50 protein-coding genes and 1 pseudogene (2 of these 51 only partly in view) are annotated in these 56221 nt (G+C 62.8%); 22 read left to right on the forward strand and 29 right to left on the reverse strand.

What is annotated here, in order from left to right; genetic code table 11:
* From atzF to IOD17_RS02885, 15 genes and pseudogenes are all read right to left on the reverse strand, one after another.
* Positions 1-451 carry the 5' portion of an allophanate hydrolase gene (gene atzF / locus IOD17_RS02815; protein ID WP_233683586.1) on the reverse strand. The gene continues 1352 nt to the left of window position 1, outside the view, so only the first 451 of its 1803 coding nucleotides appear in the window; the start codon lies at positions 449-451; its stop codon lies beyond the left edge, outside the window.
* A gap of 189 nt (positions 452-640) precedes the next feature.
* A complete protein-coding gene (locus IOD17_RS02820; protein WP_233683587.1) occupies positions 641-1237 on the reverse strand; it encodes a MarC family protein in 597 nt (198 codons plus the stop codon).
* Between the two features lie 70 nt (positions 1238-1307).
* A complete protein-coding gene (locus IOD17_RS02825; protein ID WP_233683588.1) occupies positions 1308-4088 on the reverse strand; it encodes a hybrid sensor histidine kinase/response regulator in 2781 nt (926 codons plus the stop codon).
* Between the two features lie 102 nt (positions 4089-4190).
* Complete coding sequence (purD, locus tag IOD17_RS02830) at positions 4191-5480, reverse strand: phosphoribosylamine--glycine ligase (protein WP_233683589.1); 1290 nt, start codon at positions 5478-5480, stop codon at positions 4191-4193.
* Positions 5481-5697: 217 nt separating this feature from the next.
* Positions 5698-7305 (reverse strand): bifunctional phosphoribosylaminoimidazolecarboxamide formyltransferase/IMP cyclohydrolase, encoded by a 1608-nt coding sequence (purH, locus tag IOD17_RS02835; protein ID WP_233683590.1) that lies wholly within the window; start codon positions 7303-7305, stop codon positions 5698-5700.
* Between the two features lie 91 nt (positions 7306-7396).
* Entirely contained in the window at positions 7397-7717 is a 321-nt protein-coding gene (gene fis, locus IOD17_RS02840) for a DNA-binding transcriptional regulator Fis (RefSeq protein ID WP_108486851.1), read from the reverse strand.
* Complete coding sequence (gene dusB, locus IOD17_RS02845) at positions 7714-8712, reverse strand: tRNA dihydrouridine synthase DusB (RefSeq protein WP_233683591.1); 999 nt, start codon at positions 8710-8712, stop codon at positions 7714-7716. The genes fis and dusB overlap by 4 nt, the downstream gene beginning before the upstream one ends.
* A gap of 179 nt (positions 8713-8891) precedes the next feature.
* Positions 8892-10247, reverse strand: coding sequence for a DUF3426 domain-containing protein (locus IOD17_RS02850; protein WP_233683592.1), 1356 nt, complete (start codon positions 10245-10247; stop codon positions 8892-8894).
* A 75-nt stretch (positions 10248-10322) separates the two neighbouring features.
* Positions 10323-11201: a 50S ribosomal protein L11 methyltransferase gene (gene prmA, locus IOD17_RS02855; protein WP_233683593.1), complete on the reverse strand. Its 879-nt coding sequence runs from the start codon at positions 11199-11201 to the stop codon at positions 10323-10325.
* A 280-nt stretch (positions 11202-11481) separates the two neighbouring features.
* Positions 11482-12831, reverse strand: a complete 1350-nt coding sequence (gene accC / locus IOD17_RS02860; protein ID WP_233683594.1) for an acetyl-CoA carboxylase biotin carboxylase subunit — start codon at positions 12829-12831, stop codon at positions 11482-11484.
* Positions 12832-12848: 17 nt separating this feature from the next.
* Positions 12849-13310 carry an acetyl-CoA carboxylase biotin carboxyl carrier protein gene (gene accB / locus IOD17_RS02865; RefSeq protein ID WP_233683595.1) on the reverse strand — a complete coding sequence of 154 codons (462 nt, stop codon included), beginning with the start codon at positions 13308-13310 and terminating at the stop codon, positions 12849-12851.
* Between the two features lie 22 nt (positions 13311-13332).
* Complete coding sequence (gene aroQ, locus IOD17_RS02870) at positions 13333-13782, reverse strand: type II 3-dehydroquinate dehydratase (RefSeq protein ID WP_160013077.1); 450 nt, start codon at positions 13780-13782, stop codon at positions 13333-13335.
* A gap of 120 nt (positions 13783-13902) precedes the next feature.
* Positions 13903-15669 (reverse strand): protein-disulfide reductase DsbD, encoded by a 1767-nt coding sequence (locus IOD17_RS02875; protein ID WP_233683596.1) that lies wholly within the window; start codon positions 15667-15669, stop codon positions 13903-13905.
* Between the two features lie 127 nt (positions 15670-15796).
* A pseudogene (locus tag IOD17_RS19440) lies at positions 15797-16312 on the reverse strand (methyl-accepting chemotaxis protein); the annotation flags it as partial.
* 1616 nt (positions 16313-17928) lie between these two features.
* Positions 17929-19548 (reverse strand): diguanylate cyclase, encoded by a 1620-nt coding sequence (locus IOD17_RS02885; protein ID WP_233683598.1) that lies wholly within the window; start codon positions 19546-19548, stop codon positions 17929-17931.
* Positions 19549-19855: 307 nt separating this feature from the next.
* Here IOD17_RS02885 and IOD17_RS02890 point away from each other — a divergent pair, with 307 nt between their 5' ends.
* From IOD17_RS02890 to speA, 5 genes are all read left to right on the forward strand, one after another.
* Positions 19856-20929 (forward strand): DUF2333 family protein, encoded by a 1074-nt coding sequence (locus IOD17_RS02890; RefSeq protein WP_233683599.1) that lies wholly within the window; start codon positions 19856-19858, stop codon positions 20927-20929.
* Positions 20930-20932: 3 nt separating this feature from the next.
* On the forward strand, positions 20933-21469 hold the full coding sequence (locus tag IOD17_RS02895; RefSeq protein ID WP_233683600.1) for an NUDIX hydrolase: 537 nt from the start codon (positions 20933-20935) through the stop codon (positions 21467-21469).
* A gap of 50 nt (positions 21470-21519) precedes the next feature.
* The gene (locus IOD17_RS02900; RefSeq protein ID WP_233683601.1) at positions 21520-21720 is read left to right on the forward strand and encodes a hypothetical protein; all 201 of its coding nucleotides are present in this window, start codon (positions 21520-21522) and stop codon (positions 21718-21720) included.
* 19 nt (positions 21721-21739) lie between these two features.
* On the forward strand, positions 21740-22111 hold the full coding sequence (locus tag IOD17_RS02905; protein ID WP_233683602.1) for a translation initiation factor Sui1: 372 nt from the start codon (positions 21740-21742) through the stop codon (positions 22109-22111).
* A 123-nt stretch (positions 22112-22234) separates the two neighbouring features.
* Positions 22235-24148, forward strand: coding sequence for an arginine decarboxylase (speA, locus tag IOD17_RS02910; protein WP_233683603.1), 1914 nt, complete (start codon positions 22235-22237; stop codon positions 24146-24148).
* A 60-nt stretch (positions 24149-24208) separates the two neighbouring features.
* On the opposite strand, the gene IOD17_RS02915 is transcribed toward speA, so the two are convergent.
* Complete coding sequence (locus IOD17_RS02915; protein WP_233683604.1) at positions 24209-25564, reverse strand: 3-oxoacyl-ACP reductase; 1356 nt, start codon at positions 25562-25564, stop codon at positions 24209-24211.
* Positions 25565-25724: 160 nt separating this feature from the next.
* On the opposite strand from IOD17_RS02915, the gene IOD17_RS02920 reads away from it, so the two are divergent.
* The gene (locus IOD17_RS02920) at positions 25725-27005 is read left to right on the forward strand and encodes an acetyl-CoA C-acetyltransferase (RefSeq protein ID WP_233683605.1); all 1281 of its coding nucleotides are present in this window, start codon (positions 25725-25727) and stop codon (positions 27003-27005) included.
* A gap of 199 nt (positions 27006-27204) precedes the next feature.
* Here the strand turns inward: IOD17_RS02920 and ada are convergent, their stop codons facing one another.
* Entirely contained in the window at positions 27205-28242 is a 1038-nt protein-coding gene (ada, locus tag IOD17_RS02925) for a bifunctional DNA-binding transcriptional regulator/O6-methylguanine-DNA methyltransferase Ada (RefSeq protein WP_233683606.1), read from the reverse strand.
* A gap of 278 nt (positions 28243-28520) precedes the next feature.
* Between ada and IOD17_RS02930 the strand changes: the two genes are divergently transcribed.
* Positions 28521-29408, forward strand: coding sequence for a PA4780 family RIO1-like protein kinase (locus IOD17_RS02930; protein WP_233683607.1), 888 nt, complete (start codon positions 28521-28523; stop codon positions 29406-29408).
* 86 nt (positions 29409-29494) lie between these two features.
* Here IOD17_RS02930 and IOD17_RS02935 read toward each other — a convergent pair whose 3' ends face one another.
* Positions 29495-30361, reverse strand: a complete 867-nt coding sequence (locus IOD17_RS02935; RefSeq protein ID WP_233683608.1) for a neutral zinc metallopeptidase — start codon at positions 30359-30361, stop codon at positions 29495-29497.
* A gap of 74 nt (positions 30362-30435) precedes the next feature.
* Positions 30436-30873, reverse strand: coding sequence for a DUF411 domain-containing protein (locus IOD17_RS02940; RefSeq protein WP_233683609.1), 438 nt, complete (start codon positions 30871-30873; stop codon positions 30436-30438).
* Between the two features lie 139 nt (positions 30874-31012).
* Between IOD17_RS02940 and IOD17_RS02945 the strand changes: the two genes are divergently transcribed.
* Entirely contained in the window at positions 31013-31408 is a 396-nt protein-coding gene (locus IOD17_RS02945; protein WP_233683610.1) for a DUF4345 domain-containing protein, read from the forward strand.
* 136 nt (positions 31409-31544) lie between these two features.
* Here the strand turns inward: IOD17_RS02945 and trmA are convergent, their stop codons facing one another.
* The gene (trmA, locus tag IOD17_RS02950; protein ID WP_233683611.1) at positions 31545-32633 is read right to left on the reverse strand and encodes a tRNA (uridine(54)-C5)-methyltransferase TrmA; all 1089 of its coding nucleotides are present in this window, start codon (positions 32631-32633) and stop codon (positions 31545-31547) included.
* 67 nt (positions 32634-32700) lie between these two features.
* Positions 32701-33993, reverse strand: a complete 1293-nt coding sequence (locus IOD17_RS02955) for an NCS2 family permease (RefSeq protein WP_233683612.1) — start codon at positions 33991-33993, stop codon at positions 32701-32703.
* A 185-nt stretch (positions 33994-34178) separates the two neighbouring features.
* Here IOD17_RS02955 and IOD17_RS02960 point away from each other — a divergent pair, with 185 nt between their 5' ends.
* Positions 34179-34733 carry a DJ-1 family glyoxalase III gene (locus IOD17_RS02960; protein ID WP_233683613.1) on the forward strand — a complete coding sequence of 185 codons (555 nt, stop codon included), beginning with the start codon at positions 34179-34181 and terminating at the stop codon, positions 34731-34733.
* Here the strand turns inward: IOD17_RS02960 and IOD17_RS02965 are convergent.
* Entirely contained in the window at positions 34730-35956 is a 1227-nt protein-coding gene (locus tag IOD17_RS02965) for an MFS transporter (RefSeq protein WP_233683614.1), read from the reverse strand. The two genes, IOD17_RS02960 and IOD17_RS02965, sit on opposite strands and share 4 nt — an antisense overlap.
* Positions 35957-36229: 273 nt before the next feature.
* Here IOD17_RS02965 and IOD17_RS02970 point away from each other — a divergent pair, with 273 nt between their 5' ends.
* From IOD17_RS02970 to IOD17_RS03005, 8 genes are all read left to right on the forward strand, one after another.
* Complete coding sequence (locus IOD17_RS02970; protein ID WP_233683615.1) at positions 36230-39058, forward strand: xanthine dehydrogenase family protein molybdopterin-binding subunit; 2829 nt, start codon at positions 36230-36232, stop codon at positions 39056-39058.
* Positions 39051-39590: a (2Fe-2S)-binding protein gene (locus tag IOD17_RS02975; protein WP_233683616.1), complete on the forward strand. Its 540-nt coding sequence runs from the start codon at positions 39051-39053 to the stop codon at positions 39588-39590. Before IOD17_RS02970 ends, IOD17_RS02975 begins: the two co-directional genes overlap by 8 nt.
* Before the next feature lie 2 nt (positions 39591-39592).
* Positions 39593-40801 (forward strand): cytochrome c, encoded by a 1209-nt coding sequence (locus IOD17_RS02980; protein ID WP_233683617.1) that lies wholly within the window; start codon positions 39593-39595, stop codon positions 40799-40801.
* 16 nt (positions 40802-40817) lie between these two features.
* A complete protein-coding gene (locus tag IOD17_RS02985; RefSeq protein ID WP_233683618.1) occupies positions 40818-41789 on the forward strand; it encodes an XdhC family protein in 972 nt (323 codons plus the stop codon).
* Position 41790: 1 nt separating this feature from the next.
* Positions 41791-42363: a nucleotidyltransferase family protein gene (locus IOD17_RS02990; protein WP_233683619.1), complete on the forward strand. Its 573-nt coding sequence runs from the start codon at positions 41791-41793 to the stop codon at positions 42361-42363.
* Positions 42364-42607: 244 nt separating this feature from the next.
* Positions 42608-44047 carry a cytochrome ubiquinol oxidase subunit I gene (locus IOD17_RS02995; RefSeq protein ID WP_233683620.1) on the forward strand — a complete coding sequence of 480 codons (1440 nt, stop codon included), beginning with the start codon at positions 42608-42610 and terminating at the stop codon, positions 44045-44047.
* A gap of 2 nt (positions 44048-44049) precedes the next feature.
* Positions 44050-45057, forward strand: coding sequence for a cytochrome d ubiquinol oxidase subunit II (gene cydB / locus IOD17_RS03000; RefSeq protein WP_233683621.1), 1008 nt, complete (start codon positions 44050-44052; stop codon positions 45055-45057).
* Positions 45058-45067: 10 nt separating this feature from the next.
* The gene (locus IOD17_RS03005) at positions 45068-45211 is read left to right on the forward strand and encodes a DUF2474 domain-containing protein (RefSeq protein ID WP_160085596.1); all 144 of its coding nucleotides are present in this window, start codon (positions 45068-45070) and stop codon (positions 45209-45211) included.
* A gap of 98 nt (positions 45212-45309) precedes the next feature.
* Here IOD17_RS03005 and IOD17_RS03010 read toward each other — a convergent pair whose 3' ends face one another.
* Positions 45310-46434 (reverse strand): methyltransferase, encoded by a 1125-nt coding sequence (locus tag IOD17_RS03010; RefSeq protein ID WP_233683622.1) that lies wholly within the window; start codon positions 46432-46434, stop codon positions 45310-45312.
* A gap of 378 nt (positions 46435-46812) precedes the next feature.
* Between IOD17_RS03010 and IOD17_RS03015 the strand changes: the two genes are divergently transcribed.
* Together IOD17_RS03015 and IOD17_RS03020 are read left to right on the forward strand one after the other, a co-directional pair.
* Entirely contained in the window at positions 46813-47808 is a 996-nt protein-coding gene (locus IOD17_RS03015; protein ID WP_233683623.1) for a DctP family TRAP transporter solute-binding subunit, read from the forward strand.
* Between the two features lie 109 nt (positions 47809-47917).
* Entirely contained in the window at positions 47918-48691 is a 774-nt protein-coding gene (locus tag IOD17_RS03020; RefSeq protein WP_233683624.1) for a ferredoxin--NADP reductase, read from the forward strand.
* Between the two features lie 3 nt (positions 48692-48694).
* Here IOD17_RS03020 and IOD17_RS03025 read toward each other — a convergent pair whose 3' ends face one another.
* From IOD17_RS03025 to IOD17_RS03035, 3 genes are all read right to left on the reverse strand, one after another.
* A complete protein-coding gene (locus IOD17_RS03025) occupies positions 48695-49720 on the reverse strand; it encodes a CNNM domain-containing protein (RefSeq protein ID WP_233683625.1) in 1026 nt (341 codons plus the stop codon).
* Positions 49721-49836: 116 nt separating this feature from the next.
* Positions 49837-50250 (reverse strand): large-conductance mechanosensitive channel protein MscL, encoded by a 414-nt coding sequence (gene mscL, locus IOD17_RS03030; RefSeq protein ID WP_233683626.1) that lies wholly within the window; start codon positions 50248-50250, stop codon positions 49837-49839.
* A gap of 67 nt (positions 50251-50317) precedes the next feature.
* On the reverse strand, positions 50318-51064 hold the full coding sequence (locus IOD17_RS03035; RefSeq protein WP_233683627.1) for an EAL domain-containing protein: 747 nt from the start codon (positions 51062-51064) through the stop codon (positions 50318-50320).
* A 133-nt stretch (positions 51065-51197) separates the two neighbouring features.
* Here IOD17_RS03035 and IOD17_RS03040 point away from each other — a divergent pair, with 133 nt between their 5' ends.
* The 3 genes from IOD17_RS03040 to radA all read left to right on the forward strand — a co-directional run bounded on the left by IOD17_RS03040 (position 51198) and on the right by radA (position 53236).
* Complete coding sequence (locus tag IOD17_RS03040) at positions 51198-51440, forward strand: YdcH family protein (RefSeq protein ID WP_233683628.1); 243 nt, start codon at positions 51198-51200, stop codon at positions 51438-51440.
* A gap of 84 nt (positions 51441-51524) precedes the next feature.
* Positions 51525-51809 (forward strand): YdcH family protein, encoded by a 285-nt coding sequence (locus IOD17_RS03045; RefSeq protein ID WP_233683629.1) that lies wholly within the window; start codon positions 51525-51527, stop codon positions 51807-51809.
* Between the two features lie 62 nt (positions 51810-51871).
* Positions 51872-53236, forward strand: a complete 1365-nt coding sequence (gene radA, locus IOD17_RS03050; protein WP_233683630.1) for a DNA repair protein RadA — start codon at positions 51872-51874, stop codon at positions 53234-53236.
* A gap of 42 nt (positions 53237-53278) precedes the next feature.
* Here radA and IOD17_RS03055 read toward each other — a convergent pair whose 3' ends face one another.
* The 3 genes from IOD17_RS03055 to IOD17_RS03065 all read right to left on the reverse strand — a co-directional run.
* Positions 53279-53650: a PilZ domain-containing protein gene (locus IOD17_RS03055; protein WP_233683631.1), complete on the reverse strand. Its 372-nt coding sequence runs from the start codon at positions 53648-53650 to the stop codon at positions 53279-53281.
* A 135-nt stretch (positions 53651-53785) separates the two neighbouring features.
* Complete coding sequence (gene glyA, locus IOD17_RS03060; RefSeq protein ID WP_233683632.1) at positions 53786-55039, reverse strand: serine hydroxymethyltransferase; 1254 nt, start codon at positions 55037-55039, stop codon at positions 53786-53788.
* A 125-nt stretch (positions 55040-55164) separates the two neighbouring features.
* A protein-coding gene (locus IOD17_RS03065; protein WP_233683633.1) for an EAL domain-containing protein crosses the window boundary here: on the reverse strand, positions 55165-56221 show its 3' portion. Its footprint extends 3131 nt past the window's final position; 1057 of the gene's 4188 nt are visible here — the last part of the coding sequence; its start codon lies beyond the right edge, outside the window; its stop codon occupies positions 55165-55167.

A 56221-nucleotide genomic window follows, 5' to 3' on the forward strand; every position in this document is an offset into this window, starting at 1 on the left:
CGTAAGCAGGGTTGAAACTATTGGGCACCGCGCCATAGGGCGAGCGGGTGCCGACCAGGCCGGTGGCGAACTGGTCGAGATTGGTCTTGCCGATCAGGATGGCACCCGCAGCGCGCAGCTTCGCCACCACTGTGGCGTCGGCTTTGGCTGTGTAGGCGAATTCAGGGCAGGCCGCTGTAGTGGGCCAGCCGGCGGCGTCGATATTGTCCTTGATGGCAAAGGGCACGCCGTACAGCGGCAGCTTGCTCAGATCGCCGGCTGCACTTTCCAGCGCGCTGGCCAGGGCATCCAGTTGAGCATCGAGCTGGGTTTCGCTGGCCCGGGTGATCCAGGCGTTATCGTCGGTGTTTAGTTCCAGGCGCAGGGCGTGCAGCAGTTCGGCAGGGGATTGGCCGTCGCGGTAGGCCTGTTGCCATTGCGCGAGGGTGAAAGCGTTAGGTGCGTTGGACATGCTTCGAGATTCCATCTTGTATCCAAGTTGGAATCACTAGAGCAATGAGGGTGCCAGTTTTTATAAATGCTTTTATTTCAAATGCTTAGTTTAATTTTTTGGCTGCGGAAGGCGGGGTGGGAGAGGTGTGCTGCACCGTGCTGGGGCCGCGCTGCAAGCGGATGGTGCAGCGGCGTAGCCCGGATGAAATTACGGCACTAGGTAGTTCTTTACCCCGGTAAAGATGATCTGCGCGGCTAGCGCGCAAACGAACAGGCCCATCAGGCGGCTGACGATCTGCAGCCCTTGATCGCCGAGCAGGCGTTCGAACTGGTTGGACAGGTACAGCACTACGCCTACCGTCAGGCTGGCCAGGGCGATGGCGAATACCGCAATCGCCTTGTCACTCCACTCCGGTTGGCTGGCGCCCATCAGCAGCAGCGCACCGATGGTGCCGGGGCCGACGGTGAGCGGGATGGTCAACGGCACGATGGTCACGTCCTGCTGCACGTTATCGCTCTGCACCGCCGATTTGCCCTGGGCCATGCCGAGAGCCGAGATAAACAGCACGCTACCGGCACCGATGCGGAAGGCGTCGATGGTGATACCGAACAGGGTGAAGATGTGTTTGCCAAACAGGTACAGCAGCACGCTGGCAATCAGCACGCCTAGGGCGACTTTCCAGGCCAGGCGCTTGCGTTCCTTGACGGTGTAGCCACGGCTCAGGCCGATAAAGCACGACAGCACGAAGAACGGGCTATAGAGCACCAGCAGTTTCAGATATAGGCTGAACAGCGCGGACGCCATGGAAAGGACTCGTCTCGATAAAGAAGGGTGGCAGGGTAAGCGTGTAGCGGTTGCCGGGCAATCACCCTGCTCAGGACGGCAGGGCGTCGCGTTGGCGGCGAATTTCCCGTTCGGCAACCCAGTGTTCGATCAGTTCGCGCAGTTGCGACATTTCCACCGGCTTGGACATGTGTCCGTCCATACCGACCTGACGCGCGCGCTCTTTGTGCTCATTGAGGATATGCGCGGTAAGCGCCACCACTGGGGTGCGTGAGCGCTGTTCGGCGGCTTCCCAGGCGCGCAGCTGCTCGGTAGCGGAGAACCCGTCGAGCACAGGCATTTCGCAGTCCATCAGCACCAGATCGTACTGATGGGCTTTCATCGCGCTGAGGGCTTCCTCGCCATTGCTGGCGGTATCGGGCTGCAGGTTAAGCTTGCCGAGCATGCCGCGGATCACCTTGGTGGAGATGGTGTTGTCCTCGGCCACCAGAATGCGGAAATCGCCGGGCAGGTTCAGCGGTGTGCTGACCGGCGTCGGGCTGAACATCGGCGAATCGCCCTTGCCGCGCTGCGCCAGTTCATCGGCCAGGGTGGTCTTCAGGGTGTAGCCGGCCACCGGCTTGGCTAGGATGCGTTTGATCCCGGCGTTGCGCGCGATGATCTTGCTCGGCGCATTGCTGATGCCGGTGAGCATGATCACCAGAATATCGTGATTGAGGTTGGCGTCTTCCTTGATCCGTGCGGCCAGCTGCATGCCGGTCATGCCGGGCATGTCCTGGTCGAGCAACACGGCATCGAAGTACTCACGCAGATGCGCCTTGGTGCGCAGCAGGGCCATGGCCTCTTTGCCCGACGGCACGGCGCTGACCTGCATGCCCCAGGCGCTGCATTGCTGTATCAGCACCTTGCGGCAGGTGTCGTTGTCGTCCACTACCAGCAGGCGTGCGCCCTGCAGCGAGGCGTCGAGGTCGGCGGTGGGCTGCTCCAGGCGTGTGGTATCCAGCGGCAGGGTCAGCCACAGGGTCGAACCCTGACTGCCACCGCTCTGGATACCAAACTCGCCTTCCATCAGGCGCACCAACTGGCGGGCGATGATCAGACCAAGGCGACCGCCGAGTTTGGTGGCGGCAAGGAAATCCTTGCTGTGCAGTTCGGCATTCAGCAGTGCATCGCGCTCGCTGGCGTCCAGTGGCTTGCCGCTGTCCTGCACGGCAATGCGCAGGCGCGGTTGCTCGGTGTTGGTGTCGAGGGCCACCACTAGAAGAATTTCGCCTTCGTCGGTCTGCTTGAAGGCATTGTCCAGCAGGCTCAGCAGGGTCTGGCGCAGGCGCGTGGGGTCGCCGCTGATCACCCGTGGCACTTGTGGCTGCATAAAACTGATCAGCTCGACTTTCTGCTGCTCGGCCTTGGCGCGGAAGATATCCAGGCAGTCTTCGATCAGCGCGTTGAGGTCAAACTGCACGTCATCCAGCTCGATCTGCCCGGATTCGAGCTTGGAGATATCGAGGATTTCGTTGATCAGGGTGAGTAACTCGTTGCCCGAGCTGTGGATGGTCTGCACGTAGTCGCGCTGTTTGGCCGACAGCGGCGTGCCGAGCAGCAACTCGGTCATGCCCAGCACGCCATTCATTGGCGTGCGGATTTCGTGGCTGATCTTGGCGAGAAATTCCGCCTTGGCCTTCAGTTCGGCGGAGCTGGCCGCCAAGGCGCGGCTGGTGCTGAACTGGTCTTGCACGATGCGCCGTTGCCGCTCGCTCAGCGCCATGCTGAGGGTAAAGCCGCTGACAACGGTGATGGCGAGCAGGCCGTAGGCCATCCATTCGCTCTGCACTGCCCAGTAGCCGAACAGGATCGGCAGGGCACAGACAAAGGCCGCGCAGAACAGCAGGACGGCCAGAGTGAACAGTCGTGCCGGTTGGTAGCCATGCCGCCAGTGCGTCAGCGATACCAGCAGGATGCTAAGACCGGCGACGGCGTTGAGCAGGTAGACCAACTGGTTGAATTGCAGGTTGGTGGCCACCAGCAGAACCACACAGACCAGGCTGATGACCACGACTTCGCCAGTCAGCAGGTGGTTCAGTGGCGTGCTAGGGCAGACCTTGCGAAAGAAGCTGGCGGTAAAGCACAGGGCGCAGAGCGCAGCCAGCAGCATCGACAGGTTGGCGATCTGCGGTTGCAGGCTTTGCCATTCGTCCAGCCAGGGCGTGCTGATACCGAGCAGGCTGATGACTGCGGCCAACTGGCAGAGCTGTGTGGCTGCCAGCCACAGGCCGCTGGCTGCACGGGTGTAGGCAAAACGCACCAGGTTGTAGGCCACCAGCATGCCGAGGCAGCCGAGCAGCAGGCCGAACAGCAGCGGGCGGTTGTCATCGGCGACCATCTGCTGTGCGCTTTGCAGGGTGATGCTGGGGCGCAGTGCGTGTTCGGAGGCCAGGCGCAGGTAGATATCCAGCGGTTGTTCGGCTTTGGGCAGCGGCAGGAGGAAATCACGGCTGGCCAGCGGGCGGCTGGAGAACGGCAGGTTGCTGCCGGTATGCGCCTGTTCGATCAGTTCATCGCCTTGCAGCACGTAGAGATCGAGGTAGGCCAGGTAGGGCGCGAACACCCGCAGCATCTGTGCGTCGGTGTTGCCCGGTAGACGGTGATGCAGCCACAGGGCGCTGGAGCCGCCAGGGGTGTAGAGCTGGGTCAGGTCGGTGGTGCGGAACTGCGCCTGTTGGGCGGGGCTGCGGATGTCATTGAATTGCAGTGCAGCGCTGGGGTCGATGAGGCGCGACCAGGAAGCCTGCGGCTCTGCCTGAGCTGACGCCAGGGTAAGCGTCATCAGCAGTGTGCTGAACAGCAGGTAGGTGGCAATCCTCAGCCGGCGCACAGTGAAGTCCCTTCAAGAATAAGTGGTCGGATTATAGCCAAGCTGTTCGTGAGGGAAATATGACAAAGGTGGCCAATTGGCCACCTTTCTCGTTAATTACCTTCACTTATCCCCGCGTTCGCGGGCAATAGCGCGGTAGCCGATATCGTTGCGGTAGAAACTGCCGTTCCAGCGGATCTTCTCGGCCAGGCGGTAGGCCTGTTGCTGGGCTTCCTCAACTGTACGACCGATGGCCGTCGCGCAAAGTACGCGGCCGCCGGCGGTGACGATCTGGCCGTTTTTCAGTGCGGTACCGGCATGGAACACTTTGCCGTCCAGTTGTGCGGCGTCATCCAGACCTTCGATTACGTCACCCTTGGCGTAGTCGGCGGGGTAACCGCCCGCCGCGATCACCACACCGACGGTCGGGCGCGGGTCCCAGGTGGCTTCGACCTTGTCCAGCGCCTTGGCTAGGGCAGCTTCGACCAGCAGCACTAGGGAGCTTTCCAGGCGGCACATGATCGGCTGGGTTTCCGGGTCGCCGAAGCGGCAGTTGAACTCGATGACTTTCGGCTTGCCGGCCTTGTCGATCATCAGGCCTGCATAGAGGAAGCCGGTGTAGACGTTGCCCTCGGCGGCCATGCCGCGCACGGTCGGATAGATCACCTCGTCCATTACACGCTTGTGCACCTCGGCGGTGACCACCGGCGCAGGCGAGTAGGCGCCCATGCCGCCGGTGTTCGGGCCGGTGTCGCCGTCGCCAACGCGCTTGTGGTCCTGGCTGGTGGCCATCGGCAGCACGTTCTCGCCGTCGACCATGACGATAAAGCTGGCTTCTTCGCCATCGAGGAACTCTTCGATTACTACACGCGAACCAGCGTCGCCGAAGGAATTGCCGGCGAGCATGTCGCGCACGGCGTCTTCGGCTTCCTGCAGGGTCATGGCGACGATCACGCCCTTGCCTGCGGCCAGGCCGTCGGCCTTGATCACGATCGGTGCGCCTTTCTCACGCAGGTAGGCCAGAGCCGGCTCGACTTCGGTGAAGTTCTGGTAGTCGGCGGTTGGGATGTTCTGGCGCGCGAGGAAGTCCTTGGTAAAGGCTTTGGAGCCTTCCAACTGGGCCGCTGCTGCTGTCGGGCCGAAAATATCCAGCTTGCGGGCGCGGAACAGGTCGACCACGCCTTTAACCAGCGGCGCTTCCGGGCCGACGATGGTCAGTTGCACATTCTTTTCGGCGAAGTCGGCCAGCTGCTCGATGGCCAGCACGTCGATGGCGACGTTTTCGCACTTGGGCTCAACGGCGGTGCCGGCGTTGCCTGGGGCGACGAAAACTTTCTCGACGCGCTTGTCCTGCGCCACTTTCCAGGCCAGGGCGTGTTCACGACCGCCGCTGCCGATGATCAATACGTTCATGTTTCTCTCCCAGTGGAGGCGGGCCGGAGGCCCGTTCGGTGGACGGCGTGGCCGACCACCCTACGAAAATCTTGCTTCTAGCGTTCTATCGGGGCGCGATGGAGCTGGTGGATGCTAGGCGCGGAGGGCTTCGATAAGCGCAGTTGCCGACTGGCAATGAGCATTAGCGAAGTCGTCCGCAACAACGCAGACGCCTGCTTCAGTGCGGCCGCGCCACTTAGTGACGGAAGTGGCGCATGCCGGTGAACACCATGGCAATCCCGGCTTCGTCGGCGGCGGCAATCACTTCAGCATCGCGCATCGAACCACCCGGCTGAATCACGGCGGTAATGCCGTTGGCGGCTGCATTGTCCAGACCGTCGCGGAACGGGAAGAAGGCGTCGGACGCCATCACCGAGCCGGCGACCTGCAGGCCAGCGTGCTCGGCCTTGATCGCGGCGATACGCGCGGAGTTGACGCGCGACATCTGGCCGGCGCCGACGCCGATGGTCTGGCGGCCTTTGGCATAGACGATGGCGTTGGATTTAACGAACTTGGCCACTTTCCAGGCGAAGATCAGGTCATGGATTTCCTGCTCGCTCGGCGCACGCTTGGTGACGATCTTCAGGTCTTCTGCCTTGATCATGCCGATATCGCGGCTCTGCACCAGCAGGCCACCGTTAACCCGCTTGAAGTCCCAACCCGAGCTGCGCTCGGCTGGCCATTCGCCGCATTCGAGCAGGCGCACATTGGCCTTGGCGGCGACCACTTCACGGGCGGCAGCGCTGATTTTTGGCGCGATGATCACTTCGACAAACTGACGATCAACGATGGCCTTGGCGGTTTCGCCGTCCAGCTCACGGTTGAAGGCGATAATGCCGCCGAAGGCCGACTCGGTGTCGGTGGCGTAAGCCAGTTCGTAGGCCTGGCGGATGCCACCTTCGCTGTCCAGGGCCACGGCAACGCCGCACGGGTTGGCGTGCTTGACGATCACGCAGGCCGGCTTGACGAAGCTCTTTACGCACTCCAGCGCGGCGTCGGTGTCGGCGACGTTGTTGAACGACAGTTCCTTGCCCTGCAGCTGGATGGCGGTGGCGACGCTGGCCTCACCCTTCTGCGCTTCCACGTAGAACGCCGCGCTTTGGTGCGGGTTTTCGCCGTAGCGCATTTCCTGGGCCTTGATGAACTGGCTGTTGAAGGTGCGCGGGAAGGCGCCGCGTTCTTCGGTGGAGAGGGTGTCGCGGCTCTGGTCGATGGTGCCCAGGTAGTTGGCGATCATGCCGTCGTAGGCAGCGGTGTGCTCGAAGGCCTTCAGCGCCAGGTCGAAGCGCTGGGCGTAGCTCAGACCGCCGGCTTTCAGGCTCTCGACGATGTCGGCGTAGTCGCTGGCGTTGACCACGATGGCCACGTCTTTGTGGTTCTTCGCGGCAGAGCGGACCATGGTCGGGCCGCCGATGTCGATGTTCTCGATGGCGTCGGCCAGGTCACAGCCGGGCTTGGCCACGGTGGCGGCGAAGGGGTAGAGGTTGACTGCCACCAGGTCGATTGGCTTGATTCCGTGCTCGTCCATCACTGCGCCGTCGAGGGCGCGACGGCCGAGGATGCCGCCATGGATTTTCGGGTGCAGGGTCTTGACGCGACCGTCCATCATTTCCGGGAAGCCGGTGTAATCGGCCACTTCCACGGCGGCGATGTCGTTGTCCTTGAGCAGCTTGTAAGTGCCGCCGGTGGAGAGGATTTCCACATTCAGGGCGACGAGCTCGCGGGCAAACTCGAGGATGCCGGTCTTGTCAGAAACGCTGATCAAGGCGCGGCGAACGGGGAGGCGGGTGGTCTGGTCGGTCATTTCAGAGTCCATCAGGCGGAAGTTTTGGCAATCAAAGAGCTATCAGCAAAAAAGGCGGCTCATGTGGGCCGCCCTTTTCGGGAGTTCAGGGTTACAGCAGGTCGTACTGCTTGAGCTTCTTGCGCAGGGTGCCGCGATTCAGGCCGAGCAGTTCGGAGGCCTTGGTCTGGTTGCCCTTGACGTAATTCATCACGGTTTCCAGCAGCGGCGCTTCCACCTCGGTGAGCACCAGGTTGTAGACGTCACTGACGTCCGCGCCCTCAAGATGGGCGAAGTAGTTGTGCAGCGCCTTCTCGACGCTGCCGCGCAGGGTCTGGCCCTCTTCGCTTGGCGTGTTGAGATGCTGCTTCAAGCTGCTGTTGTCACTCACGGGAGCCATTTCACTTCCTAAAGTCTCAGTCAACATCGTCATGCGGCCACCCCTTCTCCATTGTTATGCCGTTCGCTGAGAAACTCGCGAACGTTGGCGCACTGCGCGTCCGTACTGTCCAGACGATTGAATTGGGCGCGAAACTCCTTGGCGCCCGGCAAGGTTGCGAGATACCAGCTGACATGTTTGCGGGCAATCCGCACGCCCATCACATCGCCGTAGAAGGCGTGCAGGGCTGTCAGATGTTCAAGCAGAATGCGTTCCACCTCGGCCAGACCCGGTGCCGGCAACTGCTCGCCGGTACGCAGGTAGTGCTCGATTTCACGGAATATCCACGGCCGGCCCTGAGCTGCGCGGCCGATCAGCAGGCCGTCGGCACCAGTGGCGGCCAATACGGCTTTGGCCTTCTGCGGCGAGTCGATATCGCCGTTGGCCAGCACCGGAATCGATACCGCCTGTTTGATCGCGGCGATGGTCTCGTACTCGGCCTCGCCCATGTACAGGTCGGCGCGGGTGCGGCCATGTACGGCCAGGGCGACAATGCCGGCGTCTTCGGCGATTTTCGCCACGTTGATGCCGTTCTTGTTTTCGCGGTCCCAACCGGTGCGGATCTTCAGGGTCACCGGCACGTCCACCGCAGCGACCACGGCCTGAAGGATGTCACGCACCAGTTGTTCGTCTTTCAGCAGGGCGGAGCCGGCAGCCTTGTTGCAGACCTTCTTGGCCGGGCAGCCCATGTTGATGTCGATGATCTGCGCGCCCATCTCCACGTTGCGCCGCGCCGCTTCGGCGAGCATCTCGGGATCACCACCGGCGATCTGTACCGAGCGGGGCTCGGGATCACCGTTGTGAATCATGCGTAGGCTCGACTTGCGGGTGTTCCACAGGCGCACATCGCTGGTGACCATTTCCGACACCACCAGACCTGCGCCCATGCGCTTGCACAGCTGGCGAAACGGCTGGTCTGTGACGCCCGCCATGGGGGCGAGGATCAGCGAGTTTGGCAATGTGTAGGGGCCGATGCGTAGCGCCGACATAGGGCTTCCCTGCTCAAGAGACCTGCTGTTGAACAAATAGGAGAGTGCGAAAAAGGGTGGGCATGATACCCGCTCTGGATGACCGGAGAAAGGCTGTTTTGAACAAATTCTGAACAGCTGCGGGCTTATCGCGAAGGGTTTGGTTGTGGCGGATTTTCAAGCAATCCGCCGCGTGCAGGCTATTCCGGGGAGTGGAAGCTCAGGCTGTAGTTCACCGCCTGGGTGCCGGGGTCAAGGATGTCCAGGGATATGTGAATAGGCGTCTGCGGCGGCATTTCCGCGTTGCCGGCCAGCTCGCCAGCGAGGTATTCGCTGGGCTTGAAACGGCGGCTGGCGAGCAGTTGGCCGTTGATGTCGGCGAAGCGCATTTCCAGCAGCGGGAAGGGCTGGGAGAACGCCGCGCGGTTGTAGAGGATGGCGTCAACCACCAGGGCGCCGCTGAATTCCGGGTGGCTGCGCACCACCAGGTTGCTGCTCTTGATCTGGGCGATATCGACCTTGGACGGCAGCTGGCAACCGACCGCCGGGCAGAGCTGTTCGAACCAGGGGCGGTACTGATCCTGGCGGGCCAGTTCGTCGAAGTGATACATCACGTACTGCCCGGCCAGGGCGCTGGCCCCAATCAGGTTCAACAGGCCCCAGCCGATCCAGCGGCCCCAGGGTTTCTGTGGTTGTTGCCAGGCCAGTTGCAACGGCTCGTCATCCAGCTCGAAGAGGTGGTCGTCGCGCAGCTCGGGTTCACTGCGCGCGGTCTTCTTCGTGGTGATCGGTGCTGTCTCGTCGTCATCGTCACGCAGGGCGCTGAACGGTTTGCGCTCGGCGTGCAGCTCGATGTGTTCGATCTCCGGCTCGGGCGGCGCGGCGCGGCGGTCGGTGGCGCTGAGGTTGAGCGGCGGTTCGGTTGCCGGTAGCGAAAAGGCCTCGGGCGCTGCAGCAACCGGCTCAGCCGGGCTGGGCGCGCGTGCTGCTGCCGGTGAGATCCGGGGCGGGCGCTCGTCCTGCAAGGTCAGGCTGGCGGTGGGCTTGGGTTGCTCGTCCTGCAGCAGGGCTTCGGCCCAGCGCTCGTCGAGCGGGTCATGCTCGGCAGGTTCCGGAGTGAGGAAGGTTTCGCTGTATTTGGGCGCGTTATCAATCGCCAGAAACTGTTTCGACAGTTGCTGTTCCTGGGCTTCAAGCTTGGCCAGCTCCTCATCCAGGTCGAGGCTGTCGAGATCCAGGTCGTCGTGAATCCACAGGGTGTCGCTGGCTTTACTGCTGGCCGGCGCCGCCGGTATTGCGGGCGCGGTGCTGGGCATAACCGGGCGCGGCGCGGGCGGCACGGACGGTTTGCTCGGCTGTGGAGTCGGTGTTGGCGCGGCCACTGGCATGGCGGTGGACGGCAGTTGCTGGCCCTGCTTGCGCAACTGCTGCGCGGCATTGAACACGTGCAGGCAGGCTCCGCAGCGCACGGCACCATGGGCGGCACCCAGCTGCGTGAGGTTCACGCGAAAGCTGGTGCGGCAATGGGGGCACTGGGTGACGAAGCTCTGGGTCATGCGGCGGTCCGGTTGAACAAGGCGGCTAGTCTAACGCAAGTGCTCGCTAATGCAGCAGCTGTGCGCGGTGGCCGGTTAGCGGCGTACGCCGCTGATGCGTACCCAGCCGTCTTTAACAGCGGTCGGGTCGAGGATAAAAGCGTCGTCGTAGGCAGCGCGCACCTCGTCAGCCTGTTCGGCCAGAATCCCCGACAGGGCCAGGCGGCCGCCGGGTTTGACCAAGGCGGTGATCTGCGCAGCCAACGCCACCAGCGGGCCGGCGAGGATATTGGCAACCACCACGTCGGCCTGCTCCTGTGGCATATCGGCCGGCAGGAAGACCGGGAAGCGCGCTGGGTCGATACCGTTGCGCCCGGCGTTGTCGCGCGAGGCTTCCAGGGCTTGTGGGTCAATATCGGTGCCGACGGCAGTGGGGGCGCCGAGCAGCAGGGCGGCAATCGCCAGAATGCCCGAGCCGCAGCCGAAATCGATCACGCTGCAATCCTGCAGGTGCTGGCCATCCAGCCACTCCAGGCACAGCGCGGTGGTCGGGTGGGTGCCGGTGCCGAACGCCAGGCCCGGATCAAGCAGCAGGTTGACGGCGTCTGGCTCCGGTGCGGCGTGCCAGCTCGGCACGATCCACAGGCGCTGGCCGAAACGCATGGGTTGGAAACCGTCCATCCAGCTGCGTTCCCAGTCCTGGTCGGCGATCACTTCGGCCTGGTGCTCCGGCAGCTCAGTGCCGGTCAGCAGCTGCAGGTGGGCAAATACCGCATTGGCGTCGGTATCGGCTTCGAACAGGGCGAGCAGGTGGGTGTGTGACCACAGCGGTGTGGTGCCCAGGTCCGGCTCGAAAATCGGCTGGTCTTCGGCGTCCATAAAGGTCACCGAGACGGCGCCGACTTCCAGCAACGCATCTTCGTAGGTTTCCGCCTGCTCCGGGGTGATGGCGAGACGAACTTGTAACCAGGGCATGGGGAAACCTCGTGAACACTGTGGCAGGGCGCTGCAAATTGGCGCGCAGCTTACTTGAAGCGGTGGTGCGGCTGCCACCGCTGACGGTCGACAGAAACGACAAAGGCTGCCGAATGGCAGCCTTTGTTTAGCATTTCAGTCATGACCGCGCGAGCTAGAGCGGGACAAGGCAAAAACGGCTGGGGAAGCGGAGTTTACGTCTGTAAATGAGCATTCCTCAGCCGTTTTTAACACCCCTTTCTTTTATCGAGATGGGCCGACGCGCAGCAGGTTATGGGGCTTAGTGCTTATCCATACCCAGTTTTTTCTCCAGGTAGTGGATATTCACACCGCCCTTGCAGAAGCCTTTGTCACGGACCAGATCGCGGTGCAGGGGCACGTTGGTCTTGATGCCGTCGACCACGATTTCATCCAGCGCGTTGCGCATGCGGGCCATGGCCTCATCGCGGTCCTTGCCATAGGTGATGATCTTGCCGATCAGCGAGTCGTAGTGCGGTGGCACGTTGTAGCCGCTGTACAGGTGCGAGTCCATCCGCACACCGTTGCCGCCTGGCGCGTGGAAGTGCTTTACCTTGCCAGGGCAGGGCATGAAGTTATCCGGGTCTTCGGCGTTGATTCGGCATTCCAGCGAGTGGCCGCGAATCACTACGTCACTCTGCTTGAACGACAGCTTGTTGCCTGCGGCGATGCTGAGCATCTCCTTGACGATGTCGATGCCGGTGACCATTTCCGAAACCGGGTGCTCAACCTGCACGCGGGTGTTCATCTCGATAAAATAGAAGCGACCGTCTTCGTAGAGGAACTCGAAGGTGCCGGCACCGCGATAACCGATCTCGATGCAGGCATCGACGCAGCGTTGCAGCACTTCGGCGCGGGCTTTTTCATCGATGCCCGGAGCTGGCGCTTCTTCCAGCACCTTCTGGTGGCGGCGTTGCAGCGAGCAGTCGCGGTCACCCAGGTGGATGGCGTTGCCCTGGCCGTCGGAGATGACCTGGACTTCCACGTGGCGTGGGTTGCCGAGGAACTTCTCCAGATAGACCATCGGGTTGCCGAACACCGAACCGGCTTCGCTGCGGGTCAGCCTGGCCGATTTGATCAGGTCTTCTTCCTTGTACACCACGCGCATGCCGCGACCACCGCCGCCGCCAGCGGCTTTGATGATCACCGGGTAACCGACTTCGCGGGCAATCTGCAGGGCGGTTTCTTCGTCTTCCGGCAGTGGGCCGTCGGAACCAGGCACTACCGGTACACCGGCGCGCTTCATGGCGTCCTTGGCTGAGACTTTGTCGCCCATCAGGCGGATGGTCTCGGCTTTCGGGCCGATAAAGGCGAAGCCGGAGTTTTCCACCTGTTCGGCGAAGTCGGCGTTTTCCGCGAGGAAGCCGTAGCCGGGGTGAATGGCGGTGGCGCCAGTGACTTCAGCGGCGCTGATGATCGCCGGAATATTCAGGTAGGACAGCGCGCCCGAGGCCGGGCCGATGCACACCGACTCGTCGGCCAGGCCCAAGTGCATCAGTTCGCGGTCAGCGGTGGAATGCACCGCGACGGTCTTGATGCCCAGCTCTTTACAGGCGCGCAAGACGCGCAGGGCAATCTCGCCGCGGTTGGCGATCAGAACTTTTTCCAACATCGCAGGCTCTCCGCGGATCAAACGATGGTGAACAGAGGTTGATCGTATTCCACCGGCTGGCCGTTCTCGCCCAGGATGGATTCGATCACGCCGCTGGTTTCGGCCTCGATATGGTTCATCATCTTCATCGCTTCAACGATGCAGAGAATGTCGCCTTTCTTCACGCTCTGCCCGACTTCGACGAAGTTGGCCGCAGTTGGGCCTGAAGCGCGGTAGAAGGTGCCGACCATCGGCGAACGCACCACGGTGCCATTCAGTTTGGCAGCAGCCGGTGCGGCAGCTTCGGCAGCTACCGGGGCGGCAGCCACTGGCGCAGCGGCCGGGGCAGGGGCCTGGGCATACACCGGCTGTTGCATAAAGGCCGGTTGCTTGCTGTGGCGGCTGATGCGCACGGACTCTTCGCCTTCGCGAATCTCCAGCTCGTCGATACCGGATTCTTCCAGCAGCTCGATCAGTTTTTTGACTTTACGAATATCCATAGTGGTTCAACTCCCGGTGAGGTCAGGGACGCTTAAGTTCAAGTTGTTCGAGTGCAGCCTCCAGGGCCAGTCGGTAACCGCTGGCGCCAAGGCCGCAGATCACTCCCACCGCTACATCGGAAAAGTAGGAGTGATGGCGGAAAGCTTCGCGTTTGTGCACGTTGGACAAATGCACTTCGATGAATGGGATGCTCACTGCCAGCAATGCGTCACGTAATGCGACGCTGGTGTGAGTAAAAGCGGCAGGATTGATCAGGATAAAGTCGACACCTTCGCCTTTTGCGGCGTGAATACGGTCAATCAGCTCGTATTCGGCATTGCTCTGCAGGTACAGCAGGTGGTGGCCTGCTTCGCGTGCCCGGCGCTCCAGGTCGAGGTTGATCTGCTCCAGGGTTGTGGCGCCGTAGGTGCCCGGCTCACGGGTGCCGAGCAGGTTGAGGTTGGGGCCGTGCAATACCAGTAGGGTCGCCATGGCGGTGCTTCCTTGTTTTTCTACTGCGCAGGACTATGCCGCGACAGCACGGGGCTGTCCAGTTCTCAGCAATAGTCGACACGATGACCGCAGATTGCGGCAAATATATGACTCGGGGCGTTAAAAACGTTCCCGCGCCGTGTTCAGGCGTGCAGCAAAGGTCTCCGCATCCACCTCACCTACGACACGCAGATCCAGCCATTCGTCACCCTTGGCGTCGAACAGCAGAAGGGCTGGCGGGCCGAACAGCTGGTAGCGGTCGAGCAGGGCGCGCTGGGCGGGGGTGCTTTCGGTGATGTCGAAACGCACCAGTTGATAGTCACCCAGTTGGCGGCCGACTTGCGGTGCGCTGAGCACTTCACGTTCGATTACTTTGCAGCTGATGCACCAGTCGGCATACCAGTCGAGCAGCAGCGGTTTGCCGTTGTTTTGTGCCGTGAGCAAGGCTGCATCCAGCTCGGCGGGTGTACTGATGGTTTGCCACTGACCGGATTGCACCTGAGTGGCTTCGGCGCTGCTGACCATGCGGCCGAGTGGCCGTAGCGGGTCGTCCTGGCCCTGCAGTGCGCCAACCCAGGCCACCAGTGCGTAGACCAGCAGGGGCAGGCCGAGCAGTTGCGCGAGTTTCTGGTGATGGGTCTTCGGCGTCAGTTCCAGTACGCCGAGCCACAGTGCGATGCCTGCGGCCAGCAAACCCCACAACGCCAGGCTGATTGGGCCGGGTACAACGCGCTCGAGCAGCCAGATGGCCACGGCCATCAGCAGTGCGCCGAACAGATTGCGCACGGTGAGCATCCAGGGGCCAGATTTCGGCAGCAATGCACCGCCACCGACGGCAAACAGCACCAGCGGCGCGCCCATACCCAGGCCTAGGGCCAGCAGTTTGAGACCGCCGCCCAAGGCATCGCCGCTAGCGCTGATATACAGCAGCGCGCCGGCCAGCGGCGCGGATACGCAGGGCGATACCAGTACGCTGGAGAGTACGCCCAGCGCTGCCGCGCTGAAAATCGTGCCGCCGTGTAGGCGTTGGCTCAGGCGCTGTAGTCGGCCGTCGATTGCTGCCGGCAGGCGTAGTTCAAGAAAGCCCAGGCTGGCCGCGCCGAACAGCGCGAAGAAGATCGCAAACGGCACTAACACCCAGGGCGATTGCAAGCGTGCCTGCAAGTTGAGTTCGGCGCCGAACAGGCCCATCAGTGCGCCAAGGATGGCAAAGCTCAGGGCCATCGGCAGCACGTAGGCCAGCGACAGCACCAGGCTGCGCATGCCGCCCGGCTGGCCGCGCAGTACCACGCCGGTGAGGATCGGCAGCATCGGCAGTACGCAGGGGGTGAAGGTCAGTGCCAGGCCGCCGAGGAAGAACAGCGCCAGGTCCGTCCAGCTCCACGGCTGGGCTGCATCGGTTGCAGGATTGCCAGCACTTGCGCCGCCGCCAATCGCCAGTACTTCGGTCTCTGGGGGGTAGCACAGGCCTTTGTCGGCGCAGCCCTGGTAGCTGACGCTGAGGGAGAAGGGGCGATTGTCCGGGTTGTTGACCGGCACCTCGACATCCAGCACTTCGTAATACACCTCGACATCGCCGAAGTACTCATCATGCTTGGCCTTCCCGGCCGGCAGCACGGCCTGACCCAAGTTTATAGCGGCCGGCTCGCTGCTAAAGCCGAAGCGGTGCTTATAGAGGTAGTAACCCTCAGCAGCGACAAAGCGCAGCTTCACCGACTCACTGGAACTGCTGATCAGACTCAGCTTGAACGCCTCGCGCACCGGCAGGAAATCGGCGCTGTTGTTCAGTGGCGCACCCAGTTGTGCGGGCACGGGCGGCTTGTCGAACAGGCCGGCACTGGCCGGCAGGACGACGAGAAGCAGAAGCAGACTGAGAAAACGGTGCATGGCAGGCTCGCGAAGCGGGAGTCGCCGCATCATAGCGGAGGCGTATAGCCCCGCGCATGCCCCAGCCTGTAAACGGTCTTGTCGAACGGCCGGATGGCGCGCGGCAGATTGCCGCGCCTAAGTGTGTTCAGACACGAAAGGCTTGCACCGCCGTATGCAACTGGCCACCCAATTGCTGCAAATGTTCACCTTGTTGGCGGCCCTCGCCGATGCGTTGCAGGTTGTCGCTGCCGAGGCTGTGGATGCGCTCGCTATGCCCGCGAATTTCGCTGACTGCGCCGCTCTGCTGGGCGGTGGCATCGGCGATGCGCTCGGCCATGCTGGCGATGGTGCGGATTGCCGCGACGATTTCATCCAGCGCGCCATCGGCGGCTTCGGCCTGGCTGGCGGTGGTTTCGGCGTGCTCGACCTGAGTGCGCATGGCCTGTACCGATTGCAGCGCGGCCTGCTGCAGGCGGCCGATCAACTCTTGAATCTGTGCGGTGGCGCCGCTGGTGCGTTGCGACAGCGAGCGCACTTCATCGGCAACCACGGCAAAACCGCGGCCCAGTTCGCCGGCCCGCGCGGCTTCGATAGCGGCATTTAATGCGAGCAGATTGGTCTGTTCGGCGATGCCGCGAATCACCGTCAGCACATTGCCGATGGTCGCGGTTTCCTCGGCCAGGCGTTCGATGGCCTGGGCGTTGCCTTGCACCTCATCAACCAGCGCATGCAGGCCGGTCAGGCTGTGGCCGATCACCTGTTGGCCCTGCTCCAGGGCACGGTTGGCATCGCGACTGGCGTCAGCGGCCTGGCTGGCATCGCCGGCCACTTGTTGAATAGTGGTCTGCAACTCGCCGAGTGCATCGCGAATCTGCGCAGTATCGCCGGCCTGGCGTTCTGCGCCGTCGTGCAGGCCGCCACTGAGTTCGGCCAGGGTGCGGCTGGAGCCAACCACCTGTTCGGCATGCTGGCGAATGGTGCCGACCAGGTCCACCAGGTAGGCGCGCAGGCGGTTCAGGGACTCCTCGATATCACGCAGTTCGTGGGTGCGTGACTTGAGATGGATGTCATCGGCGAAGTCGCCGGCAGCCCAGGCGGATAGGGCTGGAACCAGGCGCTCAAGCACGCGGGTGAGGCGTCGCTGGATGGTGTCGATGATCAGTGCGATCAACAAGATCAGGCCGATCATCAGGCCGAGGATCAGCTGCACTTCGCCCTGGATGCGTCCGTGCTCGGCGCGTACCAGGGGCTCCAGCGCTGCCAGCGCCTGCTGCACCTGGTCGATCTGCGTGCGTGTGCTGCTGGCCAGTGCACTGCGTTGTTCGATCAGACTGCGGGTGCGTTGCAGTTCGGCCGGGTAGCGGCTGGTCAGGCTGTTCAAGTCGCGTTTGAGAGCAACGCCACGGTCTTCAGCCTGGCTGTTCTCGCTGCCGGCATCCAGGCCCAGCAAATCGGCAAAGGCGTTGCCGGGTGTCGGGTTAGCGTCGGCTACGCCGAGTAGAGGAAGTTCGCTGAGCGTCTGAACCTGTTTGCCAAGGGCAGCCAGCTCACGTTCAACTTCACTGGCCAGCTCGCTGCGGCCACTGCGTACCAGCTTGTCGCGGGCATGCGCCAGGCGCGTCAGGTGGCGCGCGGCGTTGAACAGCGGGCGCCGATAGCTGGCCGCGGCGCTGGCCTCGCTGCTATCAGCGTATTGCGCCAGTTGCTCAAGGGTGGCGTCGATTTCTCGCTCGGCTTGCAAGAGCAGGCCTTGCGGGTCAGCGGAGAGCTTGCCGGCGGCCAGCAGCTCATTGGCACTGAACGCGCTGAGTGCGGCCAGGCTGGGGCGCAGGTCGCTGGCCAACTGGGCGGGCAGTTCATCCAGCGCGTGCTCAAGGTTGCCCAGCGCTTGCAGGGCGGCGCTATGACGCAAGGCGTCGCCGTTTTCCAGGTAGGCGTTGATGTTCTGTGCCACATCGTCCTGGAACTGCTGCGACAGGCTCAGGTAGCGCGCCATCAGCAGGTAGGGGCGCTCCAGGGCGCGCTGCGACCACCAGAGTGTGACGGCCAGGGCCACACAGACGGTGACCAGCAGCAGGGTGTTGAGGTTGGTAAGGGATTTCAGGCGCATGGGGCTCGACCGACAGCGAACGGTTCCAGCCGCGACGGATGCGTCAGGGCGGCTGCTAAGCCTCAGAATTTATTGCTTTTTCGTGACCGTAATATGACGCCGCCGACTGCGTCACAGTTCTCCGTCGATGGGAAGACGGATGGCGCGGCCAGGTGGCCGCGTCAGGCTCAGTCGCCTTGGTAGATGGCAACCTGATTACGTCCGCCGTGCTTGGCCACATAGAGCGCCAGGTCGGCCTGCTGCGAGAGCAGCTTGCTATCGAGCTGCGGGGCCAGCTGGGCGATGCCGCAGCTGAAGGTGCAGGAGAGGTCGTGGGGTTGCGCGGAGAACTGGATTTCCGCGAAACGCTGGCGGATGTCATCCAGTACGCGGCGCGCCGAATCGGCGTCGGTGTCGGGCATGACCACCGCAAATTCTTCGCCGCCGTAACGGCCGATATGGTCACTCTTGCGCAGGCGCTGCTTGAGGAACAGCGCCAGGCTCTTGATCACCCGGTCGCCCATGGGGTGGCCGTAGGTGTCGTTGACCTTCTTGAAGAAGTCGATATCGATCATCGCAAAGCTCAGCGGCTGGCCGTCGCGCTCGGCGCGGAAGCGCGCATCCTCAAGCAGTTGCAGGGTGTGGGTGTGGTTGTAAAGACCGGTCAGGCTGTCACGCACCATACGCGCCTTGAGGCTGCGCGCGCGCGCGGCGCGGTTGCGCACGGTGGCGATCAGGTGACGCGGCTTGATTGGCTTGGTGAGGAAGTCGTCACCGCCTTCGCTCATGGCGTCGAGCTGTTTGTCCAGGTCGTCCTCGGCCGACAGGTAGATGATCGGCACGCTGACATAGCGGTCGTTGTGGCGGATGACCTGGGCCAGTTCCGGGCCGTTGCACTCGGGCATGTACATGTCGAGGATGATCAGATCCGGCTGGAAATCGGCCAGATGGCTCATGGCCTGGATCGGCTCGATCAGGGTGCGGGTAACGATGCCGGCGCTGTTCAGCACGCGCTCGGTGTGCGTGGCCTGAGCCCGTGAATCATCGACAATCAGCACCTTGTAGGGCTCGTACTGGGAAACGTTGGTCAGCACTTCGATACGCTCGAACAGGTTCGACGCGTCGAGGCTGCCGGTGAAAAATTCGCGACCACCGGCGCGCACGGCGGCCAGGCGGGTCATGGTGTCGGTGTCTTCGGGGCTGAAGAACAGCAGCGGAATCTTGTGCTCCAGACCTTCCTGAACGCTCTGCGCCAGTTGCAGGCCGCAACCGGGGCCGGAGAAGTCGACTTCCATAATGATCGCCGCCGGGTGGCGCTCAAGGATCGCGTTACGGAAGGCATTGGCGCTGTCCAGGGCAATGGCGTTCATGCCAAAGAACTCCAGGCGCTGCACCAGCTGTTCGGCGCGCTCCATATGCTGCAGGGCCAGGTAGACCGGCTTGCGCAGCGGCGGCAGCATGGTTTGCTCGAAGCGGTCGCCGTGGCGCAGGCCGGTGCGTGACAGGCGTTGTAGCAACTGGTTGAGCTGACTGATCAGCTCGCTGTTGAGGCGCCCCCGGTTGTCGGCCACCAGTTGCAGGCAGTTGTCGATTTCCTGGGCCAACTGACTGTGTTCGGCCTGGTCGAAGCGCTCGGCATAACGTTGCAGCAGCTGTGCGGCCTCGCGCAGCTCGCTCATGCCGGCTTCGCTCCATTCGCTGCGCTGCAGGCGTTGCCAGACTTCCAGCACCTGGCGCGCCTGATTGATCACGCGTTGGGCGAAGTGTTGCTTGAGGCGGTCGCGGCTGGGGTCTTCTTGCTCGGTCATGGCCTGAGTTCAGTAAGTGCGGCGTATGCCAGCAGGTGATGGCTTAGTGCTAGCAATCCTAACACTGGGATTTTTTTTTGCGAGCACCGTCGATCTATTGGCGTCGGCCTTCTGTCTATGTGTTCACAGTTATTCGCATTCACTCAACCGGCGCTAAGTTTGCTGTTTGCCGCTGCGCTGCGGGCTGTGCATCCCTTATAGTGCAAGGCAGTTGCGCAACCCTGCGCGCAGGTTGTGGTCGAACGAGCAGCCCCGATTTGTGCAGTACGGTGGCGAGCTTGCTACTTGGGTCAAAAAGGACAACGCCATGTTGGATTGGAAGAATCGAACGGCCGAAGCGCGTGATGGCGCGGCAGGCACCGCCAATACGTCATCGAGCCCATCCGCCGGCCGCCTGGCCGTGCGCAGCTTTGCCGGCCTGCTGGGGCTTTATCTGTTGGTGGCCCTGGTGGTGGGCTGGTACTGGAGTCAGGAGCCTGCGCAGTTCTCTGTGCAGCAGCGTGCCGAGGCCAGTGCCGAGTTGAATGGGCGCAAGCTGGTCAACGGTTACACCACCGTGGAAACCCTCAAGCAGGTGGCCGGTACGCTGCTCGACAAGCCGGGCGGCTACCTGTCAAACGATCTGGCGCCGCCGGGCTTGTGGCTCGACAACATGCCGAGTTGGGAGTTTGGCGTGCTGGTGCAGGTGCGTGACATGTCCCGCGCGCTGCGCAAGGACTTCACCCGTTCGCAGTCGCAGTCCACCGAGGACCCGGATCTGGCCAAAGCCGAGCCGCGTTTCCACTTCGACAACAAGAGCTGGGCGCTGCCGGCCTCGGAAGCCGAATACGCTGAAGGCATCAAATCGCTGGACCGTTACCTGGCGCGCTTGAGCGATCCGACCCAGGGCAATGCCCAGTTCTACACCCGTGCCGACAACCTGAATAACTGGTTGGGTGACGCCGCCACCCGCCTGGGTTCGCTGTCGCAGCGTCTGTCTGCCAGCGTTGGCCAGGTGCGCCTGAATACGGCAGTGGTTGATCCTGCGCCGGGCGAAGGCGTGGCGCAGCCGGATTTTGTCGAAGGGGTGAACTACGAAACGCCGTGGCTGCAGATCGACAACGTGTTCTACGAGGCGCGTGGCCAGGCCTGGGCGCTGGCGCATCTGCTGCGTGCCATTGAGGTGGATTTCGCCGATGTATTGGCGAAGAAGAATGCCACCGTCAGCGTGCGGCAGATCATCCGCGAGCTGGAAGCTGCGCAGGAAACCCTGTGGAGCCCGATGGTGCTCAACGGCAGCGGTTATGGCCTGCTGGCCAACCACTCGCTGGTAATGGCCAACTACATTTCCCGCGCCAATGCCGGGTTGATCGACCTGCGCCAGCTGCTGTCGCAGGGTTGAGCTGTGGCCTGGTCCGAAGCCGAGGTGGCGCACCGCGCTGCCTCGGATGCCGAGCGCATCGCCTGGGTCGACGAGCACGATCGGCTGCTGGGCGGCGTATTGCGCAGTGAACTGCGCGAGCGGCACCTGATTGGCCGTGGCACCTACATACTGCTGTTCAACAGCGCCGGCCAGCTCTGTGTACACCGGCGCACCTTGAGCAAGGCGTTGTACCCCGGTTATTGGGATGTGGCCGCCGGCGGCATGGTGCTGGAGGGCGAGAGCTACGCCGAATCCGCTGCTCGTGAGCTAGCGGAAGAGCTGGGGATCGAGGATGCGGTCCTGGTCGAGCACGCGCATTTTCTCTATGACGCGCCGGAAAGTCGCCTGTGGTGCATGGCCTATTCGGCGGTGTCCGATGCGCCGCTGCGCTTGCAGCCGGAAGAAGTGCTGGAGGCGCGCTTTATCTCCATCGACGACGCACTGGCGGAGACTCGGCACCTGCCGTATTGCCCTGACTCATTGGCCGCTTTAGAGCGCTATCTGGCCGCCATTGGCTAGCCTCTTGATCTCGCTAAACCCCGCGCCGCCCTTGGCGTTGTGCAGGATATTTGGACGTTTTGTTCGGCATCCCGCACGGCGTCGCTAATCCGCCGATTAATGGCGCATTTTTACACTTAGCAGCTGCGCTTTTTGCCGTTACACTGCGCCGCCTTCAAGCCCTGGCCGTGTATCGCCAGGGTGCGCTGCCCCTGCCTGAGTGGGGCTTCGCGGTCGATGCCGTCTACGGTGTTGACCAGTCGCTATCCTGACCCCTTCGAGGACCAACCGGTGGTCAAGAAAGCTTCCTCATTTGCCGCCCTCGGCGGCCTGGTGTATTCCACCGATAGCGGTCGGCATTGCCCGGACTGCAGCCAACCGGTGGACGCCTGCACCTGCAAACAGACCCTGATCCCCGAAGGTGATGGCATCGCCCGCGTGCGCCGCGAAACCAAAGGTCGTGGCGGCAAGACGGTGACCACCATCAGCGGTGTACCGCTGGCCGTCGATGCCCTCCAGGAGCTCGCCAGTGCCCTGAAGAAACGCTGCGGCTGCGGCGGTTCGCTCAAGGACGGGGTGATCGAGATTCAGGGTGACCACGTCGAGCTGCTGCTCGCCGAATTGATCAAGCAAGGCTTCAAAGCCAAGAAGTCCGGCGGCTGATCGCGTCTTTTCTAAACTTACTCGGCGGACCTTGGGTCACAGCTGAGGAATCGTCATTTTCCGACTTTACTCTGTAAGCGTCTTGGCACTGCCAAGGCCACCACGCCAGCAAGGGAGACTTCGATGTCTGCACGACGCACACGCAAAGATGACGGCAGCCAGTGGACCGTAGCGGACAGCCGCAGTGTCTATGGCATTCGCCATTGGGGCGCGGGTTATTTCGCGATCAATGACAAGGGCCGTGTCGAGGTGCGCCCGAATGGCCCGCAAAGTACGCCGATCGACCTCTACGAGCAGATCGACGAGCTGCGTTCCAGCGGTCTGTCGCTGCCCTTGCTGGTGCGTTTTCCGGACATTCTGCAAGATCGCGTACGCCAGCTGACCGGTGCGTTCGACGCCAACATTGCGCGCCTGGAGTACCAGAGCCGCTATACCGCGCTGTACCCGATCAAGGTCAATCAGCAGGAAGCGGTGGTGGAAAACATCATCGCCACGCAGAACGTCTCCATCGGCCTGGAAGCCGGCTCCAAGCCGGAGCTGATGGCCGTGCTGGCGCTGGCCCCGAAGGGCGGCACCATCGTCTGCAACGGTTACAAGGACCGCGAGTTCATCAAGTTGGCACTGATGGGGCAGAAGCTCGGTCACAACGTATTTATCGTCATCGAAAAAGAATCCGAAGTGCAGCTGGTGATCGAGGAGGCCGCCGAACTCAAGGTGGCACCGCAGGTCGGCCTGCGTGTGCGCCTGTCGTCGCTGGCCTCGAGCAAGTGGGCTGACACTGGCGGCGAGAAGTCCAAATTCGGTCTGTCGGCGGCGCAGCTGCTGTCGGTGGTCGAGCGCTTCCGTGCCGCAGGGCTGGATCAGGGCATTCGCCTGCTGCACTTCCATATGGGCTCGCAGATCGCCAACCTGTCCGACTATCAGCACGGTTTCAAGGAAGCCATCCGTTACTACGGCGAACTGCGTGGCCTGGGCCTGCCGGTCGACCATATCGACGTCGGTGGTGGTCTGGGCGTGGATTACGACGGCACCCACTCGCGCAATGCCAGCTCGATCAACTACGACATGGACGACTACGCCGGTGTCGTGGTCGGCATGCTCAAGGAATTCTGCGATGCACAGTCATTGCCACACCCGCATATCTTCTCGGAAAGCGGCCGCTCGCTGACCGCGCACCACGCCATGCTGGTGGTGCAGGTTACCGACGTGGAAAAACACAACGACGAGATTCCGCGTATCGAGGATGTCACCAGCCTGCCGGAAACCGTGCGTTACTTGGTCGAGCTGCTCGGACCGACCGATATCGAAATGGTCACCGAGACCTACTGGCGCGCCACCCACTACATGAGCGATGTGGCCACTCAGTACGCCGATGGCAAACTCAGCCTGACCGAGAAGGCCCTGGCCGAGCAGTGCTACTTCGCCGTGTGCCGCCGTTTGCACAACTCGCTCAAAGCCCGTCAGCGCTCGCACCGTCAGGTGCTCGATGAGCTGAACGATAAGCTGGCCGACAAGTACATCTGCAACTTCTCGGTATTCCAGAGCCTGCCGGACACCTGGGCCATCGGCCAGGTGCTGCCGATTCTGCCGCTCAACCGCCTTGACGAAGAGCCGCTGCGCCGCGCCGTGCTGCAGGACCTGACCTGCGACTCCGACGGCAAGATCCGCCAGTACGTTGATGAGCAGTCGATCGAGACCAGCCTGCCGGTGCACGAAGTGCGTGAAGGTGAGGACTACCTGCTGGGTATCTTCCTGGTCGGTGCCTACCAAGAGATCTTGGGCGATATGCACAACCTGTTCGGTGACACCGACTCGGTGAACATCTACCAGAATGCCGATGGCAGCGTGTACCACGCCGGTATCGAGACCCACGACACCATCGAGGACATGCTGCGCTACGTGCACTTGTCGCCCGAAGAGTTGATGACCCACTACCGCGACAAGGTCGCCAGCGCCAAGATCAGCCCGCGCGAACGTACCCAGTTCCTTGATGCGCTGCGTCTGGGATTGACCCGTTCCTCTTACCTATCCTCATAAGCTTGCGCTGAATGCAAAAGGCCCCGCACTGCGGGGCCTTTTGCTTTCTGCTGGCGGCGATTAAGCCCCGAGCAGGCTTTGCCCGCAGACACGCAACACCTGCGCGGTGGCCGCGCCGGAACCCGGCTGGGCAAACCAGGCCACGGCTTCGGCGACGTCCTGCGGCAGGCCGCCCTGGCCCATGGAGTTCATCCGTCGACCGGCTTCGCGGATGGTCAGCGGGATGGCGGCGGTCATCTGGGTTTCGATAAAGCCGGGCGCTACCGCATTGATGCTGATGCCGCGTTTGCCCAGCGCCGGTGCCCAGGCCTGGGCCAGGCCGATCACGCCGGCCTTGCTCACTGCGTAGTTGGTCTGACCCAGATTGCCGGCGATGCCGCTGATCGAGGCGATCAGCACCACGCGGCCATTGTCGTGCAGCTTGCCGGCGTCCAGCAGGGCCTGGGTCAGCACCTGCGGGGCATTGAGGTTGACGTTGATCACCGAGTTCCAGAACGCATCGCTCATCTTCGCCAGGGTCTTGTCGCGGGTGATGCCGGCGTTGTGTACAACGATATCGATGCCGTCCGGCAGTGCTTCGACCAGCTGTGCGGCGGCATCATCGGCGCAGATGTCCAGGGCCAGGCCGCGCCCGCCCAGGCGTGCGGCCAGGGCATCGAGGGCGTCTTTGGCCGGCGGTACGTCCAGCAGCACCACCTCGGCGCCGTCGCGGGCCAGGGTTTCCGCGATGGCCGCACCGATGCCGCGCGAGGCGCCGGTGACCAGGGCCTTTTTGCCGGCCAGTGGGCGAGTCCAGTCCTTGACCTGTTCGCCGCAGGCGTTCAGGCGCAACACCTGGCCGGACACGTACGCGCTTTTCGGCGAGAGGAAGAAGCGCAGCGCGCCTTCCAGCTGCGACTCGCCACCCTTGCCGACGTAGATCAGCTGTACGTTGCCACCACGGCGGATTTCCTTGCCCAGCGAGCGGGTAAAACCTTCCAGGGAGCGCTGCACGCTGGCGGCAATCGGGTCTTTCAGTGACTCCGGCGCGCGGCCGAGGATTACCACGCGTGGGCATTTGTCTAGGCCCTTGAAGGTCGGCTGGAAGAAGTCGCGCAGCTCAATCAACTGCTCGAACCGGGTCAGGTGGCTGGCATCAAAGACCAGCGCCTTGAGTTTGGGGCCGTGTTCGGCGGTCCAGCGCGGCAGCTCGAACTGGCCTTCGCGGGCGGCGTACAGGGCGTCAGTCAGCTTGTGCGCGAAGGGCAGTACGGCGCTGGCCAGACTGCCTTCGCCACCCAGCAGCAGGGCGCCGTCCACTGGCCGGCTGCGTCCGGCCATCCAGCGTTCCAGCAGCAGCGGTGCGGGCAGGCCGAGCGCGCTGACCAGGCGGCGACCGGATGTGGAGTTGGCAAAGGCGAGATAACGGTCGGACATGGAGCGGCTCCTGCGCATGGATCAAAAGTGCGCCCACTCTACGCAGCCCGCAGAAATGCGCAATTGACCGCATCCGCCTGCTGTGCCGGCAAGGCGGCCAATGCCACACTGCGGACATAGGCTAGCCTGTCCCCCAATTATTTCAGCCAAGGATTTCTCCATGACTCAGCCGCGCCGCGTCGCCATTGTCGGTGGTAACCGTATTCCGTTCGCCCGCTCCAATACCGTCTACGCCACCGCGAGCAACCAGGAGATGCTGACCAGCGCACTGGATGGTCTGGTCGAGCGCTTCAACCTGCATGGCGAACGCCTTGGCGAGGTGGTGGCGGGTGCGGTGCTCAAGCATTCGCGCGATTTCAACCTGACCCGCGAATGCGTGCTCGGCTCGCGCCTGGCCCCGGAAACCCCGGCCTATGACCTGCAGCAGGCTTGCGGCACCGGTCTGGAAGCGGCGCTGCTGGTGGCCAACAAGATCGCTCTCGGGCAGATCGAATGCGGCATCGCCGGTGGCGTCGACACCACCTCGGACGCGCCAATCGGGGTCAACGAAGGGCTGCGCAAGATTCTTCTGCAAGCCAACCGTGGCAAGAGCACCGGCGAGAAGATCAAGAGCCTGCTGCAGATTCGCCCACGCCACCTGGCCCCGGCCATTCCGCGCAACGGCGAGCCGCGCACCGGGCTGTCGATGGGTGAGCATTGCGAGCTGATGGCACAGACCTGGGCCATCCCGCGCGATGAGCAAGACAAACTGGCCGTGGCCAGCCACCAGAAACTTGCCGCCGCCTATGCCGAAGGCTGGCACGACGACCTGCTGACGCCGTTCCGTGGCCTGACCCGCGACCAGAACCTGCGCGCAGACATCAGCCTGGAAAAACTTGCCACCCTCAAACCCTGCTTCGAGCGCAGCCCACGCGGCACCATGACCGCCGCCAACTCGACGCCGCTGACCGATGGCGCGTCCCTGGTGCTGCTGGCCAGTGAAGAGTGGGCCAAGGCCCGTGGCCTGCCGATTCTGGCCTATTGGAAGGATGGTGAAGCCGCGGCTGTGGATTTTGTCGGTGCGGGCAAGGAAGGCCTGCTGATGGCGCCGGCCTACGCCGTACCGCGGCTGCTGGCGCGTAACAAGCTGACGCTGCAGGACTTCGACTACTACGAAATCCACGAAGCCTTCGCCGCCCAGGTGCTCTGCACCCTCAAGGCCTGGGAAGACGCCGACTACTGCAAGACCCGCCTGGGCCTGGATGCGCCGCTGGGGGCCATCGACCGCAGCAAGATGAACGTCAAGGGCAGTTCGCTGGCCGCCGGCCATCCCTTTGCTGCCACCGGTGGGCGCATCGTCGCCAACCTGGCCAAGCTGCTCTCGGTGGCCCAGGAGGGCCGCGGGCTGATTTCGATCTGCGCGGCTGGTGGTCAAGGTGTGACTGCAATCCTGGAAAAGTAATCAAACAGCGGTATTCGCACGCGGTGCGGGTACTGATGTATGCAACTCCGTGATTTGGAGCGGCCCACGAAGGTGGTGCCGCTCTTTTTTTATCTCAGCATTCGGACAAGTAGGTTGGTGTTGAGCGCAGCGAAGCCCAACAGATCGCTGCATATCTCGTTGGGTTTCGTCGCGATGCTCCTCAACCCAACCTACGCAGTTATTGCGCCTGGGTATCGGCTTCACCCTTCAACAACGCCGCCTTGCGCGCCAGGCCCCAGCGGTAGCCGCTGAGGCTGCCGTTGCTGGCAATCACCCGGTGGCAGGGCACCAGCAGGCCCAGTGGGTTGCTGGCGCAGGCACGAGCAATGGCGCGTGGATGGCTGCCCAGTTGCGCGGCCAGTTCGGCGTAGTTGCGTGTCTGCCCGGCGGGGATCTGTTGCAGGGCACGCCACACCTGCTGTTGAAACGCAGTGCCGCGAATATCCAGCGGTAACTTGGCGGCGCGCTGTGGTTCGCTGATCTGTGCCAGCACCTGGCGCAAACTATCGCCCAGGCCGGCGTTATCCTGGTGCAGTTCGGCGGCGGCAAAGCGTTGCTGCAGCTCGCTTTGCAGTGCAGCCGGGGCGTCACCGAATAACAAGGCGCAGATGCCCCTGGTGCTGCTGGCCAGCAGTACGTGGCCGAGCGGGCAGGGCGCGATGCTGTAGCGCAGCTGTTCGCCTGCCCCTTGTTTGCGTCGTTGTGCCGGACTCAGGGGCGTCGGCTGCTGATACAGCGCACGGGTACCGGAGTAGCCGGCGCTGAGTGCGGCATCCAGCACGCTGTCTGCCGTCGGCAACTGTTGTTCCAGGCGCGCGCGGCGTTGCGCTGCCGTCCAGGCTTTAGGCGTCAGCCCGGTGCGAGCCTTGAAGGCCCGCGCCAGGTGCGAGGCGGACAGGCCGATGCGCGCGGCCAGTTGGGCGAGGGGCAGTGGCTGTTCACTGTTATCGAGCAGTTCACAGGCCGCCACGACTAACGCATCCAGTTGTTCGGCCTGGCTCTGCCCATGCGGCGAGCAGCGTTTGCATGGGCGAAAGCCAGCCGCTGCAGCGGCGTCAGCATCGGCGTGGAAACTCACGTTATCCCGCTTGGGTCGCCGCGCCGGGCAGCTGGGCCGGCAATAGATACCGGTGCTGCGCACGGCGAAGACGAAACGTCCATCCTGCGCGGCATCACGCGAGCAGACGGCCTGCCAGCAAAGGTCTGAATCGAGCATGGGCGCCTCCTTGATTCTGAACCGATTGTCGGCTGCGCCCGACGGGCTGCCAATCCATATCTGACTTTCAAATCGCCGGTAATGCTTGCGAGGCACGGGCGAGCGGTCACGGCCAGCGCGTCGGCCACCCCGATGATTCCAGTCTGGCGCCCCGCGTCGCTCGGCGGCAGCACCTGCTGATGCGCTGATAGCCGCCCCAGGGTGGGCGCTCGGCGCAGATTGCCGTATAACGGGCGGCAGAGTCGACTTGGGCAACACAGGACCCCTGATTAAAGCTGATGAAGACGCCAAAACGTATTGAGCCGCTGGTTGAGGCCGGGCTGGTCGATGAAGTGGTGCGGCCACTGATGAGTGGCAAGGAGGCCGCCGTCTATGTGGTGCGCTGTGGTGATGAGCTGCGTTGTGCCAAGGTCTACAAGGAAGCCAACAAGCGCGGTTTCCGCCAGGCTGCCGAATATCAGGAGGGCCGCAAAACGCGTAACAGCCGTGACGCCCGCGCCATGGCCAAGGGCAGCAAGTACGGGCGTAAGGAGCAGGAAGAGGCCTGGCAGAACGCCGAAGTGGCGGCGCTGTTCCGCCTGGCCAATGCCGGTGTGCGCGTGCCCAAGCCTTATGACTTTCTTGAGGGCGTCTTGTTGATGGAGATGATCGATGACGGCGAGGGCGATGCAGCTCCGCGCCTCAATGATGTCGATCTGCACCCGGACGACGCCCGCGAATTCCACGCCTTTATGATTCGTGAAGTGGTGAAAATGCTTTGCGCGGGTCTGGTGCATGGCGACCTGTCGGAATTCAACGTACTGCTTGATCCAAGTGGCCCGGTGATCATCGACCTACCGCAGGCGGTGGATGCGGCGGGCAACAACCATGCGTTCAAGATGCTGGAGCGCGATGTGCGCAACATGGCCGAATACTTTGGTCAGTTTGCCCCGGAATTGAAGTTCACCAAGTACGCCAAGGAAATGTGGGCGCTGTATGAAGCCGGTGAGCTGACCCCGGAAAGCCCGCTGACCGGTGAGTTCGACGACCCGGAAGAGCAAGCCGATATCGACGCAGTGATGCGCGAAATCAAGGCCGCCCTGGCCGACGAAGCACGCCGTCAGGCGCTACTGAATGCCGAGGACGAACCCAAGGGTGAGGAACCACCGCCGCCGTGGGCGCAATAGGCCAGAGCGCTGCTAAGAAAGATGCCGCTTACCTGATCAGGTAAGCGGCATTTTTTTGCGCTGAATAGCTTGGGCGTTTGTCTCGCTTACAGCCGTGCGGCCTTGAAGGTATCGCAGCGACCGACATCGCCCCCGGCGAAACCGGTCTTGAACCAGCGTACGCGCTGCTCCGAGGTGCCGTGGGTGAAGGAGTCCGGCACCACCTGGCCGCGGGCCTGCTTCTGCAAGCGGTCATCACCGATAGCGTTGGCGGCGTTCAGTGCTTCTTCGATATCGCCGGGCTCCAGCCAGTCATGGCGGCGCTGGCCGTGGTAGGCCCATACCCCGGCCAGGCAATCGGCCTGCAATTCCTGGCGCACCAGCAAACCGTTGGCACCTTCCACCCGCTCGCCACGTTGACGCGCAGCATTGACCTTGGCCGAGACGCCCAGCAGGGTCTGCACGTGGTGGCCGACTTCATGGGCAATCACGTAGGCCTGGGCAAAGTCGCCGGCCGCGCCAAAACGCTGTTCCAGCTCGCGGAAGAACGCCAGGTCGATATACACCCGCTGATCGCCGGGGCAGTAGAAGGGGCCGACCGCCGAGTTGGCGAAGCCGCAGGCGGAGTTCACCCCGCCGCGAAACAGCACCAGGGTCGGGTCGCGATACTGGCGGTTGGCGCCCTGGAAGATGTCGCGCCAGGTGTCCTCGGTATCGCCGAGAACGGCGCGGACAAAGTCGGCCTGCTCGTCATTGCCGGCCGGTGCCTGTTGCGGTGCACTGACGCTGCCGCCCTGCAAGGCCTGGCCGGCCAACTGGCCGAGGATCTGCATCGGGTCCTGGCCGCTGAGCAGGCCGACGATCACCACGATGGCCACACCACCGAGGGTCAATCCCTTGCCGCCGCCCATGCGGGAGCCGCTGCCGCGTGCATCCACCACGTTGTCACTGCGTCTTGCCCGTTTCCAGCGCATTGCTGCCGTCCTCTGTGTGCCGATCCTGAGTGTTGACTCTGGTTGCGGGTCTGGCCAGCCCAACCGTCAGCCGTTCAGTTGGCGGAGTATTGATTGATCACCCGCTCTGCGCCTTGCTTGTCCAGGCCGATGACCTGGTAAGCATCGCGAACATTGCCGTACTCCATGCCCGGCGAGCCGGCGGGCATGCCCGGTACCGCCGCACCAATCAGATCGGGTTGCTGGCGCAGTTTGAGGATGTCGGCGGCCGGGACATGGCCTTCGACAAACTGACCGTTGATCACACCGGTATGGCAGGACGCCAGGCGCGGCGGCACGCCGAGGCGCTGTTTGACCGCACTCATATCGGCCTCCACGTGGTCATTAACGGTAAATCCGTTGTCCTGCAGGTGGCTGATCCAGGCCTTGCAGCAGCCGCAGTTGGCATCGCGGTGTACATCGATGGTCAAAGGTTCGGCGGCGAAACTCAGGTTACTGAGCAGCAGCGCGGCAAGCACAAACAGCTGGCGCATGGGGGGACTCCTGGCAGGTAAAGGTTGAGCATAGCGCCCGGTGCCCTCGGGCAACCACTGACGATTTCCGAATCAGGCCGGCGCGGCTTATGCTGCGTGCGATTTACGGGCTTTCGACTTGCAAGAAAAGGATGGGTTCATGTTGCTCGCACGCGTTGTACTGCTGATTCAACTGCTGGCGTTGGCTGGGCTGGGGCTGGCCTACTTTATTCAGCCCCATGAAATGACCAACCTCAGTGGCATGTTGCTTATGTCGCCGGCCGCTGCCACGGACGTGCGCGCCTACTATGGTGGCTTGCAACTGGGCCTGGCGGCGTTTATCGGCCTGTCGCTGAGTCGGTTGGAGCTCACCCGCGCCGCGCTGACCCTGCTGGTGCTGCTCTACAGCGCCCTGGCGTTGGCACGTATTGGTGGGCTGTGGCTCGATGGCGGTGCGCAGCAGACCTTCAATCTCTACGCGCTGCTGCTGGAAGTGGTCTCGGCGGGGCTGTGCTACTGGGCGCTGCGAGGGCTGCAGCGCCTATCAGGCTGTTGAAAAACTACCTGCGTTGCCTTGCGGCGTTAAAGACAGGCTCAAAATGCTGATTTACAGCCCGTAAGCTCCGCTTTTTCGCCTATTTTTGCCTTGCACTGGCTGCCTCGCCAACGGTTTTCAACAGCCTGCTGCAGGTTTAGCGGCGCTCCAGCAGCACACCCGACTCCATATGGTGGGTGTAGGGGAACTGGTCGAACAGCGCGCAGCGCGTCACCTTGTGAGTGTCGCTGAGCTGGGCGATGTTGGCGGCCAGGGTCTCCGGGTTGCAGGAGATGTACAGGATGCGCTCGAAGCGGCGGGTCAGCTCGCAGGTATCCGGGTCCATGCCGGCCCGTGGTGGGTCGACGAAGACGCAGCCGAAGTCGTAACTCTTCAGGTCGATATCGGCCAGGCGACGGAACGGCCGCACCTCGTTCAGCGCCTCGGTCAGCTCTTCGGCGGACAGGCGCACCAGGCTGACGTTATCCACGCCGTTGTCGGTCAGGTTGGCCAGGGCGGCATTCACCGAGGACTTGCTGATCTCGGTGGCCAGCACCTTGCGCACGCGGGTGGCCAGCGGCAGGGTGAAGTTGCCATTGCCGCAGTACAGTTCCAGCAGATCATCCTGGCGTTCGCCCAGCACTTCATAAGCCCAGCTGAGCATCTTCTGGTTCACTTCGCCGTTGGGCTGGGTAAATGCGCCCTCCGGTTGGCGATAGCTGAAGGTGCGCCCGGCGACCTGCAGTTTTTCCTCTACGTAGTCCTTGCCGATGACGATGCGTTTGCCCTTGGAGCGGCCAATGATGCTGACCTGCAACTCGGCCGCGAGATGTTCGGCGGCGACCTGCCAGGCGGCGTCCAGCGGGCGGTGGTAGCACAGGGTAATCAGTGCATCACCGGCCAGGGTGGTGAGGAACTCGACCTGAAACAGCTTGAAGCTCAGGGCGCTACTGGCTTGCCAGGCGGCCTTCAGACGTGGCATCAGGGCGTTGATCTGCGCGCTGGCGATGGGGAATTCTTCGAAGAAGATTGGTGTGTACTTGTCGCCGGCTTCGAACATCGCGTAGTGGCGATCCTCGCCTTCACGCCACAGGCGGAATTCGGCGCGCAGGCGATAGTGCTCGCGCGGCGACTCGAATACCTCGGGGACGGGCGCATCGAAGGGGGCCAACAGCTCGATCAGGCGCTGCTGCTTCTCCGCAAGTTGGGCGGCGTAGTTGGCGGGATCGAACTGGGAACGGCTCATGGATTACTCGCTAATCAGCGCTGGAGGCGCCCGCCTGCATAGCTGCTGGCGGGCGGTGTGAACGGGCTTAAGAGAACAGGCCGAGCTTGACCACGCAGAAGCCGGCAAGGATCACCAGCATCAGGTTCAGCTCGCGCCAGCGGCCGGCCAGGGTCTTGGCGGCGACCCAGGCGATAAAGCCGAAGGCGATGCCGGAGGCGATGGAGAAGGTCAGCGGCATGGCCAGGGCGGTGATCAGCACCGGTGCAGCGACGGTGATGTCTTCCCAGTCGATTTCGGCCATCCCGGCGGTCATCAGTACTGCGACGAACAGCAACGCTGGCGCAGTGGCGAAGGCCGGCACGCTGCCCGCCAGCGGGGCAAAGAACAGCGCCAACAGAAACAGCACGGCGACCACGCAGGCCGTCAGGCCGGTACGCCCGCCGGCGCTGACCCCAGCGGCCGATTCGATATAGCTGGTGGTGGTCGAGGTGCCCAGCAACGAGCCCCCCATGGCTGCAGTGCTGTCGGCGATCAGCGCGCGGCCCATCTTCGGCATATGGCCGTCCTTGCGCATCAGCCCGGCCTTTTTGGCGACGGCGATCAGGGTGCCGGAGTTGTCGAACAGGTCGACGAACAGAAAGGCGAAGATCACGCTGATCAAGCCAATGTCCAGCGCGCCCATGATGTCCAGTTGCAGGAAGGTCGGGGCCAGCGACGGCGGCATCGAGACCACGCCGCCAAACTGCGAAATGCCCAGCGCCATGCTGATCAGGGTAATCAGCAGAATGCCGATCAGCACCGCGCCGGTGACCTTGCGCGCCTCCAGACCGACGATCACGAAGAAACCGAGAATGGCCAGCAGTGCCTGGGGCTTGCTGAGGTCGCCCATGCCCACCAGCGTGGCCGGGTGGTCGACCACGATGCCGGCACTTTGCAGAGCGATCAGGGCGAGGAACAGGCCGATACCGGCGGCAATCGCCGAGCGCAGCTCCAGGGGGATGCTGTTGATGATCCATTCGCGGATCTTGAAGATCGACAGCAGCAGGAACAGGCAGGCTGAGAGGAATACTGCGCCCAGCGCCACCTGCCAGGTGTGGCCCATGCCCAGCACCACGGTGTAGGTAAAGAAGGCGTTGAGGCCCATGCCTGGTGCCAGGGCGATTGGGTAGTTGGCGATCAGGCCCATGATGGCCGAGCCGATGGCGGCGGCCAGGCAGGTGGCGACAAAGATTGCGCCCTTGTCCATGCCGGTTTCACCGAGGATGCTCGGGTTGACGAAGAGAATGTAGGCCATAGTCAGGAAGGTGGTCAGCCCTGCCAGACACTCGGTGCGCACCGTGGTGTTGTGGGCTTTGAGTTGGAACAGTCTTTCCAGCATGTGGCACTCCCCGTAACGGCGTTTTTGCCGTGTTTATGCAAACCGAAAGCAAAGCACATTCACGCGTGGGTGCATGTTTTTACTGGCGATCTGGAAAAAGGCGCGCATCATATCAGCTCGTCTGGAAGGGGTGAATTTATGACCGCTCGGACAGTTTATGTACCTGATTTGCAAGGAGCGAAATGATGACTGCACGGGCCCTTATCAGCGTCGCCGATGGTGTTGAAGACCTCGAGTGCGTAACCCTGATTGATGTACTGCGGCGTGCCGAGGTTGAAGTGGTAGTGGCCAGCATCGAGAGCCGGCGGATGATCACCTGCGCCCGGGGCACGCGCCTGACCGCCGACACCATGCTGGTGGATGTGCTGGCTCAGCCCTTCGACCTGATCGTGCTGCCCGGCGGCATGCCGGGCGCACAACACCTTGCTGAGCACGAGCCGTTGGCCGAGCGGGTGCGCGAGCAGGCCAAGGCCGGCAAGCTGTTTGCCGCCATTTGCGCGGCCCCCGCGCTGGCCTTGCAGCAATACGGCGTGCTCCGGCAGCGGCGCATGACCTGCTACCCCGCGTTCAGTGATCGCCTTAGCGGTTGCGTGTTTGTCGATCAGCCGGTGGTGGTCGATGGCAATTGCATCACCAGTCAGGGCCCCGGCACTGCTCTGGCGTTTGCCCTGACCCTGGTTGAGCAGCTGTGTGGCAAAGCCGCGCGCAAGCATGTCGCCGAGGCCATGCTGGTCAGCTAGTCGTTACTTCGCTCAGGGCCTTGCGGGTGCAGATGATCGCGCTTGGCCAACTCGGGGAACAAGCGGATCCACAGGCCGGTGACCAGAATGGCGCCGACGCCGCCGATCAGCACCGCCGGCACCGTGCCGAACCAGGCGGCGCTGACCCCGGCGCGGAAATCCCCCAGCTGATTGGATGCGCCGATAAACAGGCCGTTGACCGCGCCAACGCGGCCGCGCATCTCGTCCGGGGTTTGCAGTTGCACGAAGGCGCCGCGGATCACCATGCTGATCATGTCCGCCGCGCCCAGCACCACCAGCGCTGCCAGGCTGAACCACAGCGAGGTGGACAGGCCGAAGCCGATGGTCGCCACGCCGAAGATTGCCACTGAGGTAAACATCACCGGGCCGACCCGCCGCTCGATGGGAAAGCGCGCCAGCCACAGTGACATCAGCAGCGCGCCAACCGCCGGCGCCGAGCGCAGCAGGCCGAGGCCCCAAGGGCCGGTGAGCAGAATGTCCTTGGCAAACACCGGCAGCAGCGCGGTGGCGCCACTGAGCAGCACCGCCAGCATGTCCATCGACACCGCGCCGAACACGGCAGGGCGGCTGCGGATAAAGCGAAAGCCGGCCAGCAACGAATCCAGCGAGACCTTCTGTTTCAACGGCAGCTGACGTGCCGGCAAGCTCAGCATAAGACTTAGGGCGCAGCCATACAGCAGCAGGGCCGGGCCATAGACCCAGTGTGTGCCGAGCGCATAGAGCAAGCCGCCCAGCGCCGGCGCGACGATGGTGGCGGCCTGCATGGCCGAAGCCGACGCGGCTACAGCAGCGGGGAACAGCCCCGGTGGCACGATATTCGGCAGCAGGGCCTGTGTTGTCGGCATCTCGAACGCCCGGGCGGTGCCGAGCAGAAAGGCGATCAGGAAGATCATTTCGCGGCTGATGCTGCCGGCGCTGCTGCCCAGCAGCAGGCCCAGGGCAATCAGCCCCTGCGCGCCCTGGCAGAGTGCCGCCACCTTGCGCCGGTCGAAGCGGTCGGCGACATGCCCGGTGAGCAGGATAAACAGGATCTTCGGCAGGAACTCGATCAGCCCGACCAGGCCGAGGTCGAGCACGTTGCCTGTCAGTGCATACATCTGCCAGCCAATCGCCACGGTAATCATCTGGAAGCCGCTGGCGGTGAATACCCGGGCGAACCAGAAGGCCAGAAATGGGCGCTGGTGACGTAAAAGCTGAGACATGGCCGAACAACTCGCACGGCTGGCGGGAGGCGCAGCCTAGCATGCGTCGGTGTGGGCGGCATGCTGAGGCGCCGTTTTAGAGGCGCTGCTGTGTATTTATCTGACTTTAAAGGCAGGTTTTTATTCTGTTGTGGCAATGACTTGAGTAGAATCTGACTCTCAGGTCAATAAATCTGTCGTCTACGCTGATTCTGCTCCGTGCTTGTAAGCGGCGCGCCTGTCTCTCTTTTGTTCACGCAAATGGCCAGGCTGCTCTGGCCCCGAGGAACGGACATGTCCACTCCTGAGTTGTCCCGCCGCGCCTTTCTGCAAGGCAGCGTCATCGCCGGTATCGGCATCAGTTTCGCCCCACTGGGCAGCAAGGCGTTTGCCGCCTTGTTCGAGGAACGTGTAACCGCCATGCCGCAGCCCTGGTACAACGCCAGTGGCAAGGCTGTGGCGCGTATCGATGGGGTCTCCAAGGTGGTCGGTGGCAAGGTGTTTGCCCGCGATATCCGCGCCAAGGACATGCCCGGCTGGCCGCAGCAGCAAGGCCATGCGCTGTTGCTCAAGGCCACGCGCACCGAGCAGCTGTACCAGGGTTTCGACCTGTCGGTGCTGCCGGCCGCGTTGCAGCCGCAACGTGTAGTGACCGCCAGTGACCTGGTTAAAGACGGCATCAGCTTTCCGGATGGCCACAACCTTGATCCGCTGCTGCCCGAAGGCCAGGTGCCGATGTTTATCGGCCACCCGGTGGCACTGCTGATTTGGCATGACTTCGAGCGCTATCGTCAGGCCAAGAACATCCTCAAGTTCAATGACAAGGTGATCCGCTACGGCGAGCAGGCGCCGGCGTTCCAGAGCGACCCTTATGGCAGTTTCCGCTTCGTGCGCGTCGGCGGCAGCACGCCGTTCGAGCCGGACACCTTCTCCAGCCTCAAGGACAGCATGCTGTTCCCGCTGATCCACAACCGCAAGCCGGCCTGGGGCGAGGGCAAGGTCAGTGGCGACCTGACCCAACAGGGCCTGTACCACGCCGAACAGATGCTCAACCAGCTGCAGACCCCGCCGAGCGACTGGCTGGTGTTCGATGAGCGCTTCACTACCCAGTCCATCGAGCCGGCTGCGCTGGAAGCCGACAACGGCAACGGCTGGTTTGACCCGGCCAGTGGCACCCTGCATTTCGTGGTCGCCACCCAGTGCCCGTTTGAAGTGGCCGAGCAGACCGCGCATATGCTCGCGCCCTCCCGGTTCGCTGTGAAAAAGCTCAGCATGCACCCTGGCTACACCGTCGGTTACGGCTCCAAGGACAACAACATCCATGTGTTCTATGCTGCCCTGGCCGCGATCTACGGCGACGGCGTGCCGGTGCGTCTGGCCAATGATCGCTACGAGCAGTTCCAGAGCGGGATCAAGCGTCACCCCTTCGACATGCATTACCAGTTGGCAGTGAACAAGCAGGATCACAGCTTCCAGATCTTCCGCGCGCACATGGATGTCGACGGCGGCGGTCGCGCCAACTACAGCTCCTCGGTGGCCGCAGTCGGCGCCACGGCGGCGCAATCGATCTACTACCTGCCGCGCAGCGATCTGGCGGCCACCGCCTATTACTCGCGTGGCGTGGAAGCCGGTTCGATGCGCGGTTACGGCACCCTGCAGACCATGGCCGCCACCGAGATGATGGTGGACGAAGTAGCCGAGCGGCTGAATCTCGATGCCATCGAACTGCGCAAGAAGAACGTGTTCCAGTCCGGTATGAAGAACACCCAGGGCGCGATCCCGGCGGGTGCTCTGCGCCTCGATGAAATCCTCGACAAGGCCGCGCAGCACGAAATCTGGAAGAACCGCGTTGAGCGCAAGCAGCGCTTCGATGCCGAAGACCCGGACAACCTCTACGGCGTTGGCTTTGCCATCTGCCAGAAGGACTTCGGCACCGGCTCCGAAGCGCCGATGGCCAGCCTGGAGTTCAGCGCAGACGGCCGCGTCAGCCTGCGCCAGATTGCTATCGACATGGGCACCGGCATGGCCACCTCGCAGGCCCTGTTGGTCGCTGATTACCTTGGTCAGCCCGCCGATGAAATCAAGACCGGCGAAACCGAGTGGAGCGAACTGGCCCTGACCACCAGCGGCAATCCCTACATCATCAGCCAGGCCGAGCAGGACGCCGCGCTGCGCAATCCGCGCTGGGTCGGCAAACTGGCCTCGCCGTCGTCGGCAACCAACTCCTCCTACTACACCGGACACTCCACCCGTGAAGCCGCGCGCCTGCTGTTTATCCATGGCCTGTGGCCGGCGGCCCTGGCCATCTGGGGCCGGGGTGAGCACGGCGGTCTGGCCAACCCTTATGTGGTGCGCCGCGAGAACGCGCACTGGGTCGACGGCAAACTGACCGCCGACGGCATGCCGCCGATCCCGTTCAAACTGCTGGCGCACAAGGCCCATGAGCTGGGGCTGGTCACCGGCATCAGCGTGCACGGCTTCAACCGCTGGAGCTGGGCTGAGGGCGAGTTCGAGATCAACGGCCAGCGCGAGCGCGTGCCGCTGGATGCGCTGGCGGTGAAATACGGCGACGGCGCAAGCGCCGCGCAGAAAGCGCAGATGAACCGCAAGGGTTTCCACCTGCTCGATCGCATCAGCATCAAGTACCCGGTGACTCAGCTGAACAACGCCATGGTTACCTACTACAGCCCGGTGGCCACCCTGGTCGAGGTCAAGGTCAACAAGGGCAGCGGCGAGGCGCGGGTGATCAACCATCACTCCTGGCTCGAATGCGGCCGGGTGATCGTCGAAGAACTGGTGCTGGGGCAGCTCGAAGGCGGTATCGCCATGGGCATCGGCCATGCGCTGCTGGAAGAAATGCCGCTGTATGAAGGCGGCCCCGGCGACGGCACCTGGAACTTCAACCGCTATCAACTGCCGCGCGCCAAGGACTGCGCGGTGTGGTCGCAAAGCGCGGAGATTCTGCCGCCGCTGTCGCCCAGTGACCCGGCCAAGGGCATCGCCGAAGTGGTGATGATTCCGGTGGTCGGCGCCATCGTCAACGCCGTGGCCCACGCCACCGGCAAGCGCCTGCGCGACCTTCCCCTGACTCCGGCCCGCATCAAGGAGGCCCTCCATGGCTAAGCGCCTGCTCAGCATGATTATCAACAGCCAGGCGGTCGGCCCGATGGAAGTGGCCGACGACCTGATGATGATCGACTTTCTCCACGAATACCTGAACCTCACCGGTTCGCGCCTGGGCTGCGGCCAGGGTGTGTGCCACGCCTGTGTGGCGATCCTCGACAAGCCCGACGGCACCAGCGAAGAAATCCGCACCTGCATCACCGGCGCACATTTCTTCGACGGCAAGCGCATCCGCACCATCGAGGGCCACGCCAAGCGGGATGCCCAGGGTGAGGTCAGCCAGCTCAACCCGATTCAGCAGCAGTTTGTCGACCAATTTGCCTTCCAGTGCAGCTACTGCACGCCGGGCTACGTCAACGCCGCCACCGTGCTGGTGGAAAAACTCCAGCGCCAGCCGGTCAAGCGCAGCGAGCTGGAAGGCGAGATCGAAGACGCCCTGGGTAAGCACATCTGCCGTTGCACCGGCTACGTGCGCTACTACAGCGCCGCGCGCGATGTGGTCGAGTCTCTCGGCCTGGTCAAGGAAGGTTAAGCATGAAGAACATTCTGATTGCTGCCGCCCTGTTGTTGCCGTTGGCCGCCCAGGCGGCGGATAAGCAACTGATTGAGCGCGGCAAGTACCTGGCGCGCGCCGCCGACTGTGTGGCCTGCCACAGCGTCGAAGGCGGTGCCGAATACGCCGGCGGCCTGCCGCTGGAGTCGCCGTTCGGCACCATCTACGGCACCAACATCACCCCGGACAAGCAGTACGGCATCGGCGAGTACAGCGCCGATGACTTCTACCGCGCGGTGGCCGAAGGCGAGCGGCGGGATGGCAGCAAACTCTATCCGGCGATGCCGTACACCTCCTATCACCTGCTCAAGCGCGAAGATTCAGACGCCATCTACGCCTACCTGATGAGCCTGGAACCGATCGCCAAACCCAGCCCGCAAACCAGCCTGAGCTTCCCGTTCAATGTGCGCTTCGGCCTGGGCTTCTGGAACATGCTCTACAAGAACCGCGTGCAACTGCTGCCGGCTGAAGGCAAAAGCGAGACCTGGCAGCGCGGTCAGTACCTGGTCGAGGCCCTGGGCCACTGCGGCGAGTGCCACACACCGCGCAATGCCCTTGGTGCGTTGCAACAGGATCAGCGTTTGCAGGGCGGCGTGCTGCTCGGTTACGAGGCACCCAGCCTGCTCGCCGAGGACCTGGCCGAGCGCGGCTGGAGCACCGACGACCTGGCGACCTTCCTCAAGCACGGCATCAGCGCCCAGGGTTCGATGTTCAACGAGATGTACCCGGTGCTGCACCACAGCACCCAGTACCTGCCGCTGGACGACCACAAGGCCATGGCCACCTACCTGCTTGGCGATCAACCGCCGGCGCCGCGCAAGGTCAGCGCGGTGGCCTTCGAACAGCTTGATGCCAGCGCGCAGCAGGGTCGTCAGCATTACCTCAACCTCTGCGCCGGGTGCCATGGCGTGGTAGGTGAGGGCGTGCCGCATGTGGCGGTGGCGATGGACGGCAACACCACCCTGCGCCTGAACGATGCGCGTAACCTGTTGCGGGTGATCGATGACGGCATCAAGGAGCAGCAGTTCACCGGTTTCGAGCGTATGCAACCGATGCCGGGCTTCAGCGACAAGCTGGATGACGGGCAGCTGCGCGACCTGCTGCATTACCTGCGGCAGACCTGGGGCGGCCAGGCAGCTGAGCTGAGCCCGCAGCAGGTCAGTCAGTTGCGCAGCGAGAAAGGCCATTGAGGCCGGGTGAAGCCTGATGCAGCACCTTGATCTGCTGGTCGTCCGCCAGGCGCTGCAGTGGTCCGCTGCAGGACGGCGCGTGTGGCTGTGTACGGTGCTGAGCACCTACGGCTCGGCGCCGCGCGCGCCGGGTTCGCTGCTGGCTGCCACGGCGCAGGGCGAATGGATCGGCTCGTTGTCCGGGGGTTGCGTCGAGGATGAGTTTCTCGAGCGCCTGGCCGCAGGTGCCTTTCCTGAACCTGTGCACCTGGTGCGCTATGGCGATGGCAGCGACCCGCACTCGCAGATCAGCCTGCCCTGCGGCGGTGTGCTGGACGTGCTGGTGGAAAACCTGCCGGCCGACTGCGCAGTGCAGGCGCATCTGCGTGAGCTGGAAAGCGCCTTGGCGGGCCAGCGCCGGCTGATCCGCGACGTGGCGCTGCCCAGCGGTGAGCGCCGCTTGCTGGCGGACAACACGCAGGGGCCAAGAGTTGAGCGTCAGTCGAATCGGCTGCGTGTGCGCGTCGGGGCGGCTCAGCGTTTGTTGTTGGCGGGCTACTCCTCAGTGGCACAGGTCTGCGCGCAGTTTGCTCAAGGTTTGGGCTTCGAGGTGGTGCTGTGCGATCCGCGCGAGGAGGTGCTGCAAGGCGTCGACTTGCCAGGGGTGGAGATCCGCCGTGAGCTGCCGTCCGAGGTTATCCGTCTGGGTGGCTGCCATGCCGACACCGCCGTGGTGGCGCTGACCCATGACCCGCGTATCGATGATCTGGCGATGATCGAAGCGGTGCGCACCGAGGCTTTTTATATCGGTGTGATGGGCTCGCGACTGACCAGCGCCAAACGCTTCGAGCGCCTGCGCCGCGTTGGCGGCCTGGATGATGCTGCGCTGGCGCGGATCATCGCGCCAATCGGGCTGAACCTGGGCAGCAAGACCCCGGCGGAAATCGCCCTGGCGGTACTCGCCGACATCCTGCGGGTGCGCAACGGCCTGGCGCGGGATGCGCTCTAGCATGCCGCGCGTTGTGGCCCTGTTGCTGGCGGCCGGGCGAGGTCGGCGCTTTGGCAGTGACAAGCGCCTGGCCCGTTTGCCGGACGGTCGCGGCCTGCTGGCGGCCAGTGCCGAGCGGGCCCTGCAGGTGTTCGCTGAAGTGCATGTGTTGCTGCGCGACGAGGACGATGTGCAGGCCTTGGGGTTACCGGATGCGTGCCGGATTATCCGTTGCCCTGACGCCGATCAGGGCATGGGCCACAGCCTGGCGGCTGGGGTGCGGGGCTTGGCCGGTTGCGAGGCCGACGCCATCGCCGTGCTGCTCGGCGATATGCCCTGGGTGGCCGCCGACAGCCTGTGGCAGCTGTGTCAGCAGGCCGCAGCCGAGCGCATCGTCTATCCGCTGTATGAGGGTCAACGCGGGCATCCGGTGTTGTTTGGTCGCGCCTTCTGGCCACAACTGCAAGCCTTACGCGGTGATGAAGGTGCGCGCGTGTTGCTGCAGTCGCAGGCGGCAGCGTGCCAGGGCGTCGCGCTGGCTGATCCGGGTGTGCTGCGCGATGTTGACCGGCCGCAGGCGCTGTTGACCGACTAGGCGGCCCGCCTTGGCGGTGTGGCAGCCCGTCGCGTGACAATCGACCACAGCCGAACTTGACGCGCCAGGCGCTACTCTCTGTACATCTCTTGACCCGCATCAATACTGATCGTGCGTGATTATGCAGGGCCGTTGGCCCTGTGCGATGGCTAGTCAACCCAGAACAATAATCCCCCGACTGATTGCTTGTGACTGGCATGCGCGCCCGTGGCCGTGCCCCGTATCACCTGACTGAGGAAACGCCATGTTTGGATTGGAGGCTCTCGACCTCGCTCGAATCCAGTTCGCTTTCACCATCTCCTTTCACATCATTTTTCCGGCCATCACCATCGGCCTGGCCAGTTACCTGGCGGTGCTTGAAGGGCTGTGGTTGAAGACGGGCGAGGAGGTGTACCGCGACCTGTACCACTTCTGGGCGAAGATCTTTGCGGTCAACTTCGGCATGGGCGTGGTCTCCGGCCTGGTCATGGCCTATCAGTTCGGCACCAACTGGAGCGCGTTTTCCGACTTTGCCGGGGCGGTCACCGGGCCGCTGCTGACCTATGAAGTGCTGACCGCGTTCTTCCTTGAGGCGGGTTTTCTTGGCGTCATGCTGTTCGGCTGGAACCGCGTCGGCCCGGGCCTGCACTTCTTCTCCACGGTGATGGTGGCGGTCGGCACGCTGATCTCGACCTTCTGGATTCTCGCCTCCAACAGCTGGATGCACACCCCGCAGGGCTTCGAGATCATCGACGGGCGGGTGATTCCGGTGGACTGGTTCGCCGTGGTGTTCAACCCCTCGTTCCCGTATCGCCTGCTGCATATGGCTACAGCGGCGTTCCTTGCCACGGCGTTCTTCGTTGGCGCGTCGGCGGCCTGGCACCTGCTGCGCGGTCGCGACAACCCGGCGATCCGCAAGATGCTCTCGATGGCCATGTGGATGGCGTTGATTGTTGCGCCGATCCAGGCGGTGATTGGCGACTTCCATGGCCTGAATACTCTCAAGTATCAGCCGGCGAAGATCGCCGCCATCGAAGGCCACTGGGAAAACCACGGCGATGAACCGACCCCGCTGATTCTGTTCGGCTGGCCGGATATGGAAGCCGAAGAAACCCGCTTCAAGATCGAGATTCCCGCGCTTGGCAGCCTGATCCTGACCCACAGCCTGGACAAGCAGGTGCCGGCGCTCAAAGAGTTCGCCAAGGAAGACCGGCCCAACTCGACCATCGTGTTCTGGACCTTCCGGATCATGGTCGGCATCGGCATGCTGATGATCCTTACCGGTCTCTGGGGGCTGTGGCTGCGTACGCGTGGCAGGTTGTTCGAGAGCCGGCCGTTCCTGCATCTGGCGGTGTGGATGGGCCCGTCGGGGGTTATTGCCATCCTTGCCGGCTGGTACACCACTGAGATCGGCCGTCAACCCTGGATCATCCAGGGGCTGATGCGCACCGCGGATGCCTCGTCCGGGCACAGTTTTGCGCACATGAGCCTGACCCTGATTCTGTTTGTGGTGGTGTATTTCGCCCTGTTCGGCGCCGGCATCAGCTACATGATGCGCCTGGTGCGCAAGGGCCCGATCACCGACGAAGGCAAGGAAACCGCCGAGGGCGGCCCAGGCCAGAAACGCACGCCGTCGCGTCCGCTGTCCGCACCCGAAGAGGGGCTGGAAGAGGGCGAAACCGACTCACTGGCTGAGAGGAATTGAATATGGGCATTGATCTCTCGCTGATCTGGGCCGTGATCATCGCCTTCGGCGTGATGATGTACGTGGTCATGGATGGCTTCGACCTGGGCATTGGCATCCTCTTCCCCTTCGTCAAAAGCGAAGGCGAGCGCGATGTCATGATGAACACCGTGGCGCCGGTCTGGGACGGTAACGAAACCTGGCTGGTGCTCGGCGGTGCGGCGCTGTTCGGCGCTTTCCCGCTGGCCTACGCGGTGGTGCTCAGCGCGCTGTACCTGCCGCTGATCTTTATGCTGCTGGGGCTGATCTTCCGTGGCGTGGCCTTCGAGTTCCGCTTCAAGGCCAAGGCTGCCAAACGCCACCTCTGGGACAAGGCATTTATCGGCGGCTCACTGACCGCGACCTTCTTCCAGGGCGTGGCGCTGGGGGCGTATATCGATGGCTTTGAGGTGGTCGACCGGGTCTATGCCGGTGGCGCCCTGGACTGGCTGACGCCGTTTTCGCTGTTCTGCGGCCTGGCGCTGATTGCCGCCTACGCCTTGCTCGGCTGCACCTGGCTGATCATGAAAACCGAAGGCCGCCTGCAACAGCAGATGCACGACCTTGCTCGGCCGCTGGTGTTCGTCCTGCTTGGCGTCACTGGCATCGTCAGCCTGTGGACGCCGCTGGCACATGCCGAGATCGCCGAGCGCTGGTTCAGCCTGCCGAATATCTTCTGGTTTATGCCGGTGCCGCTGCTGGTGCTGCTGTGCACCTGGGCGCTGCTGCGCGCAGTGGCACGCAACGCCAACTACTCACCGTTTCTGCTGACCCTGACGCTGATCTTCCTCGGCTACAGCGGCCTGGGCATCAGCCTGTGGCCGAATATCATCCCGCCGTCGATCAGCATCTGGGACGCCGCCGCACCGCCGCAGAGCCAGGGCTTTATCCTGGTCGGGGCGTTGTTCATCATCCCGTTCATCCTGATGTACACCGCCTGGAGCTATTACGTGTTCCGCGGCAAGGTTACTGAAGAAGATGGCTACCACTAAGGTGCGAGTGATGAGCGATATCGAAGAGAAAAAGCCGCTGTGGCAGCGGCTCGGCTGGCTGGTGCTGATCTGGGCTGGCAGCGTGCTGGCCCTGGGCGCGGTGTCCTATCTGCTGCGGCTGTTTATGCAGGCGGCAGGGATGGGCACGCCGTAAGCGCGATAGTGGTGATCGCTGTAGGAGGCGCTTTAGCGGCGAGCTTTTGCTGATGGCCTATCGCGGCTAAAGCCCCTCCCACCGGGCTTGCAGCGCGCTTATTTGATCGCTTTAAGCACCACAAACTTCGGCGTTGCCGCCACCTGTTCGACGCCACGGAACAGCCGTTTCAGTTTGGCGTGGTAGCCCAGGTGGCGGTTGCCGACGATCCACAGTTCGCCGCCGGTTACCAAGGCTGCGCGGGCCTGTTGGAACATACGCCAGGCGAGAAAGTCGCCAACCACCTGTTGCTGGTGGAACGGCGGATTGCACAGCACCAGGTCCAACGAGTCAGCCGTCTGCTCGGCCAGGCCGTCGCCGGCGCGAATCTCGACCGGGCGCTGCCCCAGCGCCGTGCGCCAGTTGTCCTCGGCCGATTGCACCGCCATATAGGACTCATCCACCAGCGTCAGCTCGGCCTGCGGGCTGCCCAGCGCATAGGCAATGCCGAGTACGCCGTTGCCGCAGCCGAGGTCAGCCACGCGCACGCGGCTGAGGTGTTTGGGCAGGTGCGGGAGGAAGGCGCGAGTGCCGATATCCAGGTCTTCACGGCAGAACACATTGGCGTGGTTAAGCAGCTCGATAGTCGGCTTATCCAGGCGATAACGCGTCGGATAGGGCGATACAGGCGCAGGCTTGGCTTCTGGGGAGGCAAACAGCAAGCGGGCTTTTTTCACCGCCAGCGAGGCCTGCACCGTGCCGATATATTTCTCCAGCAGATCACCGGCAGCACGCGGCAGGTGCTTGACCATCGCTGCGGCAATCACCTGCGCGTTTGGCTCGAGCTGGCCGTGCAGGCGAATCAGTTGCTCCTCCAGCAGCGCCAGGGTCTTGGGGACGCGAATCAGCACCACGTCAAACGGCCCCTGAGCGACTGCACTGGCCGGCACAAACGTCACAGCATCCACCGGTAGCTGATTGCGCTGCAGGTTGATCTGCAAACCCTGGTGGCCGAGGTGCGAGTCGCCGCTGCTGGTCACGTGCGTCTGGCCCGCCAGGCTGATGGCCAGAGCGCCGAAACTGTCATTCAGCACCAATACCCGCGCGCCGTCCGAGAGCCCGTATTCATGCAGATGGTTGAGCAGGTATTCGTCGGCGGCATCGAAGGCCTGCAGCGGCTCGTTGGGCTGGTCGGGTTGGCGAAGCAGGTCGAGCTGGGCAAACGGGGTGCTGAGCAGGGGCATGGATAACTCGGGTAGCAGGCCGCAAGGGCGCGATAGAAAGTGCAGTTGGTCGCTATTGTCGGTGCAAGGCGCAGAAAAGTCTCGAAACTGAGAGCTGGTTCAGCAAATCACGGTTGTGCCGCGCGCGGCTTTGCCGAAGAATGCCGCCCCCTTGCGGATCTGCTCAGTCGTGTCTGATACCCGTCAGTCAGCAAGGTCGGCATTCAAATAATAACCAGGCCCCGAGCATTACGCCCGGCTGCGATCTGGTAGCGCCTGATGATCAGTCGCGTACAGGTGTTCTGTCACGTGGTCTGCGTTCATAGCCCACATTCCCAAACTCTCAATGAGGCCTGCCCATGCAGGCTTCACGGCGTTCTATTTGCAAAAGGTATGTTCATGTTCAAGTCCCTGCTGTCCTTAACCTTCAGCGCATTGCTGGTCGCGGCAAGCCCGGCCCTGGCCGAAGGCACGGCGCCCATCGTGATCAAGTTCTCCCATGTGGTGGCCGAAGACACCCCTAAGGGTAAGGGCGCGCTGCTGTTCAAGAAGCTGGTGGAAGAGCGTCTGGCCGGGCAGGTGGCGGTTGAGGTTTACCCGAACTCGACGCTGTTCGGTGATGGTGAGGAGATCAACGCCCTGCGCGAGGGCAAGGTGCAGATGCTGGCCCCTTCGCTGTCCAAGTTCGAGGCTTACACCAAGCAGTTGCAGGTATTCGACCTGCCGTTTCTGTTCGATGACCTGGAGGCGGTCAAACGTTTCCAGAAGCGTGACAAGAGCCGCGAGTTGCTACACGCCATGTCCAACCAGGGCATCTACGGCCTGGCCTACTGGAACAACGGCATGAAGCAGCTGACCTCCAGTCGCGAGCTGCGCAAGCCCGAGGATGCCAAGGATCTGGCCTTCCGTATCCAGCCCTCGTCGGTGTTGCAGGCACAGTTTGGCCAGCTCGGCGCCAAGACCGTGAAGATGCCGTTCGCCGAGGCGTTCAAGGCGCTGCAGGCTGGCACCATCCAGGGCACCGAAGGCCCTTGGTCGAACATTGCCAGCCAGAAGGTCGACACGGTGCAGCCGTTTATCAGCGAGCTCAACCACGGCTCGCTGAGTTATATGCTGATCAGCAGCAAGGAGTTCTGGACCAGCATTCCCTACAAAACCCGCACCGAGCTGGAAGCGATCATCGATGAAGTGTCCTTCGCGGTGAACAAGGATGCCGAAACGCTGAACAACAATGATCGCGCGCGCATCATCGCCGCCGGCAATGCCAAAGTGGTCACCTTGACCGACGATGAACGTGCCGCCTGGCGCGCCGCATTGAGCCCGATGTGGAAGACCTACGAAGCGGAAATCGGTGCTGATGTGTTGCGTGCCGCGCAGGCCGTCAACCGCCGCTAAGACCGGGCTCTAAGGCGCAAGGCCAAGAACCCCCAGATTTTGCCGGTGTTTGTCCGCCCGGCGTTGCGCCACACTGGGCCTGTGCAATCTGCATAGGCCCGGTATTCGTATGACCAGTGACGACAAGTACACGCGGCAAACGCTTACTTCTATTCAGGTCTGGTCGCCCAGCCTGTTCAGCCTGCGCTGTACGCGTGATGCGGGCTTTCGCTTCAGGGCCGGGCAGTTTGCCCGTCTCGGCGTCGCCAAGGCCGATGGCTCGGTGGTCTGGCGTGCCTATTCGATGGCTTCGGCGCCGCATGATGAGTTTCTCGAATTCTTCTCTATCGTCGTGCCGGGCGGTGAGTTCACCTCCGAGCTGAGTCGGCTGCAGGTCGGCGACAGCCTGCTGGTCGAGAAGCAGGCGCTGGGCTTTCTTACCCTCGATCGTTTTACCGATGGCCGTGACCTCTGGCTGCTGGCCAGTGGCACCGGGCTCGCGCCGTTTTTGTCGATTCTGCAGGGCCTGGAGGTGTGGCAGCGCTTTGCCCGGGTGGTGCTGGTGTACAGCGCGCGCACGGCCCGCGAACTGGCGTATCAGCCGCTGATTCACGGGTTGATGCAGCAGGAGCATCTGCAGGAATACGCCGAGCGGTTTGTCTATCTGCCGCTGGTCACCCGTGAGCAGGTGCCCGGCTGTTTGCATGGGCGCATCACCACCTTGCTGGACAATGGCAAGTTGGAGCGGGCGGCGAGGCTGAGCCTGGAACCAGAGCATTCGCGGCTGATGATCTGCGGCAACCCGCAGATGATCGACGACACCCGCGCGCTGCTGAAACAGCGCGACCTGCAGCTCAGCCTGACCCGGCGGCCGGGGCAGGTGGCGGTGGAGAACTACTGGTAGCGCTTATTCCTCGCGGATGGCCTTGATCCGGTGTTCCCAGCGGCGCTTGGCGAAGCGGCGCATGTTCGGGATGTCGTCGGTTTCGTCGAGGATCGGCTTGCCGATGATGGTTTCCATGATGTCCTCCATGGTCACCAGGCCGCGCCAGCTGCCGAACTCGTCATACACCAGGCACATGTGCTGACGCTCATGCATCATCTGCGTCATCAGGTTTTCGACGTTCATGCTGTCGGAAACCACCTTGAGCGGTTTGAGGATGCTGGACACCGGCGCTTCATCTTCATCGGCGCCCAGGGCGTCATAACGGAACACCACGCCCAGTGGCGCTTCATCCTCACCGATAACCGGGTAGCGGGAAAATTGGCTCTCTTTCACGCGCGCTTTGAATGCGGCGAGGGTGTCATCAGGCGCGGCAAACTCGCAGACAATCCGTGGCGTCATGATGTCGCGCAGCTTGATTTCATGCAGGTCGAGGATGTTGCTGATGACCCGTTGTTCGTCTTCATCGAGCTTGCCCACCTCGCGGCCGAGCAGGGTCAAGGCTTTGATCTCCTGACGGATATCGTGCTCAGGCTCTTTGCCGCCAAACAGTCGCATGATCATGTCGGACATGAAGATAAACGGCTTGAGCAGCAGGATCATGCCGCCCAGCAGGCTCGGCAGGAAGGGCGCCAGGGTTGGCCAGTAACGCGCACCAATGGTCTTGGGCAGGATTTCCGAGAGGACCAGAATCAGCAGCGTCATCACAGCCGAGGCAATGCCCAGGTAGCCATCGCCAAATACGATGGTGACCTGCGCGCCCACGCCGGTGGCGCCAACCGTGTGAGCCACGGTGTTAAGCGTAAGAATGGCGGCCAGAGGCTGGTCGATCTTGTCTTTCAGTTCTTTCAAGCGCTCGTAGAGCTTGGGCTTGGCGGCCTTCTGCTGAGCGATATAGCTGGGCGTCAGGGACAGCAACGCTGCTTCAAGAATGGAACAGATAAAGGAGACGAGGATGGATAGAACTGCAAACGCAATCAGGAGGGGCATTGAGGGGGAAAAGTAGCCAAGGGACAGCCAATTTACACCAGCGTTCGGTAAGCGACTGAACTGTCCTGCAACAAATCATGTCGGGAGGGCGCTTGTGGCCCTCCGCACAGGGGAAGTCAGTCGCGGTTTTGCTGCGCCTTGAGCAGGTCGCGGATCTCGCTGAGCAGCTCCTGATCCTTGGTCGGCGGGGCCGGTGCTGCGGGCGCCGCTTCTTCTTCGCGCTTGAGTTTGTTGAGCACCTTGATGCCCATGAAGATGGCGAAAGCGACGATCAGGAAGTCGAGCACGGTCTGGATAAATTTGCCGTAGGCCAGCACCACAGCAGGCAAATCGCCTTCGGCAGCCTTCAGGGTGATGGCCAGGTCAGTGAAATCCACGCCGCCAATCAGCACGCCCAGCGGTGGCATGACCACGTCACCGACAAAGGACGAGACGATCTTGCCGAAGGCCGCGCCGATGATGATCCCGACGGCCATATCGACCACGTTGCCCTTGACGGCAAAGGCTTTGAATTCACTGATTATGCTCATGCTGCGTTCCCTGTTAGGTGAGGTTGGCCTGAGTGTAATCCAGCGCGCGTTGCTTGCCAGCTACTTCTCAGCCCGGCAGGTGCACTGCGGGCAGGGCTTCGAATGCTGGCTTGGCCAGCAGGTACCCCTGGAACAGCTCCACGCCCATGTCGCGCAATGCCTGCAGCTCACCCAGGCTTTCAATGCCTTCGGCGATCACCCGGATATTCAGCTTGCGGCACATCTGCAGAGCGGCTTCGACCAGAATCTGCCGCACGCTGTCCTGATCGATGTCACGGATCAGCTGCATGTCCAGCTTGATCAGATCCGGCTGAAAGTCGGCCAGCAGGTTGAGCCCGGCATAGCCTGCGCCGAAGTCATCGATGGCGGTCATAAAGCCCTGCTTGCGGTACGCGCGCAGGATGCCGGTGAGGTGATCGACATCCAGCACCTGCTCCTGTTCGGTGACTTCGAAGATGATCCGCTGCAGCGGAAAGTTGAAGCGCTTGGCCGCCTCCAGCGTGGCGCGGATGCAGGTCTCGGCCTTGTACACCGCGTTGGGCATAAAGTTGATCGAGACCATGGCTGGCACTTGCAGCTTGGCCGCCCATTCCAGGGCGGTAATCCGGCAGGCCTGGTCGAAGGAGTAGAGGTTGTCCTTGTTGAGCTTGCTTAGCAGGCTGCCAGCGGACTCGCCGGCACTGCCACGCACCAGAGCTTCATGGGCAAAGATGGCCCCGGTGCTGAGGTTGACGATGGGTTGAAATGCCATGCTGATGGGAAAATCCAGCGCCTGTCCGTCACGGCAGGCCACACATCCCGTTTTGGTATTCATAGCCCTGTCTCTGGTGTTTGCAGTCGAATGCCACGATAGCAGAAGTGGCAACGTGCTCATCAACTCCAGGCGAGGCAGCAGAGCCGGCGTGCGTGGGCTAGTCTCAAGCGAGAACCGCCATGAGGATGTCACTATGCCATTGGAACATCACCCGCTCAGCCGCGAGTTTCCTGAATTCCAGACGCAGTTGCGTAGCCTGCTGGCCAGCGACGGGCACTTTGCCCGGCTGGTTGAGGAATACGATGAACTCGACAAGCGCATCTACGAAGTGGAAAGCGGGCGTGTTGCCATGGATGAAATCCTCCTGCTGGGTCTGAAAATGCAGCGCGTCAGCCTCAAGGACGAGCTGGCTGACGCTCTGCGCAAGGCACCATAGCGTTGCTGGCTTGATCCGGGTCAAGTGCCGGACCCGGCGCAGGGGATAGTCTGCAGGCAGTGACTATCCCCAAGGAGTGCCAGCATGCACGTTGAACACCATCCGCTGATCAAGGACTTCCCCGAACTGCGCAGCGCGCTGCATGACCTGCGCATCAGCGACGCCGATTTCGCCCGCCTGGCCGACACTTACGAAACCTTGGACAAGCGTATTTGCCGCATCGAAGCCGGCAATGAAGTGCTGGCTGATGACGCCCTGTTGTCGCTCAAGCAGGAGCGCGTCGGCCTCAAGGATGACCTCGCGCGCCGACTAAAGCGTGCTGCCGGGCAGTGCTGTGGCTGCGGTAATGGCTGCAAGGGACAGCGGTAAAGGGCTGTAAATATATCCAGCTATTTCGTATGATCCGGGCTCAGTTTGCAGAGGAGTCCGGCATGGCCAAGGCCAAGCGCATGTATGGCTGCACCGAATGCGGTGCGACCTTTCCCAAATGGGCCGGCCAGTGCGGCGAATGCGGCGCCTGGAATACCCTGGTAGAAACCCTGCTTGAAGCCAATGCAGCCACCCCCAGTGGCCGCGCGGGTTGGGCGGGCGAACAAGCGCAGCTCAAGACCTTGGCCGAAGTCAGCGTCGAGGAAGTGCCGCGCTTTTCCACGGCCTCTGGCGAGCTGGATCGCGTGCTCGGTGGCGGTCTGGTGGACGGCTCGGTGGTGCTGATCGGCGGCGACCCCGGTATCGGCAAGTCGACCATTCTCCTGCAGACCCTGTGCAACATTGCCACGCGCTTTCCCGCGTTGTACGTCACCGGTGAGGAATCGCAGCAGCAGGTAGCCATGCGCGCCCGCCGCCTGGGTTTGCCGGAAGACAAGCTCAAGGTGATGACCGAAACCTGCATCGAAAGCATCATCGCCACCGCGCGCCTGGAAAAGCCCAAGGTAATGGTGATCGACTCGATCCAGACCATCTTTACCGAGCAGCTGCAGTCCGCTCCCGGCGGTGTGGCCCAGGTGCGCGAAAGTGCGGCGCTACTGGTGCGCTTTGCCAAACAGAGCGGCACGGCGATCTTCCTGGTCGGCCATGTGACCAAAGAGGGCGCGCTGGCCGGGCCGCGGGTGCTTGAGCATATGGTCGACACCGTGCTGTATTTCGAGGGCGAGTCCGATGGTCGCCTGCGCCTGCTGCGCGCGGTGAAGAATCGTTTTGGCGCGATCAATGAACTGGGCGTGTTCGGCATGACCGACAAGGGCCTTAAAGAAGTCACCAACCCCTCGGCAATCTTTCTCACCCGCGCCCAGGAAGAAGTCCCCGGCAGTATCGTCATGGCCACCTGGGAAGGCACTCGGCCAATGCTGGTGGAGGTGCAGGCATTGGTCGACACCAGCCATATGGCCAACCCGCGTCGCGTCACCCTGGGCCTGGATCAGAACCGTCTGGCCATGCTGCTGGCTGTGCTGCACCGGCATGGTGGTATCCCGACCTACGATCAGGACGTGTTCCTCAACGTAGTCGGTGGGGTCAAGGTGCTGGAAACCGCCTCGGACCTGGCGCTGATGGCGGCAGTGATTTCCAGCCTGCGCAACAAGCCGCTGCCGCATGACCTGCTGGTGTTCGGTGAGGTGGGGCTGTCCGGCGAGATCCGCCCGGTGCCGAGCGGTCAGGAGCGCTTGAAGGAGGCTGCCAAGCATGGCTTCAAACGCGCCATCGTGCCCAAGGGCAATGCGCCGAAAGATCCGCCCGCGGGCTTGCAGGTGATTGCCGTAACGCGCCTGGAGCAAGCGCTGGATGCGTTGTTCGAATAGCCGAACCGCAAGTATGAAAAAAGGAGGCCGAGGCCTCCTTTTTTATTCGTCTTCGCCGAGGGCGGCGAGTTCGCGTTCCAGCAGGCTGTCATCGCCGAGGTTGAGTTCCACCAGCCGGCGCAGGTGGCTGATCGAGTCCAGGTCGATATGCCGGCAGACAAACCCGAGCAGGTCATCCTGGGTGCGGGTCAGCACCACTTCCATGCGCACGCGAGTGTCGTCAGCCAGCTGGAGATTGGCTTCGAACGGTTGGTTGGGGTCGCCGTTCCAGGCGGCGGGGCGCTTGATCAGCAGGCCTTTGAGGGAGACGTCATGCAGCTCAACTGTCCAGCGTCGCTCGCCTTGCACTATCTCGGTCGGTGCGTCGAAAGCGATGCGTTGAAAGCGCCGACGCTCATTGGCTGTTTCGCTCATGCAAAGAAACTCCTGCGAGGTTTTATCCACTATAGCCAAGGCCGTCGCCAATGGCTTGGTTTTATCTGTATTGAGGCCTGCGCGGCAGGTATAAAAAAGCCCGCCAAGAGGCGGGCTTTTCCGTGCGGGTAATGCTTAGTTGCCGTAAACCGGGAACTTGGCGCAAACCGCTTTAACCTGCTCACGTACGCGCGCTTCGACCGCTTCGTCGCCCAGGTTGGCGAGGATTTCGCAGATCCAGCCAGCCAGTGCACGGCACTCGTCTTCCTTGAAGCCGCGGGTGGTCACGGCTGGGGTGCCGATCCGCAGGCCGGAGGTGACGAACGGCGAACGTGGGTCGTTCGGTACGCTGTTCTTGTTCACGGTGATGAACGCGCGGCCCAGGGCGGCGTCAGCGTCTTTACCGGTGATGTCCTGCTTGATCAGGCTAAGCAGGAACAGGTGGTTCTCGGTGCCGCCGGAAACCACGTCGTAGCCGTTTTCGATAAACACGCTGGCCATGGCCTGGGCGTTCTTGATCACTTGCTGCTGGTAGGCCTTGAACTCAGGCTGCAGGGCTTCCTTGAAGCACACGGCCTTGGCGGCGATCACGTGCTCCAGCGGGCCGCCTTGGCCGCCTGGGAAAACTGCGGAGTTGAATTTCTTCTCCAGTGCTTCGTTGGCACGGGCGAGGATCAGGCCGCCGCGCGGGCCGCGCAGGGTTTTGTGCGTGGTGGTGGTGACCACGTCGGCGAACGGCACCGGGTTCGGGTATACGCCAGCAGCGACCAGACCGGCCACGTGGGCCATGTCGACGAACAGGTAAGCACCGACCTTGTCGGCGATGGCGCGGAAGCGTGGGAAGTCCAGCACCTGCGAGTAGGCGCTGAAGCCGGCGATGATCATCTTCGGCTTGTGCTCAACAGCCAGGCGCTCGACTTCGTCGTAGTCGATCAGACCAGCATCGGTGATGCCGTACTGCACGGCGTTGTAGATCTTGCCGGAGAAGCTGACGCTTGCGCCGTGGGTCAGGTGGCCGCCATGGGCCAGGCTCATGCCCAGTACGGTGTCGCCGGCTTCCAGCAGGGCCATGTACACCGCTGCGTTAGCCTGGCTGCCGGAGTGCGGCTGGACGTTGGCGTAGTCGGCGCCGAACAGCTCCTTGGCGCGGTCGATGGCCAGTTGCTCAACGATATCGACGTATTCGCAACCGCCGTAGTAACGCTTGCCTGGGTAGCCTTCGGCGTACTTGTTGGTCAGCACCGAACCCTGGGCTTCCATCACCGCTGGGCTGGTGTAGTTTTCCGAGGCGATCAGCTCGATGTGATGTTCCTGGCGTTGGGCTTCTTGCTCCATCGCGGCAAACAATTCGGCGTCATAACGGGCAAGAGTCAAATCACGGCTGAACATGGCATTCCCCTGAGAAAAATCAGCTGGGCGGTAGAAAGAGGGGGCGAATTCTAACCCATACGGCGCGATCAGGCATATGAAGCTTGATCATCTGGCGGACAAGTGGGGCTCATCCAGGCGTGTTGTCAGCTCAGCATAAACAGCGCGGTGCCGGTAAACAGTGCGGTGAACTGGTGGGCCGGCATGGGGCGACCGAGCAGGAAGCCCTGCACCTCGTCGCAGTCGTGGCCGCGCAGGAAGTCCAGCTGGGCCAGGGTTTCCACGCCTTCCGCGATCACTGTGAGGTTGAGGCTGTGGGCCATGGCGATGATCGCCCGGGCAATCTGCCCGTCCTGTTCGCCGTGGGGCAGGCCGTCGACGAAGCTGCGGTCGATCTTCAGCACGTCGATGGGGAACTGCTTGAGGTAGTTCAGTGAGCTGTAACCGGTGCCGAAGTCGTCGATGGCGATAAACACCCCGAGCTTCTTCAGGCTGGTCAGGGTCTGCATGGCATTGGCCACGTCTTCCATCAGGATACTTTCGGTCAGCTCCAGTTCCAGGCAGCCGGCAGGGATTGCGCTGTGCTGGAGGATCTCGGCGATGCGCTGATTGAGGTCGCCTTCAGCAAACTGCCGGGCTGAGAGGTTGACGGAAATCTTCGGCACACGGATTTTCGCCTGATGCCATTCGGCCAGCTGACGGCAGGCCTCGCGCAGCACCCAGTCACCGACCTGCACCACCAGACCGAGTTCTTCCAGCACCGGAATGAATTCGCTCGGTGGCACCAGGCCGCGCTGCGGGTGCTGCCAACGCAGCAGCGCTTCGGCACCGGTCAGGCGTTTGCCATCACTGGAGAACTGCGGCTGGTAATACAGGCGGAACTCGCCCTGTTCGAGGGCGTGGCGCAGGTCGCTTTCCAGTTCCAGACGCTGCAAGGCGCTGGCGTTCATGTCGGCCTGGTAGAACTGGAAGTTGTTCTTGCCGCGTTCCTTGGCGTGGTACATCGCCGTGTCGGCGTTCTTCATCAGCTGGCTCAGCTCGTTGCCGTCCTGCGGGCTGAGGGCGATACCGATACTGGCAGTGACGAAGAACTCGCGGCCTTCGAGGATAAACGGCTGCGCCAGGCTGGCGAGAATCTGCTCGCCGACATGGATGGCGCGGGTCATGGCGCTGTCACGCTGGGGCTGGGAGTGCAGCAGCAGG

Origin of the sequence: Pseudomonas anguilliseptica, from assembly GCF_021375795.1 — a bacterium.
Classification (GTDB): domain Bacteria; phylum Pseudomonadota; class Gammaproteobacteria; order Pseudomonadales; family Pseudomonadaceae; genus Aquipseudomonas; species Aquipseudomonas anguilliseptica_A.

What these genes read in the sequence shown, in the direction of transcription:
- purH (WP_233683590.1), bottom strand. Translation starts at nt 7,305, where the DNA reads ATGACCGACCAGACCACCCGCCTCCCCGTTCGCCGCGCCTTGATCAGC.
- accB (WP_233683595.1), bottom strand. Translation starts at nt 13,310, where the DNA reads ATGGATATTCGTAAAGTCAAAAAACTGATCGAGCTGCTGGAAGAATCC.
- IOD17_RS02920 (WP_233683605.1), top strand. Translation starts at nt 25,725, where the DNA reads ATGACTCAGCCGCGCCGCGTCGCCATTGTCGGTGGTAACCGTATTCCG.
- IOD17_RS03045 (WP_233683629.1), top strand. Translation starts at nt 51,525, where the DNA reads ATGCACGTTGAACACCATCCGCTGATCAAGGACTTCCCCGAACTGCGC.
- IOD17_RS02940 (WP_233683609.1), bottom strand. Translation starts at nt 30,873, where the DNA reads ATGCGCCAGCTGTTTGTGCTTGCCGCGCTGCTGCTCAGTAACCTGAGT.
- IOD17_RS02915 (WP_233683604.1), bottom strand. Translation starts at nt 25,564, where the DNA reads ATGTCCGACCGTTATCTCGCCTTTGCCAACTCCACATCCGGTCGCCGC.
- IOD17_RS02885 (WP_233683598.1), bottom strand. Translation starts at nt 19,548, where the DNA reads ATGACCGAGCAAGAAGACCCCAGCCGCGACCGCCTCAAGCAACACTTC.
- IOD17_RS02970 (WP_233683615.1), top strand. Translation starts at nt 36,230, where the DNA reads ATGTCCACTCCTGAGTTGTCCCGCCGCGCCTTTCTGCAAGGCAGCGTC.
- IOD17_RS02935 (WP_233683608.1), bottom strand. Translation starts at nt 30,361, where the DNA reads ATGCGCTGGAAACGGGCAAGACGCAGTGACAACGTGGTGGATGCACGC.
- prmA (WP_233683593.1), bottom strand. Translation starts at nt 11,201, where the DNA reads ATGCCCTGGTTACAAGTTCGTCTCGCCATCACCCCGGAGCAGGCGGAA.
- speA (WP_233683603.1), top strand. Translation starts at nt 22,235, where the DNA reads ATGTCTGCACGACGCACACGCAAAGATGACGGCAGCCAGTGGACCGTA.
- trmA (WP_233683611.1), bottom strand. Translation starts at nt 32,633, where the DNA reads ATGAGCCGTTCCCAGTTCGATCCCGCCAACTACGCCGCCCAACTTGCG.
- IOD17_RS03015 (WP_233683623.1), top strand. Translation starts at nt 46,813, where the DNA reads ATGTTCAAGTCCCTGCTGTCCTTAACCTTCAGCGCATTGCTGGTCGCG.
- IOD17_RS02850 (WP_233683592.1), bottom strand. Translation starts at nt 10,247, where the DNA reads ATGACCCAGAGCTTCGTCACCCAGTGCCCCCATTGCCGCACCAGCTTT.
- radA (WP_233683630.1), top strand. Translation starts at nt 51,872, where the DNA reads ATGGCCAAGGCCAAGCGCATGTATGGCTGCACCGAATGCGGTGCGACC.
- IOD17_RS02960 (WP_233683613.1), top strand. Translation starts at nt 34,179, where the DNA reads ATGACTGCACGGGCCCTTATCAGCGTCGCCGATGGTGTTGAAGACCTC.
- mscL (WP_233683626.1), bottom strand. Translation starts at nt 50,250, where the DNA reads ATGAGCATAATCAGTGAATTCAAAGCCTTTGCCGTCAAGGGCAACGTG.
- IOD17_RS02955 (WP_233683612.1), bottom strand. Translation starts at nt 33,993, where the DNA reads ATGCTGGAAAGACTGTTCCAACTCAAAGCCCACAACACCACGGTGCGC.
- IOD17_RS03035 (WP_233683627.1), bottom strand. Translation starts at nt 51,064, where the DNA reads ATGAATACCAAAACGGGATGTGTGGCCTGCCGTGACGGACAGGCGCTG.
- IOD17_RS02890 (WP_233683599.1), top strand. Translation starts at nt 19,856, where the DNA reads ATGTTGGATTGGAAGAATCGAACGGCCGAAGCGCGTGATGGCGCGGCA.
- IOD17_RS02980 (WP_233683617.1), top strand. Translation starts at nt 39,593, where the DNA reads ATGAAGAACATTCTGATTGCTGCCGCCCTGTTGTTGCCGTTGGCCGCC.
- accC (WP_233683594.1), bottom strand. Translation starts at nt 12,831, where the DNA reads ATGTTGGAAAAAGTTCTGATCGCCAACCGCGGCGAGATTGCCCTGCGC.
- IOD17_RS02945 (WP_233683610.1), top strand. Translation starts at nt 31,013, where the DNA reads ATGTTGCTCGCACGCGTTGTACTGCTGATTCAACTGCTGGCGTTGGCT.
- aroQ (WP_160013077.1), bottom strand. Translation starts at nt 13,782, where the DNA reads ATGGCGACCCTACTGGTATTGCACGGCCCCAACCTCAACCTGCTCGGC.
- IOD17_RS02975 (WP_233683616.1), top strand. Translation starts at nt 39,051, where the DNA reads ATGGCTAAGCGCCTGCTCAGCATGATTATCAACAGCCAGGCGGTCGGC.
- IOD17_RS02820 (WP_233683587.1), bottom strand. Translation starts at nt 1,237, where the DNA reads ATGGCGTCCGCGCTGTTCAGCCTATATCTGAAACTGCTGGTGCTCTAT.
- IOD17_RS02990 (WP_233683619.1), top strand. Translation starts at nt 41,791, where the DNA reads ATGCCGCGCGTTGTGGCCCTGTTGCTGGCGGCCGGGCGAGGTCGGCGC.
- IOD17_RS03040 (WP_233683628.1), top strand. Translation starts at nt 51,198, where the DNA reads ATGCCATTGGAACATCACCCGCTCAGCCGCGAGTTTCCTGAATTCCAG.
- purD (WP_233683589.1), bottom strand. Translation starts at nt 5,480, where the DNA reads ATGAACGTATTGATCATCGGCAGCGGCGGTCGTGAACACGCCCTGGCC.
- IOD17_RS02965 (WP_233683614.1), bottom strand. Translation starts at nt 35,956, where the DNA reads ATGTCTCAGCTTTTACGTCACCAGCGCCCATTTCTGGCCTTCTGGTTC.
- IOD17_RS02875 (WP_233683596.1), bottom strand. Translation starts at nt 15,669, where the DNA reads ATGCACCGTTTTCTCAGTCTGCTTCTGCTTCTCGTCGTCCTGCCGGCC.
- IOD17_RS03010 (WP_233683622.1), bottom strand. Translation starts at nt 46,434, where the DNA reads ATGCCCCTGCTCAGCACCCCGTTTGCCCAGCTCGACCTGCTTCGCCAA.
- fis (WP_108486851.1), bottom strand. Translation starts at nt 7,717, where the DNA reads ATGACGATGTTGACTGAGACTTTAGGAAGTGAAATGGCTCCCGTGAGT.
- IOD17_RS02930 (WP_233683607.1), top strand. Translation starts at nt 28,521, where the DNA reads ATGAAGACGCCAAAACGTATTGAGCCGCTGGTTGAGGCCGGGCTGGTC.
- IOD17_RS03020 (WP_233683624.1), top strand. Translation starts at nt 47,918, where the DNA reads ATGACCAGTGACGACAAGTACACGCGGCAAACGCTTACTTCTATTCAG.
- IOD17_RS03055 (WP_233683631.1), bottom strand. Translation starts at nt 53,650, where the DNA reads ATGAGCGAAACAGCCAATGAGCGTCGGCGCTTTCAACGCATCGCTTTC.
- IOD17_RS02995 (WP_233683620.1), top strand. Translation starts at nt 42,608, where the DNA reads ATGTTTGGATTGGAGGCTCTCGACCTCGCTCGAATCCAGTTCGCTTTC.
- dusB (WP_233683591.1), bottom strand. Translation starts at nt 8,712, where the DNA reads ATGTCGGCGCTACGCATCGGCCCCTACACATTGCCAAACTCGCTGATC.
- cydB (WP_233683621.1), top strand. Translation starts at nt 44,050, where the DNA reads ATGGGCATTGATCTCTCGCTGATCTGGGCCGTGATCATCGCCTTCGGC.
- ada (WP_233683606.1), bottom strand. Translation starts at nt 28,242, where the DNA reads ATGCTCGATTCAGACCTTTGCTGGCAGGCCGTCTGCTCGCGTGATGCC.
- glyA (WP_233683632.1), bottom strand. Translation starts at nt 55,039, where the DNA reads ATGTTCAGCCGTGATTTGACTCTTGCCCGTTATGACGCCGAATTGTTT.
- IOD17_RS02985 (WP_233683618.1), top strand. Translation starts at nt 40,818, where the DNA reads ATGCAGCACCTTGATCTGCTGGTCGTCCGCCAGGCGCTGCAGTGGTCC.
- IOD17_RS03025 (WP_233683625.1), bottom strand. Translation starts at nt 49,720, where the DNA reads ATGCCCCTCCTGATTGCGTTTGCAGTTCTATCCATCCTCGTCTCCTTT.
- IOD17_RS03005 (WP_160085596.1), top strand. Translation starts at nt 45,068, where the DNA reads ATGAGCGATATCGAAGAGAAAAAGCCGCTGTGGCAGCGGCTCGGCTGG.